At 70.0% G+C, this 56,609-nt stretch carries 52 protein-coding genes, 1 tRNA gene and 2 pseudogenes; 35 read left to right on the top strand and 20 right to left on the bottom strand.

Features of this window, described 5'->3' with window-relative positions; genetic code table 11:
• The first annotated feature begins 8 nt into the window (after positions 1-8).
• Positions 9-1,418, top strand: a complete 1,410-nt coding sequence (locus tag FVO59_RS00830) for an amino acid permease (RefSeq protein ID WP_220465687.1) — start codon at positions 9-11, stop codon at positions 1,416-1,418.
• Positions 1,419-1,467: 49 nt separating this feature from the next.
• Positions 1,468-2,394 (top strand): DUF808 family protein, encoded by a 927-nt coding sequence (locus FVO59_RS00825; RefSeq protein ID WP_182253713.1) that lies wholly within the window; start codon positions 1,468-1,470, stop codon positions 2,392-2,394.
• A 1-nt stretch (position 2,395) separates the two neighbouring features.
• Here FVO59_RS00825 and FVO59_RS00820 read toward each other — a convergent pair whose 3' ends face one another.
• Together FVO59_RS00820 and FVO59_RS00815 are read right to left on the bottom strand one after the other, a co-directional pair.
• The gene (locus FVO59_RS00820; RefSeq protein ID WP_182253711.1) at positions 2,396-2,614 is read right to left on the bottom strand and encodes a hypothetical protein; all 219 of its coding nucleotides are present in this window, start codon (positions 2,612-2,614) and stop codon (positions 2,396-2,398) included.
• Between the two features lie 2 nt (positions 2,615-2,616).
• Positions 2,617-4,188: a dolichyl-phosphate-mannose--protein mannosyltransferase gene (locus tag FVO59_RS00815; protein WP_259363342.1), complete on the bottom strand. Its 1,572-nt coding sequence runs from the start codon at positions 4,186-4,188 to the stop codon at positions 2,617-2,619.
• A 60-nt stretch (positions 4,189-4,248) separates the two neighbouring features.
• Here FVO59_RS00815 and rsmI point away from each other — a divergent pair, with 60 nt between their 5' ends.
• The 5 genes from rsmI to FVO59_RS00790 all read left to right on the top strand — a co-directional run bounded on the left by rsmI (position 4,249) and on the right by FVO59_RS00790 (position 9,680).
• Entirely contained in the window at positions 4,249-5,070 is an 822-nt protein-coding gene (gene rsmI / locus FVO59_RS00810) for a 16S rRNA (cytidine(1402)-2'-O)-methyltransferase (protein ID WP_182253709.1), read from the top strand.
• Positions 5,067-6,392 (top strand): methyltransferase domain-containing protein, encoded by a 1,326-nt coding sequence (locus tag FVO59_RS16325; protein WP_259363341.1) that lies wholly within the window; start codon positions 5,067-5,069, stop codon positions 6,390-6,392. Before rsmI ends, FVO59_RS16325 begins: the two co-directional genes overlap by 4 nt.
• Before the next feature lie 104 nt (positions 6,393-6,496).
• Entirely contained in the window at positions 6,497-8,074 is a 1,578-nt protein-coding gene (metG, locus tag FVO59_RS00800) for a methionine--tRNA ligase (RefSeq protein WP_182253707.1), read from the top strand.
• An 8-nt stretch (positions 8,075-8,082) separates the two neighbouring features.
• Complete coding sequence (locus tag FVO59_RS00795; protein WP_182253705.1) at positions 8,083-8,958, top strand: TatD family hydrolase; 876 nt, start codon at positions 8,083-8,085, stop codon at positions 8,956-8,958.
• Positions 8,959-9,095: 137 nt separating this feature from the next.
• Positions 9,096-9,680, top strand: coding sequence for a GNAT family N-acetyltransferase (locus FVO59_RS00790; RefSeq protein ID WP_182253703.1), 585 nt, complete (start codon positions 9,096-9,098; stop codon positions 9,678-9,680).
• 5 nt (positions 9,681-9,685) lie between these two features.
• Here the strand turns inward: FVO59_RS00790 and FVO59_RS00785 are convergent, their stop codons facing one another.
• On the bottom strand, positions 9,686-10,957 hold the full coding sequence (locus tag FVO59_RS00785; protein ID WP_259363340.1) for an MFS transporter: 1,272 nt from the start codon (positions 10,955-10,957) through the stop codon (positions 9,686-9,688).
• Positions 10,958-11,001: 44 nt separating this feature from the next.
• Here FVO59_RS00785 and rsmA point away from each other — a divergent pair, with 44 nt between their 5' ends.
• The 9 genes from rsmA to FVO59_RS00740 all read left to right on the top strand — a co-directional run bounded on the left by rsmA (position 11,002) and on the right by FVO59_RS00740 (position 21,614).
• Positions 11,002-11,868: a 16S rRNA (adenine(1518)-N(6)/adenine(1519)-N(6))-dimethyltransferase RsmA gene (gene rsmA, locus FVO59_RS00780; RefSeq protein ID WP_182253701.1), complete on the top strand. Its 867-nt coding sequence runs from the start codon at positions 11,002-11,004 to the stop codon at positions 11,866-11,868.
• A 4-nt stretch (positions 11,869-11,872) separates the two neighbouring features.
• Positions 11,873-12,937 (top strand): L-glyceraldehyde 3-phosphate reductase, encoded by a 1,065-nt coding sequence (gene mgrA, locus FVO59_RS00775; protein WP_182253699.1) that lies wholly within the window; start codon positions 11,873-11,875, stop codon positions 12,935-12,937.
• Entirely contained in the window at positions 12,937-13,857 is a 921-nt protein-coding gene (locus tag FVO59_RS00770; RefSeq protein ID WP_182253697.1) for a 4-(cytidine 5'-diphospho)-2-C-methyl-D-erythritol kinase, read from the top strand. Before mgrA ends, FVO59_RS00770 begins: the two co-directional genes overlap by 1 nt.
• Before the next feature lie 69 nt (positions 13,858-13,926).
• A complete protein-coding gene (locus FVO59_RS00765; RefSeq protein WP_182253695.1) occupies positions 13,927-14,940 on the top strand; it encodes a LacI family DNA-binding transcriptional regulator in 1,014 nt (337 codons plus the stop codon).
• Positions 14,941-15,098: 158 nt separating this feature from the next.
• Positions 15,099-16,619: a multiple monosaccharide ABC transporter ATP-binding protein gene (gene mmsA / locus FVO59_RS00760; RefSeq protein ID WP_182256396.1), complete on the top strand. Its 1,521-nt coding sequence runs from the start codon at positions 15,099-15,101 to the stop codon at positions 16,617-16,619.
• The gene (gene mmsB, locus FVO59_RS00755; RefSeq protein ID WP_182253693.1) at positions 16,616-17,941 is read left to right on the top strand and encodes a multiple monosaccharide ABC transporter permease; all 1,326 of its coding nucleotides are present in this window, start codon (positions 16,616-16,618) and stop codon (positions 17,939-17,941) included. The genes mmsA and mmsB overlap by 4 nt, the downstream gene beginning before the upstream one ends.
• A 39-nt stretch (positions 17,942-17,980) precedes the next feature.
• Positions 17,981-19,099, top strand: coding sequence for a substrate-binding domain-containing protein (locus tag FVO59_RS00750; protein ID WP_182253691.1), 1,119 nt, complete (start codon positions 17,981-17,983; stop codon positions 19,097-19,099).
• Between the two features lie 87 nt (positions 19,100-19,186).
• The gene (locus FVO59_RS00745) at positions 19,187-20,578 is read left to right on the top strand and encodes a threonine/serine exporter family protein (protein ID WP_182253689.1); all 1,392 of its coding nucleotides are present in this window, start codon (positions 19,187-19,189) and stop codon (positions 20,576-20,578) included.
• Between the two features lie 46 nt (positions 20,579-20,624).
• Positions 20,625-21,614 (top strand): sucrase ferredoxin, encoded by a 990-nt coding sequence (locus FVO59_RS00740; RefSeq protein ID WP_182253687.1) that lies wholly within the window; start codon positions 20,625-20,627, stop codon positions 21,612-21,614.
• On the opposite strand, the gene FVO59_RS00735 is transcribed toward FVO59_RS00740, so the two are convergent.
• The 3 genes from FVO59_RS00735 to FVO59_RS00725 are packed head-to-tail and all read right to left on the bottom strand — an operon-like array spanning position 21,611 to position 24,566.
• The gene (locus tag FVO59_RS00735; RefSeq protein WP_182253685.1) at positions 21,611-22,399 is read right to left on the bottom strand and encodes an ABC transporter ATP-binding protein; all 789 of its coding nucleotides are present in this window, start codon (positions 22,397-22,399) and stop codon (positions 21,611-21,613) included. The two genes, FVO59_RS00740 and FVO59_RS00735, sit on opposite strands and share 4 nt — an antisense overlap.
• On the bottom strand, positions 22,396-23,574 hold the full coding sequence (locus FVO59_RS00730; RefSeq protein WP_259363339.1) for a FecCD family ABC transporter permease: 1,179 nt from the start codon (positions 23,572-23,574) through the stop codon (positions 22,396-22,398). The genes FVO59_RS00735 and FVO59_RS00730 overlap by 4 nt, the downstream gene beginning before the upstream one ends.
• A complete protein-coding gene (locus FVO59_RS00725; protein WP_259363338.1) occupies positions 23,571-24,566 on the bottom strand; it encodes a FecCD family ABC transporter permease in 996 nt (331 codons plus the stop codon). The genes FVO59_RS00730 and FVO59_RS00725 overlap by 4 nt, the downstream gene beginning before the upstream one ends.
• A gap of 78 nt (positions 24,567-24,644) precedes the next feature.
• Between FVO59_RS00725 and FVO59_RS00720 the strand changes: the two genes are divergently transcribed.
• Both FVO59_RS00720 and FVO59_RS16615 read left to right on the top strand, forming a co-directional pair.
• Positions 24,645-25,661 (top strand): ABC transporter substrate-binding protein, encoded by a 1,017-nt coding sequence (locus FVO59_RS00720; RefSeq protein WP_182253683.1) that lies wholly within the window; start codon positions 24,645-24,647, stop codon positions 25,659-25,661.
• A 62-nt stretch (positions 25,662-25,723) separates the two neighbouring features.
• A pseudogene (locus FVO59_RS16615) lies at positions 25,724-27,524 on the top strand (ABC-F family ATP-binding cassette domain-containing protein).
• Positions 27,525-27,543: 19 nt separating this feature from the next.
• Here FVO59_RS16615 and FVO59_RS00710 read toward each other — a convergent pair.
• The 7 genes from FVO59_RS00710 to idi are packed head-to-tail and all read right to left on the bottom strand — an operon-like array spanning position 27,544 to position 33,062.
• Positions 27,544-28,398, bottom strand: a complete 855-nt coding sequence (locus FVO59_RS00710; RefSeq protein WP_182256390.1) for a prenyltransferase — start codon at positions 28,396-28,398, stop codon at positions 27,544-27,546.
• A complete protein-coding gene (locus FVO59_RS00705; protein ID WP_182253681.1) occupies positions 28,388-28,699 on the bottom strand; it encodes a lycopene cyclase domain-containing protein in 312 nt (103 codons plus the stop codon). Before FVO59_RS00705 ends, FVO59_RS00710 begins: the two co-directional genes overlap by 11 nt.
• Entirely contained in the window at positions 28,696-29,028 is a 333-nt protein-coding gene (locus FVO59_RS00700) for a lycopene cyclase domain-containing protein (RefSeq protein WP_182253679.1), read from the bottom strand. Before FVO59_RS00700 ends, FVO59_RS00705 begins: the two co-directional genes overlap by 4 nt.
• Positions 29,025-30,590 (bottom strand): phytoene desaturase family protein, encoded by a 1,566-nt coding sequence (gene crtI, locus FVO59_RS00695; protein WP_182253677.1) that lies wholly within the window; start codon positions 30,588-30,590, stop codon positions 29,025-29,027. Before crtI ends, FVO59_RS00700 begins: the two co-directional genes overlap by 4 nt.
• Positions 30,587-31,459, bottom strand: coding sequence for a phytoene/squalene synthase family protein (locus FVO59_RS00690; RefSeq protein ID WP_259363336.1), 873 nt, complete (start codon positions 31,457-31,459; stop codon positions 30,587-30,589). The genes crtI and FVO59_RS00690 overlap by 4 nt, the downstream gene beginning before the upstream one ends.
• On the bottom strand, positions 31,456-32,502 hold the full coding sequence (locus FVO59_RS00685) for a polyprenyl synthetase family protein (protein ID WP_182253674.1): 1,047 nt from the start codon (positions 32,500-32,502) through the stop codon (positions 31,456-31,458). The genes FVO59_RS00690 and FVO59_RS00685 overlap by 4 nt, the downstream gene beginning before the upstream one ends.
• A complete protein-coding gene (idi, locus tag FVO59_RS00680; RefSeq protein ID WP_182253673.1) occupies positions 32,499-33,062 on the bottom strand; it encodes an isopentenyl-diphosphate Delta-isomerase in 564 nt (187 codons plus the stop codon). The genes FVO59_RS00685 and idi overlap by 4 nt, the downstream gene beginning before the upstream one ends.
• A 78-nt stretch (positions 33,063-33,140) precedes the next feature.
• Here idi and FVO59_RS00675 point away from each other — a divergent pair, with 78 nt between their 5' ends.
• The 4 genes from FVO59_RS00675 to FVO59_RS00660 all read left to right on the top strand — a co-directional run bounded on the left by FVO59_RS00675 (position 33,141) and on the right by FVO59_RS00660 (position 36,481).
• Complete coding sequence (locus FVO59_RS00675) at positions 33,141-33,692, top strand: MarR family winged helix-turn-helix transcriptional regulator (RefSeq protein ID WP_259363335.1); 552 nt, start codon at positions 33,141-33,143, stop codon at positions 33,690-33,692.
• A 72-nt stretch (positions 33,693-33,764) separates the two neighbouring features.
• Positions 33,765-34,664: a MetQ/NlpA family ABC transporter substrate-binding protein gene (locus FVO59_RS00670; protein ID WP_182253672.1), complete on the top strand. Its 900-nt coding sequence runs from the start codon at positions 33,765-33,767 to the stop codon at positions 34,662-34,664.
• Between the two features lie 111 nt (positions 34,665-34,775).
• Positions 34,776-35,819, top strand: a complete 1,044-nt coding sequence (locus FVO59_RS00665; RefSeq protein WP_182253671.1) for a methionine ABC transporter ATP-binding protein — start codon at positions 34,776-34,778, stop codon at positions 35,817-35,819.
• Complete coding sequence (locus tag FVO59_RS00660) at positions 35,819-36,481, top strand: methionine ABC transporter permease (protein ID WP_182253670.1); 663 nt, start codon at positions 35,819-35,821, stop codon at positions 36,479-36,481. The genes FVO59_RS00665 and FVO59_RS00660 overlap by 1 nt, the downstream gene beginning before the upstream one ends.
• A 35-nt stretch (positions 36,482-36,516) precedes the next feature.
• Here the strand turns inward: FVO59_RS00660 and FVO59_RS00655 are convergent, their stop codons facing one another.
• The 3 genes from FVO59_RS00655 to FVO59_RS00645 are packed head-to-tail and all read right to left on the bottom strand — an operon-like array spanning position 36,517 to position 38,492.
• Entirely contained in the window at positions 36,517-37,455 is a 939-nt protein-coding gene (locus FVO59_RS00655) for a pseudouridine synthase (protein WP_220465714.1), read from the bottom strand.
• Between the two features lie 34 nt (positions 37,456-37,489).
• Complete coding sequence (locus FVO59_RS00650) at positions 37,490-37,984, bottom strand: MarR family winged helix-turn-helix transcriptional regulator (protein ID WP_182253668.1); 495 nt, start codon at positions 37,982-37,984, stop codon at positions 37,490-37,492.
• 7 nt (positions 37,985-37,991) lie between these two features.
• Positions 37,992-38,492, bottom strand: coding sequence for a GNAT family N-acetyltransferase (locus FVO59_RS00645; protein WP_182253667.1), 501 nt, complete (start codon positions 38,490-38,492; stop codon positions 37,992-37,994).
• Positions 38,493-38,614: 122 nt separating this feature from the next.
• Between FVO59_RS00645 and FVO59_RS00640 the strand changes: the two genes are divergently transcribed.
• The 6 genes and pseudogenes from FVO59_RS00640 (at position 38,615) to FVO59_RS00615 (ending at position 44,183) form a co-directional block, all read left to right on the top strand.
• Positions 38,615-38,686: transfer RNA gene (locus FVO59_RS00640), tRNA-Gln, on the top strand.
• A 1-nt stretch (position 38,687) separates the two neighbouring features.
• Positions 38,688-40,117, top strand: a pseudogene (gene glmU, locus FVO59_RS00635) (bifunctional UDP-N-acetylglucosamine diphosphorylase/glucosamine-1-phosphate N-acetyltransferase GlmU).
• A gap of 9 nt (positions 40,118-40,126) precedes the next feature.
• Positions 40,127-41,161: a ribose-phosphate diphosphokinase gene (locus FVO59_RS00630; RefSeq protein WP_182253666.1), complete on the top strand. Its 1,035-nt coding sequence runs from the start codon at positions 40,127-40,129 to the stop codon at positions 41,159-41,161.
• A 63-nt stretch (positions 41,162-41,224) separates the two neighbouring features.
• Complete coding sequence (locus FVO59_RS00625; RefSeq protein WP_182253665.1) at positions 41,225-41,668, top strand: FMN-binding protein; 444 nt, start codon at positions 41,225-41,227, stop codon at positions 41,666-41,668.
• A gap of 6 nt (positions 41,669-41,674) precedes the next feature.
• Positions 41,675-42,628 carry an FAD:protein FMN transferase gene (locus FVO59_RS00620; RefSeq protein ID WP_182253664.1) on the top strand — a complete coding sequence of 318 codons (954 nt, stop codon included), beginning with the start codon at positions 41,675-41,677 and terminating at the stop codon, positions 42,626-42,628.
• A gap of 4 nt (positions 42,629-42,632) precedes the next feature.
• Positions 42,633-44,183: an FAD-dependent oxidoreductase gene (locus FVO59_RS00615; protein ID WP_430736318.1), complete on the top strand. Its 1,551-nt coding sequence runs from the start codon at positions 42,633-42,635 to the stop codon at positions 44,181-44,183.
• On the opposite strand, the gene FVO59_RS00610 is transcribed toward FVO59_RS00615, so the two are convergent.
• The 4 genes from FVO59_RS00610 to FVO59_RS00595 all read right to left on the bottom strand — a co-directional run bounded on the left by FVO59_RS00610 (position 44,177) and on the right by FVO59_RS00595 (position 48,958).
• Entirely contained in the window at positions 44,177-45,685 is a 1,509-nt protein-coding gene (locus tag FVO59_RS00610; protein ID WP_182253663.1) for a sensor histidine kinase, read from the bottom strand. The genes FVO59_RS00615 and FVO59_RS00610 overlap by 7 nt on opposite strands.
• 2 nt (positions 45,686-45,687) lie before the next feature.
• Positions 45,688-46,416, bottom strand: coding sequence for a response regulator transcription factor (locus FVO59_RS00605; RefSeq protein ID WP_182253662.1), 729 nt, complete (start codon positions 46,414-46,416; stop codon positions 45,688-45,690).
• A 128-nt stretch (positions 46,417-46,544) separates the two neighbouring features.
• Positions 46,545-47,993, bottom strand: a complete 1,449-nt coding sequence (gnd, locus tag FVO59_RS00600; protein ID WP_182253661.1) for an NADP-dependent phosphogluconate dehydrogenase — start codon at positions 47,991-47,993, stop codon at positions 46,545-46,547.
• A gap of 53 nt (positions 47,994-48,046) precedes the next feature.
• Positions 48,047-48,958, bottom strand: coding sequence for an NAD(P)-dependent oxidoreductase (locus FVO59_RS00595; RefSeq protein ID WP_182253660.1), 912 nt, complete (start codon positions 48,956-48,958; stop codon positions 48,047-48,049).
• A 93-nt stretch (positions 48,959-49,051) separates the two neighbouring features.
• Here FVO59_RS00595 and FVO59_RS00590 point away from each other — a divergent pair, with 93 nt between their 5' ends.
• The 7 genes from FVO59_RS00590 to FVO59_RS00560 all read left to right on the top strand — a co-directional run bounded on the left by FVO59_RS00590 (position 49,052) and on the right by FVO59_RS00560 (position 56,547).
• Positions 49,052-50,110, top strand: a complete 1,059-nt coding sequence (locus tag FVO59_RS00590) for a D-2-hydroxyacid dehydrogenase (protein WP_182253659.1) — start codon at positions 49,052-49,054, stop codon at positions 50,108-50,110.
• A 37-nt stretch (positions 50,111-50,147) separates the two neighbouring features.
• Positions 50,148-50,939, top strand: a complete 792-nt coding sequence (locus FVO59_RS00585; protein WP_259363334.1) for an IclR family transcriptional regulator — start codon at positions 50,148-50,150, stop codon at positions 50,937-50,939.
• 139 nt (positions 50,940-51,078) lie between these two features.
• Positions 51,079-52,497: an MFS transporter gene (locus FVO59_RS00580; RefSeq protein ID WP_182253657.1), complete on the top strand. Its 1,419-nt coding sequence runs from the start codon at positions 51,079-51,081 to the stop codon at positions 52,495-52,497.
• Complete coding sequence (locus tag FVO59_RS00575) at positions 52,494-53,273, top strand: SDR family oxidoreductase (RefSeq protein WP_182253656.1); 780 nt, start codon at positions 52,494-52,496, stop codon at positions 53,271-53,273. The genes FVO59_RS00580 and FVO59_RS00575 overlap by 4 nt, the downstream gene beginning before the upstream one ends.
• Positions 53,273-54,004, top strand: a complete 732-nt coding sequence (locus tag FVO59_RS00570) for a fumarylacetoacetate hydrolase family protein (protein WP_182253655.1) — start codon at positions 53,273-53,275, stop codon at positions 54,002-54,004. The genes FVO59_RS00575 and FVO59_RS00570 overlap by 1 nt, the downstream gene beginning before the upstream one ends.
• 42 nt (positions 54,005-54,046) lie before the next feature.
• Positions 54,047-55,093, top strand: coding sequence for a zinc-binding dehydrogenase (locus FVO59_RS00565; protein ID WP_182253654.1), 1,047 nt, complete (start codon positions 54,047-54,049; stop codon positions 55,091-55,093).
• A complete protein-coding gene (locus tag FVO59_RS00560) occupies positions 55,093-56,547 on the top strand; it encodes a gluconokinase (RefSeq protein WP_182253653.1) in 1,455 nt (484 codons plus the stop codon). Before FVO59_RS00565 ends, FVO59_RS00560 begins: the two co-directional genes overlap by 1 nt.
• Positions 56,548-56,609 lie beyond the last annotated feature (62 nt).

Below are 56,609 nucleotides of genomic sequence, written 5' to 3'. Positions count from 1 at the left end.
GGTCCGCCATGGCTGAGGTGCCACTGACGACGACGACCACGAAGGGTCTGCACCCGGGGCTCACCCGTCGGCAGATCTCGATGATGGGTCTCGGCGGCGCGATCGGCGCGGGTCTGTTCGTCGGCTCCGGCCAGGCCATCGGCATCGCCGGACCCGCCGTGCTGATCTCGTACCTCATCGCAGGCACCGTGGTCATCCTCGTGATGGCGATGCTCGCCGAGATGGTCGCCGCCCGACCCAGTTCCGGCGCGTTCAGCTCGTTCGCGCAGCGCGCGATGGGTCGCAGCGCCGGCAGCGCGGTCGGATGGCTGTACTGGATCCAGCTCGTCGTCGTGATCGCCGCCGAGGCCACCGGAGCCGCGGGGATCATCGAGGGGTGGGTGCCAGGCATCCCGGCATGGCTGTGGGTGCTGATCTTCGTCGCCGCGCTGACCGCGGTGAACCTGTTCGGCGTGCGCAACTATGGACGCTTCGAGTTCTGGTTCGCCGCCATCAAGGTGTTCGCGATCATCGCGTTCCTGGTCGTCGGCGCCTGCGCGATCCTCGGCGTCATCCCGGGTGTTCCCGCGACCGGCATCGGCAACCTCGTCGCGCACGACGGGTTCGCCCCGCACGGCATCGCCGGCGTCGCCGCGGCCCTGCTCGTCGTCGTCTTCGCGTTCGGCGGCACCGAGGTCGTCGCGATCGCCGCCGCCGAGTCCGACGACCCGGCACACAACATCAAGCGCATCGTGCGCGAGGTCATGGTCCGCATCCTCGTCTTCTACCTGGGGTCGATCTTCGTGATCGTGACGGTGCTGCCGTGGAACTCGCCCGCGGTGCTCGAGGGGCCGTTCTCTGCTGTGCTCGCCACCCTCCGCATCCCTGGCGTCGATCTCGTCATGTCGCTGATCGTCATCATCGCCCTGCTGTCGGCCATGAACGCGAACATCTACGGCGCATCGCGCATGGCATACTCGCTCGGCGAGCGGGGGCTCGCACCCCAGGCGGCCGCGCGCACCAGCGACAAGGGCGTGCCCTACGTCGCCGTCCTGGCATCGGTCGCCTTCGGCTTCGTCACGGTCGCGCTGAACTGGGCGTTCCCCGAGACGGTGCTCGGACTGCTGCTGAACATCGTCGGATCGACCGTGCTCGTCATCTGGACCGCGACGGTGATCTCGCAGATCATCCTGCGCCGTCGTGCCGATCGCGAAGGGGACGCGCTTCCGATGCGCATGTGGGGCTTCCCCTGGCTGTCGTGGGCGGCCCTCGTGCTGCTCGGCGTGATCGTCGCCCTTGCGATGACCGACCCGGCGGCGCGCACCCAGCTGCTGCTGACGCTGGCGCTCACGGCCGCGCTGCTGGGACTCGCCCGTCTCACCAGGGCGCGTTCGCGCCACGGCGTGATCAAGCACCTCGACGACTCGTCGGCCCAGTAGTCTTGCAGGCCTGAGCGCGCACACCGGGCGCGCCGGGGAGGGAATACGCATGTCGGTTGGTCTGCTGGCGGTCGTCGATGACATCCTGAGCGCCGCCATGAAGGCGTCGGCCAAGGCGGCCGGTGTCGTCATCGACGATGCGGCCGTCACCCCGCAGTACGTGCAGGGGCTCACGCCCGCGCGCGAACTGCCGGTGGTGGGCAAGATCGCGCTCGGATCGATCGCGAACAAGTTCCTCATCATCATCCCCATCGCGCTGCTGCTGACCGCGTTCGCGCCGTGGGTGCTGCCCTACCTGCTGATCATCGGCGGGACGTATCTCTGCTTCGAGGGCGCCGAGAAGGTGCTGGAGTGGTTCGGGTTCGGCCACGGGCATGCCGACGAAGGCGCGCGGGACGAGAAGCGCCTGATCTGGGGCGCGATCCGCACCGACCTGATCCTGTCCACCGAGATCATGCTGATCTCGCTCGCGAGCCTCGACCCGGACCTGGGCATCTGGGAGACGCTCGGCGTGCTCGCGGTCATCGCGCTGCTCATGACGGGAGTCGTGTACGGGGCGGTGGCTCTGCTCGTCAAGCTCGATGACATCGGGCTGCGGATGGCCAAGAACCCGGTGCGCAACGTGCGGCACACGGGCACCAGGATCGTGCGGTCGATGCCAGCCGTGTTCCGTGTCATCAGCGTCGTCGGCACGGTCGCGATGCTGTGGGTCGGCGGCCATCTCGTCGTGGTGAACCTCGGCGAGGTCGGCTGGCATGCGCCGGCCGACCTCCTGCATGGAGTGGACGAGCTGCTCGCCTCTCTCGGCGGCTTCGTCGTGTGGCTCGGGAACACGGCCGTGTCGGCCGTCGCGGGCATGCTCATCGGCCTCATCGTCGTGGGCGTCGTGCTGCTCATCGGCAAGCTGATGGGCAAGCGCCCGACCTTCGACGAGGCCCATCGAGCAGATCACCCGGCGCCGGAGTCGGTGGCCTGAGTCAGCCCGCGTTGCGCGGATGCCGGCGTGCGGCGCGCTCGTTGCCGCGGCGGTAGTCTCCGGTGAGGCGCGCCATCAGCAGCTGCGGATCCTGGGTCTCGACGCGAGACAGGAATTCCGCCGCCTTCGCTCCGCGGAGGGTCGCCGCGCGGACTCCGTGATGCATGATCACGACGTCGTCGCCTCGGACGTCGTATTCGAACCCGTGCGGTGAGGGCATGCTCAGATCCAGCCAGGCAGCCAGTTGTGGATGAGCCAGAACGGGTACGGCACGCTCATGCCCGTCCACACCGGGTAGAAGAACGCCGAGACCAGCACGACGACGACGAGGTACACCGCGACCGTGCGCTGCCCGGCCGTGCGGCGGTGCAGCGGATCGCTGCGGCGGCCCGCGAGTTCTCTCAGCGCCACCGCCAGGGCGAGGATGAGGAACGGCACCATGACCACCGTGTAGAACTGGAAGATCGTGCGATTCGGAACGAGCAGCCAGGGAACATAGGTCGCGATGAGACCCACGAGCGCGACCGTGTAGGTCGGACCGAGCGGACGGCGCTCGATGAGCCCCCGCACGAACCGGTACAGAAGATAGACCGCAGCGGCCACTCCGCCGTACCAGATCAGCGGGTTCGGAACAGACGAGATCACCGCGATGCAGTGATCGATGCCGCAGCCCGTCGGATCGGAGCCGACCCACATCGCCGTCGGCCGCAGCAGCAGCGGCCACTGCCAGGCAGGGCTCGCGTACGCGTGGGCGCTGGACAGACCGATGTGGAATCCGTACATCGACTCGTGGTACTTCCACAGCGCCACCAGCGGATGGGCATCGACTCCGCGACCGTATCCACCGGCCGTGATCAGCCAGCCCGTCCACGACAGGAGGTACGCGAGCATGGCCGGACCCACCATCAGGACGAATGACACCGGCCCCTGTCGCAGCACTGCATCCGTCGGCCAGAGCGGGACGCCCGCACGGCGCCGCGCCAGGGCGTCCGTGACCACGGCGTACAGTCCGAACACCGCGAGCGCGTACAGTCCAGACCACTTCACCGCCGATGCGGCTCCGAGCGCCGCTCCGGCTGCGACGAGCCAGGGCCGCGACCACAGCACCGGGCCGATCAGCTGAACGGGCGCGTCGTCGGCATCCGATCGACGCAGAGCGGTGATCCGCTCGTCGAGCAGCGGCAGCGAGCGATCGCGATCGAGCAGCACGAACAGGAAGCCGAGCAGGACGAAGAAGGTGAGCACGCCGTCGAGCAGGGCGATGCGGCTCATCACGATGCCCAGCCCGTCGATCGCGAGCAGGCCGCCCGCGATCGTCGCGAACACCCGTGAGCGGGTCAGGTGCAGGGCGACGAGATAGAGCACGAGCACGCTCAGCGACCCGAGGATCGCGGTGGTCAGTCGCCAGCCCGCGCTGGAGCCGGGACCCATGAGCGCCATGCCGATGCCGATGATCCACTTCCCGAGCGGCGGGTGCACCACGTACGATCCGGCCGTCTGCATGGCCGAGTCGTCGCCCCGCGGAAGCTCGGCATCGGCGCCCTCGCCCCACTTCCCCTCGTAGCCGAGGTTCCACAGCGACCATGCGTCCTTGACGTAGTAGGTCTCGTCGAACATGATCTCGTGCGGATGCGCGAGGTTCGTGAGCCGCAGCGCGGCCGCCAGCATCGTGACGAACAGCGGTGCCAGCCACGCCAGAACACGTGAGCGGGCGGCGTCTGCGACGCCCCATGCGGCCAGCCTCTCCCATCGCGTCGTGGCGCGCGGCGGCATCGGGGGCGCGGGCAGGGTCACCAGATCAGCCTAGGCAATCCGCTTCGGATCGGGGTGACGGTGCCCGCATAAGCTGGTCGGATGATCATCCTCGCGGCGACTCCGATCGGCAACCTGGCTGACGCGTCGCGGAGACTCGTCGAGGTGCTCGAGAACGCCGAGCTCGTCGCCGCAGAGGACACCCGCACCACCCAGCGACTGCTGCAGGCGCTGAAGATCGAGAATCGTCCGCGCCTGATCGCGCTGCACGACCACAACGAGAAGCACAGGGCAGCCGAGCTCGCCGAGCTCGCCGAGCAGCATGACGTCGTGCTCGTGAGCGACGCCGGGATGCCTGCGGTGAGCGACCCCGGGTACGGCGTCGTCGCCGCGGCGGTCGAGCGCGGCGTGACCGTCACCGCGATCCCCGGGCCGAGTGCGGTGCTCATGGCGCTCGCGATCTCAGGGCTCCCCACCGACCGGTTCGCATTCGAGGGCTTCCTGCCGCGCAAGCCGGGGGAGCGCAGGTCGGTGCTGTCCGCGCTCGCATCGGAGCCGCGCACGATGGTGTTCTTCGAGTCGCCGTCGAGACTCGCATCCTCCCTCGCCGACATGGGCGCCGTGTTCGGCGCGGACCGCCGGATCGCCGTGTGCCGCGAGCTGACCAAGCTGTACGAGGAGGTGCGCCGCGGCACGGCATCCGAGCTCGTCGCATGGGCCGAGAACGGCGTGAAGGGTGAGATCGTCGTCGTCGTCGAGGGCGCCGCCCCTGCCTCCGTCTCCGCTGACGACGCGCTCGCCCAGGTGCAGGCCCTCGTGGCATCCGGAACCCGACTCAAGGACGCGTGCGCCGAGGTCGCTGCGGCGACCGGTCTGCGCTCCCGGGATCTGTACCAGGCCGCGCTCGCGGCGAGGACCGCGTGACGTTCTGGCCCGACCTCGCGACAGCGGTGACCGAGGCCGCAGCGACGGGCCGGCTCGTCGCGATCGACGGTGTCGACGGCAGCGGCAAGACGCGCTTCGCGGCGAACCTCGCTGCGCACATCGTCGATCGGCCCGTGATCATCATCCACGCCGACGACTTCCTCAACCCCTCGCGGATCCGTCACGCCCGCGGTCGGCACTCCGAGCTCGGCTTCTGGGAAGACACCTACGACTACCCGGCGCTCCGGCGAGATGTGCTGGAGCCGCTCCAGCGCGGCGGTGACGGCCATTACCGGCCGGTCGCGTACGACGCCCGCGCGGATGAGCCGATCGTCGGCGACACGCTGCACGCCGATCCGGCCGCACTGGTCCTGGTGGAGGGCATGTTCCTGCTTCGCGATGAGCTCGCTTCCCACTGGGACGCCTCGATCCACCTGCACGTGCCCTTCGCGGTCACCGCGTCGCGGATGGCGATCCGCGACGGCAGTCATCCCGATCCCGAGCATCCGTCGATGCGACGGTACGTCGGCGGCCAACGGCTCTACTTCGCTGCCGCGAGACCCTGGGAACGGGCCGACTTCGTCGTGGACAACTCCGACTTCGATCATCCGCAGCTGATCGACGCGTCCCCCGCCGATCGCACCACACCGCGACGGCACCACGTCGCCGCGTCGTCACCTGATGTCCTCGCCGGCAGCCGGCGCAGCCGGCGCGTGACCGAGGCGATCGGCGCCGCGTACGACGCGCGGGCCGCAGAGTACGTCGCGCTGCTCGGCGACATCGCCCAGACGGATGCCCGTGATCGTGCGCTCATCGCGGCCTGGCGCGATGCGACACCGGGACGACTGCTGGATGCCGGATGCGGGCCCGGTCTGTGGACGCGGTTCCTGCATGACGGCGGTCGCGACGTGCTGGGCGTCGACCTCTCGGAGCAGTTCATCGGGCACGCCCGCGAGAAGCATCCGGATCTCGAGTTCCACCACGGCTCGTTCGCCGCGCTCCCGCTGGCGGACGCGTCGCTCGGCGGGATCCTGGCCTGGTACTCGCTGATCCACACGCCGCCGGAGCAGCTCCCCGGGATCCTCGCGGAGTTCGCCCGCGTGGTCGCTCCCGGTGGCAGCATCCTGATCGGCTTCTTCGACGGCACCCCTGGCGAGCCGTTCGACCACGCCGTCACGACCGCCTACTTCTGGACTCCGGATGCCCTGGCACCCCTCCTCGTGGACGCGGGCCTCACCCTCACCGCCGTCGAGCGTCGCGGTCGCACTCCCGACGAGCCCAGCACCCGTCCGCATGCCTCTCTGACCGCCGTCCGTACCTGACTCGCACACTCACTCCGCACCATCATCCCGTCCGGTCCGCAACGAGGGCCGCAAGCCAGGTCACGAATCGGAACGCCCCGCCGTTCCCGCCTAGAATCGATCCCATGCCCGCAGGCGAGTCCTTCTACATCACCACGCCCATCTACTACCCGTCCGACGTGCCGCACATCGGTCACGGGTACACGACGGTGGCCGTCGACACCCTGTCGCGCTGGCACCGCCAGGCAGGTGACGACACCTGGATGCTCACCGGAACCGACGAGCACGGCCAGAAGATGCTGCGCGCCGCCGCGGCGAACAACGTCACCCCGCAGGAGTGGGTCGACAAGCTGGTGGGCGAGAGCTGGTTCCCGCTGCTGAAGACGCTCGACGTCGCCAACGACGACTTCATCCGCACCACGCAGGAGCGGCACGAGAAGAACGTTCAGGTGTTCTTCCAGAAGCTGTACGACGCCGGCTACATCTACGCGGGCGAGTACGAGGCGCTGTACTGCGTGGGCTGCGAGGAGTTCAAGCCCGAATCCGAGATCGTCGACGGCACCGGGCCCTTCGAAGGGCTGAAGGTCTGTGCGATCCACTCGAAGCCGCTCGAGCTGCTGCAGGAGAAGAACTACTTCTTCAAGCTGAGCGAGTTCCAGGACCGCCTGCTCGAGCTGTACAGGACCGAGCCCGACTTCGTGCGCCCTGATTCGGCGCGCAACGAGGTCGTCTCCTTCGTCAGCCAGGGTCTGAAGGACCTGTCGATCTCACGGTCGACGTTCGACTGGGGCATCCCGCTGCCGTGGGACGAGTCGCACGTCATCTACGTGTGGGTGGACGCGCTGCTCAACTACGCCACCGCCGTCGGCTACGGCGAGGACGACGCGACCTTCGACCGACGCTGGCCGGCGTACCACGTGGTCGGCAAGGACATCCTGCGCTTCCACGCCGTGATCTGGCCGGCGCTGCTGATGGCCGCAGGCCTCGACGTGCCCAAGGGCGTCTTCGCGCACGGCTGGCTGCTGGTCGGCGGCGAGAAGATGTCGAAGTCGAAGCTCACCGGCATCGCGCCGACCGAGATCACCGACGTCTTCGGCTCGGACGCCTACCGCTTCTACTTCCTCTCCGCGATCGCGTTCGGCCAGGACGGCTCGTTCTCGTGGGAGGACCTCTCGGCCCGGTACCAGGCCGAGCTCGCGAACGGCTTCGGTAACCTGGCCTCGCGCACGATCGCGATGATCCAGAAGTACTTCGACGGAGTCGTGCCCGCGCCGGCCGAGTACACCGAACGCGATCTCGTGGTGCAGAAGAAGGTGGCGGATGCCACCGCCGCAGCCGACGCGGCCATCGAGCACTTCCGCATCGACGAGGCGATCGACGCGATCTGGACGATCGTCGACGACCTCAATCTCTACATCACCGAGAACGAGCCGTGGGCTCTGGCTCGCGACGAGGAGCAGCGTGAGCGCCTCGGCACCGTGCTGTACACCTGCGCTGAGGGCTTGCGCGCCCTGGCCGTGCTGCTCTCGCCGGTCATGCCGCAGTCGACCGCGAAGCTGTGGGACGCCCTGGGCGTCGAGGCCTCGCTCGGCGAGCTCACTGCGCAGCCGATCCGCGACGCCGGCACCTGGGGTGCGCTGAAGCCCGGCACGACTGTCTCGACCCTCGCTCCGCTGTTCCCGCGCGTGGAGCAGACGGCGTAACACGACATATGGCAGACACCTACGTGCAGCGCCGAGACGCGAAGGGACGCAAGGACCTGCGTTACCCGGCGGCTCCCGAGCCGCTGAGCGTCGCGGTCTACGACAACCACGCGCACCTGGAGATCACCGACGGTGTGGAGCCCCTGTCGCTGAAGGAGCAGCTCGACCGCGCGGCGGAGGTCGGCATCGCCGGAGTGGTGCAGGCGTCGGGTGACATCGAGTCGTCCCGCTGGGCGGTCGAGGCCGCGGCATCCGACCCTCGGGTGCTCGCCGCCGTCGCGATCCACCCCAACGACGCGCCCACGTATGCCGCCCAAGGGCGCCTCGGCGAGGCGATCACGGTGATCGACGAGCTGGCGGCGCATCCGCGCACCCGCGCGATAGGCGAGACCGGCCTCGACTACTTCCGCACCGACGAGACGGGACGGCCTGCGCAGCACGAGTCGTTCGAGGCGCACATCGCGCTGGCGAAGAAGCACGGCATCGCCATGCAGATCCACGACCGCGACGCCCACGACGACGTGCTCGAGACGCTCCGGCGCGTCGGCGCCCCCGAGAAGACCGTGTTCCACTGCTTCTCGGGCGACGATCAGATGGCTCGGATCGCGGCGGATGCCGGATACTGGCTCTCGTTCGCAGGCAACGTCACCTTCAAGAACGCGCAGAACCTGCGCGATGCGCTCGCCGTCACGCCGCTCGATCGCATCCTGGTCGAGACCGACGCCCCCTTCCTCACGCCCGTGCCCCTGCGCGGTCGCCCGAACGCCCCCTACCTCGTGCCGATCACGGTGCGCTTCATGGCCGCCGAGCTCGACGTCGACGTCGACGAGCTGTGCGCCCGGCTCGCAGCCAACACGCTCGCGGTGTACGGCTCGTTCGCCTGACCCCGTGTGCGGTCGCGCGATCTGTGCGTTCCCGCCCCTGTCCGGCTACCGCGCCCCTGCTCAGTTACGCAAATGAGCAGGGGCGTCGTAGCTCATCGGGGGCGGGGCGTGCGGCCCGCGTCCCGTAGCCTGAACAGGTGCGCTTCCTCGACGAGATCACCCTGGCAGACGAGTTCGTGCGGCTTGAGCCGCTCGGCCACGAGCACGCGGACGACCTGAGCCGCGCTGCGAGGACGCTCGACTACGCCTGGTACACGTCGGTTCCGGATGCAGACGCGGTGCCCGCCGAGATCGACCGGCGTCTCGCGTTGCGCGATGCCGGTGTCATGAACCCCTTCGCCGTGCGCCGGCTGCAGAGCGGAGAGGTCGTGGGCATGACGACGTTCTGCAGCATCGATCAGCCGAACCGCCGCGTCGAGATCGGCTACACCTGGATCGGCACGACCGCGCAGCGCAGCGAGGTGAACCCCGCCATGAAGCGACTGATGCTGGCGCACGCCTTCGACGCCTGCGATGCGATCGCCGTGTCGCTCATGACCCACTTCCACAACAGGCAGTCCCGCGCCGCGATCGAGCGGCTCGGGGCCAAGCTCGACGGCATCCTGCGCAATCACCGCTTCATGCCCGACGGGTCGCTGCGCGACACCGCTGTGTACTCGATCCTTCCTCACGAGTGGCCGGCGGTGCGGAGCGGGCTGGATGCCCGTCTCGCGCGTCGGTGACGGGCCTACTCAGCCTGCTCGGCGCCCTCGTCGAGGGCCGGCTTCGCAGCGGCGATGTGCGAGATCTGCCGCCACATCAGCAGCAGGGTGAGCGCGGATCCGGCGAACGCGAACCACCACGGCGCCGTCAGCCCCCATGCCTGCGCGATGAGCCCGCCGAGCGCCTGGCCGAGCACCATGCCGCCGAACACGCCGACCATGTTCACCGAGCCCACCCGGCCCTGCAGGTCGTGGGGCACGAGACGCTGACGCACGGTGGTCGAGATGGTGCCCCACACGAACGCGTACGCCCCGAAGCCGAACATGATCACCAGCGCCACGACACCGTCGGTGGTGAGTGCGAACGCGAGGTGCATGAGCACCTCCAGCGTGAGGCACACCTTCATGATGGTCGCGAACGACACATGCCGTTCGAGCCACCCGAAGCTCATGGTGCCGGCGAGGCCCCCGATCGCCGATGCCGTGGTCAGGGCTCCGAACCCCACCGGTCCCATCCCGAGGTGCTCCGTCGCGTAGAGCACCAGGATCCCCCACGGTGCGGCCCAGGTGACGTTGAACGCGAGGATGATCACGATCAGGGTGCGCACCGGCTTGTTGTGCCACGCCCAGCGAAGGCCCTCGCCGATCTCGGTGTGCACGGGACGCTTCTCGGCGGCCTCTGACGCGCCCGACCTCGGCGGCACCGGCTGCCTGGCGATCCGCGACACGAGGATGAGTCCCAGAGTCACCGCGAGCACCTGCGCGAGGAAAGGCCAGAACGACCCGAGCGCGAACAGGAAGGCACCCAGCGGCGGACCCGCCAGCTGATTGGCGACGAGGAACCCGGCCTGCAGGCGGGCGTTGCCGACGCCGAGATCGGCGGGCTTCACCATCATCGGCAGCAGCGTGCTCGTGCTCGTGTCGGCGAACACCTCGGCCGTTCCGTAGAGGAACGACACGATGAGCACGATCGCGATGTTCGCCATGCCCGTCACGAGGAAGACGACGAGCGCGGCGACGACGAGGGCCCGGATGCCGTGGGCGAGCATCACGAGCATCCTCCTCTCCACGCGGTCAGCGATCGCCCCCGCGTGCAGACCGAACAGCAGCCACGGCAGGAACTGCAGCATCGCGCCAGAGGCGACGAGCACGGGAGACGACGTCATCGAGGCGATCAGCAGAGGCGAGGCGGCGAGAGCGATGCCGTCGCCGATGTTGCTCGTCCACGCGGCCGACATCAGCCAGCGGAAATCGCGGCCGAGGCGGCGCGGTGCGATGAGCTCTCCGAGTGCGGTCACCCGCTCGATCTTAGGGGCGCGGCGGGATGCGCGAGAATGGGGGCATGACCGTCTCCCTGCTCGGCGCCACCGAGATCCGCCGTCTTGCCGCCGAGCTCGACGTCACACCCACGAAGAAGCTGGGCCAGAACTTCGTCGTCGACGCGAACACGGTGCGCAAGATCGTGCACGCGGCGGCCGTGCAGCCGGGGGAGCGGGTCGTCGAGATCGGACCTGGCCTCGGTTCGCTGACCCTCGCGATCCTCGAGGCCGGAGCGTCGGTCACCGCGGTCGAGATCGACCATCGCCTCGCCGAGCGGCTGCCGCAGACGGCGCGGGAGCGCGGCGTGGCCGACGGCATGCTGACGGTGGTGGATGCCGATGCCATGCGCGTCACCGAGCTGCCTGGCCGGCCCACGGTGCTCGTCGCCAATCTGCCGTACAACGTCTCGGTGCCGGTGCTGCTGCATTTCCTCGAGACGTTCGCACATCTGCAGCGCGGCGTGGTGATGGTGCAGGCAGAGGTCGCCGAGCGCCTCGCCGCGAAGCCGGGCTCGAAGATCTACGGCGCCCCCAGTGTGAAGGCGGCCTGGTACGGACCGTGGCGTCTGTGCGGCACCGTGTCGCGTCAGGTGTTCTGGCCCGTGCCGAACGTCGACAGTCTGCTGGTCGGCTTCGAGCGCGACGAGACGCCTCGCGGCGACGACGACGAGCGTCGGCGCACCTTCGAGATCGTGGACGCCGCATTCAATCAGCGCCGCAAGATGCTCCGTCAGGCGCTCTCCGGACTGTACGGAGGGTCGGCAGCGGCATCCGAGGTGCTCGAGGCCGCCGGTGTCGCCCCCACGGCGCGCGGCGAGGATCTCACGGTCGACGACTACCACCGCATCGCGCTCGTCCAGCACGATCCGGCGCCGGGGCCGATAGCCTGACAGCGTGACCGAACCGCGCTTCCGCCCCGATGTCCCCGAGATCCACCGGCCGTATGTCGCGGCACCGGATCGCTACCAGCGCTTCCCGTACCGTCAGGTCGGCACGAGCGGGCTCTATCTTCCGCCGATCTCGCTCGGTCTGTGGTGGAACTTCGGCGACAACATCCCGCTCGACTCGCAGCGCGCCCTGCTGTGGCATGCCTTCGACAGCGGAATCACGCACTTCGACCTCGCGAACAACTACGGTCCGCCCTACGGCTCAGCCGAGAAGAACTTCGGCCGCATCCTGTCAGAGGACCTCGCACCGTACCGCGACGAGCTGGTCATCTCGTCGAAGGCCGGCTGGGACATGTGGCCGGGCCCATACGGCGACCTGGGCAGCCGCAAGTACATCCTCGCCAGCGCCGAGCAGTCACTCACCCGGATGGGCCTCGACTACGTCGACATCTTCTACTCGCACCGGGTCGATCCCGTGACGCCGGTGGAGGAGACGGTCGGCGCGCTCGACACGCTCGTGCGGCAGGGCAAGGCACTCTACGTCGGCATCTCGTCATACAGCGCTGAGCGCACCGAGGCCGCGCTCGCGGTGGCACGCGACCTCGGCACGCCTCTGGTGATCCACCAGCCCTCGTACTCCGTCCTCAACCGCTGGATCGAGGACGGCCTGACCGACACCCTCCGATCGGCCGGTATGGGCGCTATCGCCTTCACGCCGCTCGCGCAGGGGCTGCTGACGGGCAAGTATCTCGGCGACGGCACCGCGCAGCGCGCGCAGAAGCGCGGGTCGCTGCCCGATCGGCCGCTCTCCGAGGAGGGCCTCGCGGTGCTGCGCGGCCTCAACGACATCGCGGCCGACCGCGGCCAGACGCTTGCGCAGATGGCGCTGCAGTGGACCCTGCGCGACCCGGTCGTCGTATCGGCGCTCATCGGCGCCTCGCGCCCCGAGCAGATCGACGAGAACATCGCCGCGGTGGATGGGCCGGAATTCGACGATGACGAGCTCACGGCCATCGACGCACTCGCGCACGGCATCGACGTCAATCTCTGGTCCGTCTCGTCGGAGCTGTGATGACGCCGCGCTCCGTGCACGTGCGGGCCCCGGGCAAGATCAACGTCTATCTGGGGGTCGGACCAAGGCACGATGACGGCTATCACTCGCTCGCCACGGTCTTCCAGGCGGTGTCGCTGTACGAGGACGTCTACGCGACCCTCGCCGACGGGTTCAGCCTCGAGGTCGAGGGGGACGTCGACGTCACAGGCGTGCCTCTCGACGATCGCAATCTGGCGATGCGGGCGGCCAAGCTGCTCGCACAGGCGGCGGGGGTGGATGCGGGGGTGCACCTGCGCATCCGCAAGGGCGTGCCGGTGGCCGGCGGCATGGGCGGAGGCTCGGCAGACGCCGCCGCAGCGCTGGTCGCCTGCGATGCGCTGTGGGGGACCGAGCTCGGGCAGCATCGACTGCACGAGCTCGCCGCGCGACTCGGTGCCGATGTGCCCTTCGCGCTGCACGGCGGCACCGCGGTCGGCGCGGGGCGCGGCGACGAGCTCACGCCCGCTCTCGCTCGTGGACGATTCGACTGGGTGCTCGTCCTCAGCGAGCAGGGACTCTCGACGCCCGAGGTGTACGGGCAGCTCGATCTGCTGCGCGCGCAGGAGGGCGCCGTCGCCGACGATCCGCCGATGTCGCTCGACGTGCCGCTGCCCGTGCTGCAGGCGCTGCGGGCCGGTGAGGCACGGGATCTCGCGCCTGCACTGCTGAACGATCTCGAGGCGGCCGCGGTCGTCGACCGCCCCGATCTCGCCGCCACCCTCGTGGACGGCATCCGTTTCGGAGCCCTGGGCGGTCTCGTCTCGGGATCGGGCCCGACCATCGCTCTGCTCTGCGACGGGCCCGAGCAAGCCCGCTCGGTGCAGGATCAGCTCCGCGACACCGGGCGCCACGCGCTGCACGTGCATGGCCCCGTGCCGGGCGCTCGCGTCATCTTCTGATGCGCCGCAGGACCCTGCATGTCATGATGGGGCAGACGATGTGACCGTACACATGCGAGGAGGCATGCCATGAACGCTGCCTCCGAGCGTGCCAGGACACCGAGCATCCGCGACGTCGCGCGGCTCGCCGGGGTGTCGCATCAGACCGTGTCGCGCGTGCTGAACGACCATCCGAGCATCAGGCCCGAGACGAAGGCGAAGGTGCTCGATGCCATATCCGTGCTCGACTACCGGCCGAATCTCGCGGCGAGGGCGCTCGTCACCAGCAGGTCGAACACCCTCGGCATCCTGTCGGCGACGGTCGGCGAGTTCGGACCGACCTCGGCGATCGCCGCCATCGAGGAGGCGGCGCGGGCCGAGGGGTACTCGGTCTCGACCCTGAACCTCACCGACACGACTCCCGAGGCGATCGGGACCGCCGTGCGTCAGCTCGGCCGCGAGCACGTCGACGGAATCGTCGTGCTGGCGCCGCAGGTCAGGGTGTTCAACGTGCTTCGGGGCATGGCGGCGTCCGTGCCGTTCGTCAGCCTGCAGACCGCCTCGGGTTCGGATGGCGTGACGCTCGCGGCCGACCAGGTGCACGGGGCGCGGATGGTCACCGAGCACATGATCTCGCTGGGGCATTCCGAGATCCTGCATCTCGCCGGCCCTCAGGACTGGATCGAGGCGGAGTCACGGATGCGCGGCTATCTGGAGGCGCTGAGGGATGCCGATCTCCCGACCTTCCCGCCGATACGGGGGGACTGGACGGCGGACTTCGGCTACTTCGCCGGTCGCGAGCTGTCGCGACGGGTGGACTTCACGGCCGTGTTCGCGGCGAACGACCTCATGGCGATCGGGCTCATGCACGGCTTCAGGGACTCAGGGGTGCGGGTGCCGGAGGACGTCAGCGTCGCCGGCTTCGACGACGTGCCCGTCGCGGCGCATGTCTGGCCCACGCTGACGACCGTGCACCAGGACTTCCACGAGGTGGGGCGTCGCGCGGTGGCGATGCTGCTCGCCGAGATCCGCGGTGAGACGCTGCCGGTCTTCGGTGCGCTCGAGCCCGAGCTGCGGGTGCGCGAGTCCGCTTCATCACGCTGAGATCGCGAATCACCGAAGGGCACTTGACAGCCCGTCGATCGCGGCGCATCATGAGTTAGCCAATGTGAACGGTCACATTGTGTCACCGCCACTCGTGTCGAGGAAGATCCGTGAGCATAACGACAACGCTGCCGAGCGTCGCAGGCCCGATCCTTGAGATGCGGCGCATCACGAAGGAGTTCCCTGGCGTCAAAGCGCTCTCCGACGTCTCGATCACCGTGCGCACCGCCGAGGTGCACGCCATCTGCGGCGAGAACGGCGCGGGCAAGTCCACGCTGATGAAGGTCCTCTCCGGGGTGTACCCGTTCGGCACCTACGACGGCGACATCGTGCTGTACGGCGAAGAGCAGCGCTTCAAGGACATCGCGGCCAGCGAGAGCGCCGGCATCGTGATCATCCACCAGGAGCTCGCGCTCATCCCCGAGCTGTCCATCACCGAGAACATCTTCCTCGGCAACGAGATCCGCCGGTTCGGTGCGATCGACTGGCAGGCGCAGAAGCAGCGCGCAGTCGAGCTGCTCGCGCGGGTCGGCCTGAACGAGGACCCGGACGTGGCGATCAAGCACCTCGGCGTCGGAAAGCAGCAGCTCATCGAGATCGCCAAGGCGCTCAACAAGGACGTCAAGCTGCTGATCCTCGACGAGCCGACGGCTGCGCTCAACGAGAACGACTCGCAGCACCTGCTCGACCTGATCCTCGGCCTCAAGGCCAAGGGCATCACGTCGATCATCATCAGTCACAAGCTCAACGAGATCGAGCAGATCGCCGACGAGATCACGATCATCCGCGACGGCCGCACCATCGAGACGCTCGACGTCTCGCGCGGTGAGATCAATGAGGACCGCATCATCCAGGGCATGGTCGGCCGCTCGCTCGAGAGCCGCTACCCCGACCGCACACCCGAGATCGGGGAGGTGTTCTTCGAGGTCAGGGACTGGTGGGTGCAGCACCCCACCGTCTCCGAGCGCATGGTCGTGAAGGGGTCCAGCATCGAGGTGCGCCGTGGTGAGGTGGTGGGCATCGCCGGCCTCATGGGCGCAGGTCGCACCGAATTCGCGATGAGCATCTTCGGCCGCTCATACGGGCTCTTCCAGTCGGGAACGCTCATCAAGGACGGTCGTGAGGTCGCACTCCCCGATGTGGCATCGGCGATCAAGCACGGGCTCGCCTACGTCAGCGAGGACCGCAAAGTTCTCGGCCTCAACCTGCTCGACACCATCAAGCGCTCGATCGTGGCGGCGAAGCTGTCGAAGATCGCGACTCGCGGCGTCGTCGACGAGCGCCAGGAGTTCGCCACCGCCGAGCGGTACCGCAAGGCGCTGCGCATCAAGACGCCCTCGGTCGAGGAGGGGGTCGGCAAGCTGTCGGGCGGCAACCAGCAGAAGGTCGTCCTCGCCAAGTGGATGTTCACCGACCCCGACCTGCTGATCCTCGACGAGCCCACCAGAGGCATCGATGTCGGGGCGAAGTACGAGATCTACTCGATCATCAACGAGCTCGCGGCGCAGGGGAAGGGAGTCATCGTCATCTCCAGCGAGCTCCCCGAGCTGCTCGGCATCTCCGACCGCATCTACACCGTCTTCGAGGGACGCGTCACCGACTGCATCCCCTCCGACCAGGCCACCCCGGAGGCGCTCATGCGAAGCATGACCTCCGCTACCCAGAGAGCACAGGCATGAGCGAAACGACCACTGAGCGACGCGGCTTCCACCTCGGCGACATCAGGAAGATGTTCGGCGGCGGCGGCCGCTCGGCGCTGCGGCAGTTCGGCATCCTCGGCAGCCTCATCGTCATCCTGATCTTCTTCCAGATCTGGACCTTCATCGCCAAGGGCCAGGGCCTCACCCTCTCGCCGGGCAACCTGATCAACGTCGTCAACCAGTACTCGTACATCCTGATCCTGGCGATCGGCATGGTGATGGTAATCATCATGGGCCACATCGACCTGTCGGTCGGCTCGGTCGCCGCGTTCACCGGCATCATCGTCGCCAAGGCGATGGCGGAGTGGAACGTGCCGTGGTGGGGCGGGATCCTGCTCGGCCTCGGGGTCGGGGTGCTCGTGGGCGCCTGGCACGGCGTGTGGGTCGCCTACGTCGGCGTGCCAGCGTTCATCGTGACTCTCGCCGGCATGCTCTTCTTCCGCGGCGCGAACCAGTGGATCGGCCAGTCGACGACGGTGCCGGTGCCGAAGGAGTTCACCTACATCGGCGCCGGATACCTGCCCGAGGTCGCGGTGCCGCTGCCGTTCAACGTGCCGACCATGATCCTGGCCGTCATCGGCGTCGCATGGATCGTCTTCCACGAGATCTGGACCCGCCGGGCCCAGCAGCGGATGGGCTCGGAGATGGCGCCCGGCTGGGTCAGCGCGACAAAGGTCGCCCTGCTCTCGGTGATCATCCTGCTGGCCGGATGGCAGTTCGCCACGGGGCGCGAGGGCACCAGCTTCCCTGTGTCGGGGGTCATCCTCCTCGTCCTCGTGATCGTGTACAGCTTCATCACGAACAACACGGTGTTCGGCCGGCACATCTACGCGGTCGGCGGCAACCGTCAGGCCGCACGCCTCTCGGGCGTCAAGGACCGCTGGGTCGACTTCTTCGTGATCATGAACATGTCGGTGCTCGCCTCGCTCGCCGGAATGCTCTATGTGGCACGCGCCACGGCATCCGGTCCGCAGGACGGCAACGGCTGGGAGCTCGACGCCATCGCCTCGGTCTTCATCGGCGGCGCGGCGGTGTCTGGCGGCATCGGAACCGTCATCGGCTCGATCATCGGCGGATTCGTGATGGCGTTCCTCAACAACGGGCTCGCGCTGCTCGGCTTCGGAGCCGACGTGGTCGCCATGATCAAGGGCCTCGTGCTGCTCGTCGCGGTCGGCATCGACGTGTGGAACAAGCAGCAGGGCCGCCCGTCGGTCATCGGCTTCCTCACCCGTCGGTTCGCGCGCCGCGAACCGGAGCCGTTCCCCGCGCTCGCCACGACACCCGACTCCGGCAAGAAGTAACTCACACCCTCACCGCAGAACACCAGAGAAAGAGATCACATGAAGAAGATCATCCTGACGGCGACAGCGATCGTCGCCGCCGGCGCATTCATGCTCACCGGCTGCTCGTCCGAGCGCGGCGGCACCCCCGCCGACGGCGGCGACTCCGCCGAGGCCGCCGGCTTCCCGGCAGACGCCACGATCGGCGTCGCCCTGCCCGACAAGACCAGCGAGAACTGGGTGCTGGCGGGCAAGCTGTTCACCGACGGCCTCGAGAAGGCCGGATTCAAGGCCGATGTGCAGTACGCACCCGCGTCGAACACGGTCGCCGAGCAGCAGAACCAGATCCAGGCGATGGTCACCGGCGGCGCGAAGGTCATCATCATCGGTGCGAAGGACGGCAAGCAGCTCACCACGCAGGTGCAGGCCGCCAAGGACGCCGGCGCCTACGTGATCGCCTACGACCGCCTGATCGAGAACACCGAGGCGGTCGACTACTACGTCGCCTTCGACAACTTCAAGGTCGGCCAGCTGCAGGGCCAGGCCCTGCTCGACGGCCTGGCGGCGAACGCGGGTCACGAGGCGCCGTACAACATCGAGCTCTTCTCGGGCTCGCCGGACGACGCGAACTCCGCCGTCTTCTTCAACGGCGCGATGGATGTGCTGCAGCCGAAGATCGACGACGGCACGCTGAAGGTGCTCTCGGGCCAGACCGAGATCGCACAGACGGCGACCGACGGGTGGAAGGCCGAGAACGCACAGCGTCGGATGGACTCCATCCTCACCTCGACCTACAGCTCGGCGGCGCTCGACGGCGTGCTCTCGCCCAACGACACCCTGGCCCGTGCGGTCATCACGTCGGTGCAGCAGGCGGGCAAGCCCGTGCCGGTCGTGACCGGGCAGGACTCCGAGGTCGAGTCGGTCAAGTCGATCATGGACGGCGTGCAGTACTCCACGATCAACAAGGACACCACTCTGCTCGTGGAGCAGGCCATCAAGATGGTCGGCCAGCTGCAGAAGGGCGATGACGCCGAGGTCAACGACACCGAGCAGTACGACAACGGCGTGAAGGTCGTCCCCGCGTATCTGCTCGACCCGGTGATCGTCACCAAGGAGAACGCCGAGGAGGCGTACGCCAACGTCCCGAGCCTGCTCGAGATCGTCAAGTCGTACCAGTAATCGCGCTCTGCGCCGCGGCGGGCCGTACGGGATGATCCCGTGCGGCCCGTTCGCGCGCGGCGGCCATGTCTCTGTGAGGATGGAGTGATGGCTGCGCAGAAGAACTGGCGGATGCGGCTGGTCGAGGCGATCCGCGTCGACGCCGCGTCGAGGCCGGAGACCCAGGCGATCCTGTCTGTCGACGAGCTGTACGCCCGTCGCGTGATCGAGCTCGCGATGCGCATCGCCGAGGCGCTCATCGCAGTCGGCGCGGCGGCGAACGAGGTGGTGCTCTCCGCCACCCGCGTGGCCGCGGCGCTCGGCATCCGTCCGGTGCACGTCGACATCACCTTCAACTCCATCGCGGTCTCGTACCAGGGCGGCGAATCCGACCCGCCGTTCACGGCGATCCGGGTGGTGCGGGCTCCCGTGCCCGACCACGCGAAGCTGCAGCGGCTGCAGGCGCTCGTGGTCGACATCGAGGCAGGCCTCCCGCTGCCGGAGGCTCGCGTGCGCTTCCATGCCATCAGGCGCATGCCCTTCCGGTACCGGCCGACGGTCATCGTGCTCGCGCAGGGGCTGCTCGCCGTCGGGGTGTGCCTGCTGTACGGCGCCTCGTGGGTGACCGCGCTGATCGCCTTCCTCGCCGCGTGCGGTGCCGCGCTCACGCAGCGATGGATGGCCAGGATGCATGTGCCCTTCTTCTTCTCGCAGGCGGCAGGCGCCCTCGTCGTCACGGCGTTCGCCGCCGCGACCAACGCACTGCGCACCCAGGGGGTGCCGCTGTTCGAAGAGGCGAGCATCCCGGTGATCGTCGCGGCGGGGATCGTGCTCATGCTCGCCGGGATGTCGGTGGTGGGAGCCGCGCAGGACGCGATCGACGGCTTTGCGCTCACGGCAGGCGGGCGCATCCTCGACCTGGCGCTGCTCACGCTCGGCGTCGTCATCGGCATCGTCGGCGGGGTGGCGCTCGCGCAGCGCATGGGCGTCGGGTTCTCGCTGTCCACCGAACCTCCGGCGCTCGGGCCCGGGGCGATGCAGGTGGCGGGCGTCGTGCTGATCGCGGTCACCGTCGCGGTGTGGAACGGTGCGACCTCGCGCACCATACTCGTCTCGGCCGTGCTCGGCGCGATCGCCTGGGGCGGGTTCAGCGCTGCGGCGGCCGGCGGGTTCGGCGTGCCGATCGCCAGTGCCGCCGGCGCCCTGATCGCGAGCTTCGTCGGCACCCTCGTCGCGCATCGTCTGCACGTGCCATCGATCGCGGTCACCACTGCCGCGATCGTCCCGATGGTGCCGGGGTCCGTCGTCTACCGCGGTCTGCTGGGGATCGTCGAGGCGGAGGACGACCCGATCGGCCTCATCCTGGGCTTCGCCGATCTGCTGCAGGCGGGCGCGGTCGGTCTCGCCCTGGCATCCGGGGCATCCCTCGGCCTCGTGCTCGGCGCCCCGGTGCGCGACACCCTGCAGAGCGTCGTGCGCCGCCGCGGCCGCATCCGCTGAGCACCGCAGGTCATCCTGCCCGGCACGGCTGCCATAGGCTGATCTGATGCGGAGTCCGGCCGACGAGCGTGCACAATGGTGCGCCTCGATCCGCTCGGCGATGAACGAAGCGGTCCAGGCCACTGCGCCGGTGACGATCTCGACGTGGATGCTGCTCGAGCATGCGGGCCCGTGGCCGGTGCGCGGATTTCCGGACGACCTCGATGAGGCGACGCGGCGCGTGCTGGAATCGGCCGAGGCACGCGGAGTGCGCGTGCAGCTCATCCGTCGCGTGCGCGAGCGCCGACGCACCCTTCGCACGGTCGTCGTGGCCGGCCGCGGCGGCGAGCGCGGGTGGGCGGAGCGGCGCGAGATGGCCGACCTCGCCGAGCTGGCGGCGCTCGACCTCGATGCGCTCGCCGCGGGGACCCCTCCGGGATTCGGCGAGGCCGTGGCCGCGGCCGAGCCCGTCGTGCTGGTGTGCACGCACGGCCGCCGCGACGTGTGCTGCGCGCGTCTCGGGCGTCCGGTCGCGGTGAGGCTGGATGCGGCGCTGCCTGGACAGGTGTGGGAGACCACGCACATCGGCGGCGACCGCTTCGCCGCGAACGTCGTCACTCTGCCTGGCGGGAACTACCACGGTGGGCTCACGTCCGATGACGCGCCGCGCATGGCTGCCGCTGTGCGGGCCGGGGAGCTGGTGCTGGATCGCTGGCGCGGCGAGTGCGGGATGCCCGCGGAAGAGCAGGCGGCCGCGTACTTCGTGCGGGCGGAGCTGGACGAGCCGCGGGTCGGCGCGGTGCGGGCCGTTCCGCTCACGACCGACGCGCTGACCTCGCCGGCTCGGCCGGAGGCCGATGTCCGCGTCGTGGCGGGCGGTCCTGGGGAGTCGGTCGTGCGGGTGCGGCGCGTCGCGCTCGATCCCCGCAGGACGTCGTGCGCCGAGGGCGGCACCATCGGCGCGCCGGCGGCATACGAGCTGGTGTCGCTGCGACGGACACCGGGATCGACCGCGGCGCCGGCGGCGCCGGCGGCGCAGGGGAGCGAGAGCGGCTAGGGCAGTCCGAGCGGAAGGACGTGAGCAGTGCCTCCGTCGGGGTCGTCGACCAGTGCCGCGCGGATGCCGAACACCTCGCGCAGGACGTCAGGGGTGATCACATCGGCCGGGGCGCCGGCGTGCACGACCCGGCCGTCCCGCATCGCGACGACGCGGTCCGAGTAGCGCGCGGCGAGGGAGATGTCGTGCAGCACCATCACCACGGTGTTGCCGTGCTCGACGTTCAGCGCGCGCACGAGCTCCAGGACCTCGAGCTGGTGCGCCACGTCGAGGTAGGTGGTCGGCTCGTCCAGCAGCATCGTGCCTGTCTGCTGGGCGAGGGTCATCGAGATCCATGCCCGCTGGCGCTGGCCGCCCGACAGCTCGTCCACCAGCCTGTCCTCCGAGCCCGCCAGGCCCGTCGCGGCGATCGCCGCACGGACGATGCGCTCGTCCTCGGGCGAGAACCGGTCGTACCAGCGCTGGTGCGGATGCCGGCCGCGGGCCACCAGCTCGAGCACGGTCAGTCCGCCCGGCGCGACCGGAGCCTGCGGCAGCATCGACACCCGGCGGGCGATGTCGCGCCGGCCCAGCTCGTGCAGCGGGATGCCGTCGAGCAGCACCTGTCCCGACCGTGCGGGGAGCAGGCGGGCGAGCCCGCGCAGCAGAGTGGACTTCCCGCAGCCGTTCGGGCCGATCACGGCCGTGATGCCGCCGGCGGGGATCTGCAGATCGAGGCTGTCGACGACGGTGCGGCCGTCGTATGCGAGGGTGAGGCCGACGGCCTCGAGCCGGATGCCGGTCATGCCGCGGTCCTCCGTCGGGTGCTGATGATGAGCCAGATCAGGTAGGGGACGCCGACCAGTGCGGTGCCGACCCCCGCCGGCAGGGGGATCGGGAAGAGCCGCGAGGTGATGATGTCGGCGACGATCAGCAGCAGGGCTCCGACGCATGCGCTCGTCCAGGGCGAGGGCGTCGGGGTGCGCGCGGCGAGGCGGGCGATCTGCGGGGCGGCGAGCGCAATGAACGACAGCGGACCCGCGACGAGCGCGGCGAGCGAGGCGAGCAGCACGGCGACGGCGAGCGCGATGAGTCGCACGGCGCCGAGCCGCACACCCAGTCCGGTCGCGGTGAGCTCGTCCATCGCGGCCAGGCGCAGTCCCTGCGAGAGCAGCGCACCGCACACAAGCAGCACGACGATGCCGGTCACGCTCGGCGCGATCGCGCTCCACTCCCGACCGTTCAGCGAGCCGCTCATCCAGGTGGTCGCGATGGCTGCGTTGGTCACGTCGCCCAGGGTGAGCAGCCAGGTGGTCAGGCTCGTCGCGAGCCAGGACACGCCGATGCCGGCGAGAACCGTGCGCTGCACGTCGATGCCGCCGCGCCAGCCGAGCGCGCACGTGATCGTCGCCGCCACCAGGCCGCAGCCGAGCGCCGCGAGCGGCATCGCGACCGTGGCGGCCATGCCGGCCGCGCCGCCAGAGACACCGCCGGAGAGCACGAGCACAGCGACCGCGCCGAGCGCGGCGCCGGAGGTCACGCCGAGCACGTCCGGGCTGGCCAGCGGGTTGCGGGCGATGGTCTGGGTGATGGCACCCGACATGCCGAGGGCGAGCCCCGCAGCCAGGGCGGCCGCGACCCGTGGCAGGCGGATGCCCTGGACGATCAGCACCGTTCCGCCGTCGCCGGCGCCGAACACTGCGGCGAGGACGTCGCCCAGCGGGATGAGAGTGCTTCCCAGGGCGAGGTGCACGGCGGCGGCCAGCAGGACGAGCAGGGTCAGCCCGCCTGCCACGGCGATCGCGCGGGGTCGGACCAGGGCAGAGAACACGCCGGCGCGCAGCACCGTGAGCGCCCGCGAGCGGGGGGCCCGCTCCATGGTGCCCGCAGCTCCGATGCCGTCGGTCCCCGCGGCGGCATCGGAGGATCCGGTGGTCGCGCTGCCCGTCGTGGCGCGGATCGTCGTGGCGTCCCTGCTCACAGCGTCGCCGTCCGTCGGGAGCGCGCGATCGCCACGAACAGCGGCGCGCCGACCACGGCGAGGACGACCGTGACCGACAGCTCTCCCGGCCGCGCGACGACGCGTCCGATGACGTCGGCGACGAGCAGCACCGAGCCGCCGAGCAGGGCGCCGGCGGCGATCTGCCAGCGGTAGTCGGGCCCGACCAGCATCCGAGCCAGGTGCGGCACCACGAGACCGGCGAAGGCGATCGGGCCCGCGAGCACGACGGCGGCTCCGGCGAGCAGCGCGATGGCGGCGATGCCCACGGTCCTCGCCTTCCACGGCGCCTGGCCGAGGGCGGCTGCGGTGTCGTCGCCCAGGGCGAGGGCGTTGAGCGAGCGGGCGTTGAGCACGGCCAGCAGGAGGCCGATGGCGATGAACGGCCACACGACGCCGAGCGCGCCCGTGCGCATCGAGAGCGATCCGACCTGCCAGAAGCGCAGGTCGTCCAGCGATCGCAGGTCCAGCAGCGAGATGGCGGTGACGAGCGCGGACGCCAGGGCGGAGATCGCGACGCCGGAGAGCACGAACGCCATGGTGCCGGAGCGTCCGCCGGCGGTGCGCGCGAGCGCGAACACCAGGACGGTGGCGGCGAGCGCGCCGGCGAACGCGAACAGCGCCTCGGCGAGGCCGGACGGGTTCAGGCCGAGCGCGGTGGTGAGGACGATCGCAAGCGCCGCGCCCTGGTAGACGCCGAGCAGCCCCGGGTCCGCGACCGGATTGCGGGTGTGGCCCTGGGCGAGCGTGCCTGCGACGCCGAGGCAGGCGCCCACCACGACGCCGAGGATGGTGCGGGGCAGCCGCAGGCCGAGGATCGTCACGTCGGCGTCGCTGCCGGTCGGCGCGAACAGGGCGCCGAACAGTTCGGAGGGGGAGGTGACCCGGCTGCCGACGGCGAGGCTGAGCAGCATCGCGGCGACGAGGGCCGCAGCGCCGAGCAGCATCACGCGCCACGGTGTCCGTGTTGTCACGAAGGTAAGCCTAACCTATAAACTGATCGCGCTCGTCCCGTCGAGCGTCTCCCTTCATCCCCTCAGAGGAGTCCTTTCATGACCCCGTCCGCCTCCGCACGCCTGCGGCGCGCATCCGCCGTCGCCGGCGCTCTCGCCCTCGCCGCCTCGCTCAGCGCCTGCGCGGCATCCGCCGAACCTGCGCAGTCGCCCGAGACCTCCGCCCAGAGCGCCGACTTCCCCGTCACGATCACCCACGCCATGGGGGAGACGGTGATCCCCGAGCAGCCGAAGCGCGTGGTCGCGCTCGACCCGAGCTACTCCGATGCGGCTCTGCTGCTCGACGCGGAGCTCGTCGGCTACGTCGACTACAGGCAGGACGCGGAGCAGCCGTTCGCCGACTACCTCGGCGACGTCACCGAGGCCACTGCGGACTCGGTCAGCGTCGGCAGCATCGCCGAGCCCGACCTCGAGGCGATCGCCGCGCTCAAGCCCGACCTGATCATCTCGGCCAAGGTGCGCCAGGAGGCGCTCTATCCGCAGCTGTCGCAGATCGCGCCCACCGTGTTCAGTGAGAGCACCGGCCCGACCTGGAAGGAGAACGTCGTGCTGCTCGGCGAGGCGCTGGGCAAGAAGGAGAAGGCCGAGAAGGCCGTCGCCGCCTACGAGGAGCGCGCCGCCGCTGTGGGCGAGGCGATCCTCGCCGAGAACCCCGACCTGTCGGTCACCCTGATCCGCTTCAGCGGCGGCGACACCGCGCGGCTGTACTCGAGCGACTCGTTCATCGGCGAGATCCTCACCGACATGGGCCTGCCCCGACCGGAGTCCGCTCCCGACACCACCGAGTCGATCTTCGTCGACATCTCGCCCGAGAACATCCTCGACGTCGACTCGGGCCTGATCCTCGTCAGCACGTGGGCGCCGGAGGGCGCCGAAGGAGATGCGTCCCGCGCGCAGCGCGAGCAGTTCCAGTCGAACCCGCTGTGGGACCGCCTCGCCGGCGAGAAGCTCGAGGTCGACGACGCGACGTTCCTCGCGTCGGTGTCCATCCAGGGCGCCGACGAGGTGATCACGACGCTCGCCGAGCACTTCGGCGTCGACCCGCAGGAGGACTGAGACCCTCCCGCGGAGACCGGCCTGCGCGCAGGCCGGTCTCCGCGGTCTAGCCTTGATACGACATGGCACATCTTCTCGGGCCGAAGGGCTCCACCTCGAGTTCCCCACCCGCGTCGTCTTCGACTCCGTCACCCTCGGCATCGAGGAGGGCGACCGCATCGGCATCGTCGGACGCAACGGCGACGGCAAGTCGAGCCTGCTCGGCATGCTGGCTGGCCGGCGGGAGCCGGACGCGGGGCGCGTGACCGTCCGCGGGGGCACGACGATCGGCGTGCTCGATCAGGCGGACACGCTCGACGACGGCCTCACCGTGGGCAGTGCCGTGGTGGGTGACACCCCGAGCACGAGTGGGCGGGAGACGCGAAGGTCCGCGATGTCATCGCCGGCCTCGTCTCCGATCTCGACTGGGATGCCTCGGTGGCGTCCCTCAGCGGCGGGCAGCGCCGCCGTGTCTCGCTGGCAAGGCTCCTCGTCGGCGACTGGGACATCATCGCGCTGGACGAACCCACCAACCACCTCGACGTCGAGGCGATCACGTGGCTCGCCGCGCACCTCAAGGGGCGCTGGGCGAAGACCGCCGGCGCGCTGCTCGTCGTCACGCACGACCGCTGGTTCCTCGACGAGATCTGCACTGCCACGTGGGAGGTGCACGACCGCATCGTCGAGCCCTTCGAGGGCGGCTACGCGGCGTACATCCTGCAGCGCGTCGAGCGCGACCGGATGGCCGCGGCATCCGAGGCGAAGAGGCAGAACCTCGCCCGCAAGGAGCTCGCCTGGCTGCGTCGCGGAGCACCCGCGCGCACGAGCAAGCCGAAGTTCCGCATCGACGCGGCGAATGCGCTCATCGCCGATGTTCCCCCGATCCGCGATTCGGTCTCGCTGCAGTCGCTCGCCGTGTCGCGCCTGGGGAAAGACGTCGTCGATCTGCTGGATGCCGGCGTGACATACGGCGAGAAGACCGTTCTGAAGGATGTCGAGTGGCGCATCGCGCCGGGAGAGCGCACCGGGATCCTCGGCGTGAACGGAGCAGGCAAGTCCACCCTCCTGGGCCTGGTCGCCGGCAGCGTCGAGCCGACCAGCGGACGCGTCAAGCGCGGCAAGACCGTGCAGGTGCGAACCCTCACTCAGCGGATCGACGAGCTCGAGCAGCACTGGAACGATCCGGTTCGCACCGTGATCAGCGGTCTGCGCACCTCATACACCTTCGGCTCCGGCTCGAAGGCGGCGGAGCTCACGCCCGGCCAGCTGCTCGAGCGCCTCGGCTTCACCTCGGCGCAGCTCTCGACGCCGGTCAAGGACCTCTCGGGAGGGCAGCAGCGCCGGCTGCAGCTGCTGCTCGTGCTGCTCGACCAGCCGAACGTCCTGATCCTCGATGAGCCCACCAACGACATGGACACCGACATGCTCGCGGCGATCGAGGATCTCCTCGACTCGTGGCCGGGCACACTGCTCGTCGTCAGCCACGATCGGTACTTCCTCGAGCGGGTGACCGACCAGCAGTACGCCGTGCTGCGCGGGCACCTGCGGCACCTCCCGGGCGGCATCGACGAGTATCTGCGGCTGCGCGACCTCGAGAAGCGGGACCAGGATGAACCGCAGTCGTCGTCGGCCGCGGCGACGCCCGCGAGGGCATCCGGCCTGGAAGGCGCGGCGCGGCGCGCGGCCGAGAAGGAGCTCGCCGCGCTCGAGCGGCGGATGCAGAAGCTGAACGACCAGATCGACCGGGCACGGCACGCGCTCGCCGACCACGACCAATCCGACTACACCGGCCTCGGCGAGCGGATGCAGCAGATCCAGGCTCAGCAGGACGAGGTCGACGAGCTCGAGCTGCGCTGGTTCGAGCTGACAGAACAGCTCGACTGACGATCCGCATCGTGCGCGCTCAGCCGAGCGCGTACACGATCAGCAGCATCGTGACGACGAAGCCGCACGCGTAGTTGATCCAGAGGAAGTGCCGCCAGCCGCGATTGGCCGTGCCCGAGTCGGCGTCCGGCACCGAGCGGTACGGTGCCGCCGCCCACAGGTAGGGCAGTGCGAGCAGGGCGCCGAGCGCCCCCGGCCAGCCGGTGAGCAGCATCAGCACGCCGGCCGCAGCCCAGCACGCCAGAGCGACTCTCACGGTGCGCGCGGCCCCCAGCGCCGTCGCGATCGACGAGATGCCGCCCTCACGGTCGGGCACCACGTCCTGAACGGCGCCGAACGCGTGACTGGCGATGCCCCACAGGAAGAACGCGCTCAGCAGTGCGACGAGGCCGGGCGTGACGGCTCCACCGGCGAGTGCGAAGCCGAACACGGCGGGGCTGACGAAGTGGATGCTCGAGGTGACCGAGTCGAGCACGGGGATCTCCTTGAACCGGAACGGCGGCGCCGAATAGGCGATCACGGCGAACAGGCTGATCGCGAGCACGAGCCATGACAGGGGTGAGCCGAGCACGACGAGCACGATCACGAACGGCGCGCAGCTCAGCACGGCGGCCAGGAGCACCGTCCTGTGCCGGCGTGGGTCGAGCAGCGCCCCCTCGACGCCGCCCTTGCGGGGGTTCGCGAGATCCGACGCATAGTCGAACACGTCGTTGATCCCGTACATGGCGAGGTTGTACGGCACGAGGAAGAACAGCGTGCCGATCACCCAGCGCGCATCGATGCCGCCCGCGACGAGCAGATAGGCGGCGGCGAAGGGGTAGGCGGTGTTGATCCAGCTCAGCGGGCGGGAGGCAGCGAGGAGGTCACCGATCATCATCCGCTCCCTTCCTCCGCAGTCGCGACCAGAGCGCGGGAAGCAGGATCACCGCGGCGAGCGGGTACGCGAAGTCCTCGATCGGAGCCGCGCCGATCCGGATGCCCGATATGTGCGCACTCGAGTAGTCGAACAGTCCTACGGCGATCATCACATTGTCGAACACCGCGGTGAGCAGCACGAGCACGCCGGCAGCCACCGCGAGCGCAGTGGTCGATGGCATCCGGTCGCGTCGCCGGACGACCAGCGCGAGCACGAGCGCGGCGGCGAGGAACGCCGCGCACAGCAGCACGTAGCTCATGCGTCGCCCTTCCGGCTCCGCGCGGCGAGGGCCCTCTCGGCGCCGCACACGAGCACCATCGTAAGCTCGCACAGGAACAGCAGGAAGATCGGCTCCTCGAGCGGCAGCTCGGGGGCGAGCAGGATGCCGGTGGCGAACTCCCCGTCGTCGCGGAAGAAGATCCCGAGTCCGATGCCGGCGAGATCCCAGAGCAGGAAGAACGCCGTGCCGATGATCAGCACGACGCCCGCTGATCGAGGGTCGCGGCCGATGAACAGCCGATGACGCACGTCGAGCAGCACGACGCCGGCGAGCGACACGAGCAGGGCGATCAGGTATGCCGCGCTCACAGCGGCTCCGCCAGCGGCTCCGCCAGCGGACCTGCCGAGACGTCGCCGCGCAGTCTCTTGACGACGAGCTCGGCGCTGATCAGGCACATCGGCAGACCGATCCCCGGGATCGTGGTCGCGCCGGCGTAGAGCAGGCCGTCGACCTTCGACGACACATTCGCGCCGCGCAGGAGCGCACTCTGCCGCAGCGTGTGGGCGGGTCCCAGCGCCCCGCCGCGCCACGCGCCGAACTCGCGCTCGAAGTCGGCCGGGCCGATCGTGCGGCGCACGACGATCCGCTCGCGGAGGTCCGGGATGCCGCACCAGCCGGCGATCTGGTCGATCGCGGCGTCCGCCGCGCGCTCGACCCGATCATCTCCCGTGCCGTCGACTCCGCCCGCCCCGATGGACGTGTCGGCGGGCACCGGGATGAGCACGAACAGGTTCTCGTGCCCCTCGGGCGCCACGTCGTCGGTCGCGCTCGGGCGGCACACGTACAGCGATGCGGGGTCGGGGATGCGCGTGCCGTCCCCGCCTCGACCTCTGCCGTAGATCGCGTCGAAGCCCTCCTCCCACGCCTTCGTGAACAGCAGCGTGTGGTGGGCGAGCTCGGGCAGCTCGCCGCGCACCCCGAGCAGCGCGAGCACGGCGCCAGGACCGGGGTCGCGCCCCTGCCACCAGCGATCGGACCTGGTGCGATGCTCGGGTTCGAGCAGCTGCTGCTCGGTGACGTGCAGATCGGCGCTCGAGACCACGACGTCGGCAGGCAGGTGCTCACGTGTGCCGTCGGCGAGCTCGACCTCCACGCCCGTGGCGGCGCCGCCGTCGACGGTGATGCGGCGGGCAGGGCATCCGGTGCGGATCTCGACGCCCTCTGCAGCCGCCAGCCCGGCGATCGCGGCGATCACGGCGGCGAAGCCGCCGCGGGGATACAGCACGCCCTGTCCGACATCGAGATGGCTCATCAGGTGGTACATGCCCGGGGCGTTGGCGGGCGAGGTTCCCAGGAACACCGCCGGATAGCCGAGAACCTGCTGCACCCGCAGGTCCTGACTGTGCCGCCGGATGCGACGGTCGAGCGGCTCGGCGAGCAGCCGGGCCAGCGTCGGGAGCCCCCGCAGGGTGCGCGCGGTGAGCAGCGGCCGCAGCGACTCGTAGGTGCTGTACAGGAACGTCGAGGTGGCGAGATCGTACGTGTCGGCCGCCGACTCGAGGTACCGGTCCAGGTGCTGGGAGGCGTCGGGGTCGAGTGCGACCAGGGCATCCCGCGCCCCCTCGGCCGGCAGATCGAAGGGATGCTCGTCGCCCTCGAAGTACACCCGGTACGCCGGGTCGAGACGAACGAGGTCGAGCTGCTCGGCAGACGACGTGCCCAGCAGCCGGAAGAAGTGATCGAACACCTCTGGCATCAGGTACCACGACGGGCCGGTGTCGAAGCGGAAGCCCTCGGCCTCCCAGCTGCCGGCACGGCCGCCGAGCTCGCTCCGCGCCTCGACGAGCGTCACCTGCGCGCCCTCGCGGGCGAGCAGGGCGGCGGTCGCGAGACCCGAGATGCCTCCGCCGATGACGACGGCGCGCGTCATGCGGCCGTCCTTCCGGTCGCGACCCCGAGCAGGATGCCGAGTTTGCGTCCCAGCGGCACCGACACGCGCGTCGTGCGCAGGCGTGAGGCCGGCGTCTCGCGCAGCTGCTCGTTCAGCCGGCCGAAGAGCGCCGCCGCCGCCGTCGTCGCCCGGCGAGAGCCGCGGGGCAGCCGTTCGATGGCCGCGCGCGCGACGGCGAGGTCCCCGGCGATCTCGTCGACGACGGCCTGCTTCTCGCGATCGGTGAACGTGCGCGGGTCGAGCCCAGGGATGTACGAGCGGCCGAGGCGCCCGGAGTCATCGGCGAGATCGCGCAGGAAGTTGACCTTCTGGAAAGCGGCGCCCAGGCGGCGGGCGCCCTCTTCGAGCTCGTCGTCGATCACCATCCCCGGATGCTCGAGGGCGAACACACGCAGGCACATCGACCCGACCACCTCCGCCGAGCCGTGGATGTAGAGGTGGTACTGCTCTCTGTCGAAGCGGGGGTGAGGGGTGGCATCCATCCGCATCGACTCGAAGAACGGCCGCACGAGCTCGTCGCCGATGCCCGTGCGTCGTGCGGTGGCCGCGAAGGCGTGCACGACGAGGTTCGCGCTGAATCCGCTTCGGAGCGCCGTCAGGGTGTCGCTCTCGAGATCGTCGAGGATCCCGACCACCTGACTCCGGTCGAGACCGGCCTCGTCAGCCGGACCGTCGACGATCTCGTCGGCTACCCGCACGAGCGCGTACACATCGGCTATCCCGCCGCGGACCTCGCGGGGGAGGAGACGGCTCGCGTACCCGAACGAGGTCGAGTAGCGGCCGATGACATGTGCTGCGGCGGCGTGCGCCGTGCGCGTGTACAGGTCCAGGGCAGTGGGTGCCGTCATGACTGCCTCTCGGCGCATCTCTCGGCTATGTGCGCCAGCTCGGCGCGAAGCCCGGTGGGCAGCGGAGCGACGGCGATGGCGTGCAGCACATCGCGAAGCACCTCGTCGATGACCCGCTGCATCCGATCGACCGCGCCGCACGCCAGCAGCGCCGCGCGCAGCCTGTCGGCGTCGGCCGCATCGAGGGGCGCCTGGCCGAAGAGCGCACGGACGGCCTCCCATTCCGCGGTGCCCTCGGCGAAGGCGACGAGCATCGTTCGCTTGCCCTCGCGCAGATCGCCGATGACGCTCTTGCCCGTGCTGCTCTCGACGCCGAAGACGCCCAGCGCGTCGTCGCGCAGCTGGTACAGCAGCCCCAGGCGCGAGCCGATCCCGTCGAGCGCCTGCACGACCTGGTCGGTCGCTCCCGCCAGCAGGGCGCCGACCCGCAGGGGAGCCGCGAACGAGTACGCGGCCGTCTTCTGCTCGATCATCTGCAGGATGTCGTCGTGCGAGGCGTGCATGACACCCTTCGCGTAGCCGACGTCGGCGTGCTCGCCGGCGGCGGTCAGCATGAGGGCGTCGTCGATCGCCCGGTGCAGGGCGGCCGCAGCGGGATGCATGACGCGGGCGACGAGCACGTGCGCGCCGCTGATGAGCAGATCGCCGGCGAGCAGGGCCGAGGCCTCGCCCCACGCGGTGGCGGTGTGGGGGTCGAGCCCGTCGTCGAGGGCCGCTGCCGCGAAGCGGCCGGCGAGATTGGGCTGTCCCCTCCGCACGAGGTCGTGGTCGAGCACGTCGTCGTGCATGAGCAGAGCGGTGTGCAGCACCTCGAAGGCCGCGGCGGCGTGCAGCGCCGAGTCGTCCTCCACCCCGCCGAGCCGCTCGTGCGACAGGAGCAGCAGGCGCGGACGCAGGCGCTTGCCGCCCTGCGTGGCATCGGCCGCTCGGCGCCAGAGCTCGCCGTACCTGCCGCCCATGCGGTCGGCCCGTGCTATCCGGTCTGTGAAGAACCCGTCGATGATCTCGTCCAGCCGTGGATCGACGGCCGTCTCGAGTCTCATGCGACACTCCGCCAGGCGGTGGCGAGAATCGCCCCCGCTGTGGCCGACAGCTGCTGCGCCTGCAGCACGAGCCAGGGGCTGAACGCCCAGGGCGCGGCGGTCAGGGCCGCGGCGAGGTCGACGGGAGTCACCCAGCGCGCGTCCATCGCCTCGACGGGGTTCAGCACGGGCTCACCGACGGCGCGGGCGGTGTAGACGGGGCAGATCTCGTTCTCGACGACGCCGGAGGCGTCTGTCGCGCGGTAGCGGAAGTCTGCGAGTTCGAGCTGCAGGTCGGCGATCTCGAGTCCGAGCTCGTCGTGGGCGCGGCGATGCACGGCATCCGGTATCGCCTCGAACGGCCCGGGATGCCCGCAGAAGGCGTTGGTCCAGGTGCCGGGCCAGGCGCGCTTGCTCAGCGCCCTCCTGGTCAGCAGCAGCCGACCCTCGTCGTCGTGCACATGGCATGAGAAGGCGAGGTGCAGCGGGGTCGACTCGTGGTGCACGTCGTCCTTCCGTGCGACGCCGCAGGGGTTCCCGTCGTCGTCGAGAAGGATCACGCGCTCGGGGGAGTGGGTCACTTCGTCCTCCTGTGTGTTTCGCTAGACAGGCTAGCTTTCAACTGGGTAAATATCCAGAATGGTCGTAAAATCAACCGCATGGGGAAGGGAGATCCGGTGTCCTCGCCGCACGTGGTGATGCATGACCCGCGCCTGAACGACCCGGAGCAGCAGATCGTGCGCACCGCCGACCTCGCGCCCGGCGAGCTCGAGGGCGTGCTCGAGGTGCTCGACGCGATGCGGGCGTGGCGCGAGGCCGAGCGGCGCACCAGCGAGGCATCGCAGCGGTACATGAAGCTCGGCGCCACCGACATGAGGGCGCTGCGGATGCTGATCGCCGCGCAGCACCAGAGGTACGCCGTCACTCCGAGCGCCCTGGCCGGCCACCTCGGGATCTCCACAGCCTCCACGACCAAGATGCTCGATCGACTCGAGCGGGGCGGACACATCGTGCGGCGGCCTCACCCCGACGACCGCCGCAGCCTCGTGATCGAGGTGACCGAGGAGACCCGTGATGCCGCGCGCGCCACGGTCGGGCGCGAGCACGCGCGGCGCTTCGACGTGATCGCCGCCCTGAGCCCCGCGCACCGCCGCATCGTCGCCGACTTCTTCGACGCGATGACGGCCACCGCCCAGCGTGACGCTGTGTGACGAACCGATTCTGAGCGCACCCCAGGCGCCGCGTACGTTTTCGGAGTCCCCCACGAGAGGAAGAACCCGAAAATGTCCCGCCGCTTCACCACCCTCGCCGCCGCCGCAGCAGCGGTCGCACTCGTCACAGGCCTCGCCGGCTGCGCCTCCTCCGAGGCAGGCGCTCCCGGATCGGACGGTGCCGCCGACGACGTCGTCAAGATCGGCGTGGTCGGAAAGGGCGACCCGCAGTGGGCGGCGTTCGAGAAGGCCGCCGAAGCCGAGGGCATCGATGTCGAGATCATCGACTTCGGCTCGTACGAGCAGCCCAACCCCGCGCTCGCGGCGGGCGAGCTCGACCTCAACCAGTTCCAGCACATCGTGTACCTGGCGCAGTACAACGCCGCCAACGACGGCGACCTGCAGCCGATCGGCGCGACGGCGATCTACCCACTCGGTCTGTACTCCACGAAGCACGACGACGTGCAGGACATCCCGGAGGGCGGCACCGTCGTCGTACCGGACGACGCCTCGAACCAGGCCCGCGCCCTGCTCGTGCTGCAGTCGGCCGGCCTCATCGAGCTCAAGAGCGGCGGCACGATCGTCAGCGACATCGCCGACATCGACACCGAGAAGTCGAAGGTGAAGGTCACCGCTCTCGAGGCGGCGGTCATCCCGACCTCGCTGCCCGACGTCGACGCGGCCATCATCAACAACGACTTCGTGCAGGACGCCGGTCTCACCTTCGAGGACGCCATCGCCCAGGATGACCCGTCCGACCCGAACGCGCTGCCGTACGTCAACATCTTCGCCGCCCGTGCCGACGACGTCGAGAACGAGACGTACCAGAAGCTCGTCGAGATCTTCCAGACCGACGAGGACGTGCAGAAGGGCCTGCTCGAGGCATCCGGCGGCACCGGGGTGCCCCTGACCACCCCGGCGGCCGACCTGCAGGAGTCGCTGAAGAAGGTCCTCGAGGACACCGCCGGCTGATCAGGCTGAAAGGCGCTCAACGCGGAAGAATCGGGCGGCGCCGTCGTGCGCCGCCCGATTCCCGTGTCACAGGCGCCGGACGCATCCACCACCCCTATCCCGGAGCACACCATGGCCATCGTGAGCCTTCAGGGCGTCACCAAGACCTACCCCGGCCGCGGACGCGACAGCGCCGAGGTGACCGCGGTCGACGACGTCACCCTCGACATCGAGCAGGGTGACGTCTTCGGCATCATCGGCTACTCGGGCGCGGGCAAGTCGACGCTCGTGAGGCTGATCAACGCCCTCGAGCCGGCCACCGACGGCCGCATCGTCGTCGACGGCGTCGACATCACCACCCTTCGCGAACGCGAGCTGCGCGCCGTGCGCGGCGGGATCGGCATGATCTTCCAGCAGTTCAATCTCTTCTCGTCGAGAACGGTCAGGGCGAACGTCGCGTACCCCTTGAAGCTCGCCGGCTGGTCGAAGGCCGACATCGACGAGCGAGTGAGCGAGCTGCTGCGCTTCGTCGGTCTCTCCGACAAGGCGCGCGCCTATCCCGAGCAGCTCTCGGGCGGTCAGAAGCAGCGCGTCGGCATCGCGCGCGCCCTGGCCACGCGCCCGGCGATCCTGCTCGCAGACGAGGCGACCAGCGCGCTCGACCCGCAGACCACCCACGAGGTGCTCGAGCTGCTGGGCCGGGTCAACCGCGAGCAGGGCGTGACGATCGTCGTCATCACGCACGAGATGGACGTCATCCAGACCATCGCCACCAAGGTCGCCGTCATGGAGGGCGGCCGGGTGATCGAGCAGGGCGACGTGTTCGAGGTGTTCTCGCGCCCGCAGAACCCGGCGTCGCAGCGATTCGTCGGCACGGTGATCAAGGGCATCCCGTCTCCTGCCGAGCGCGCCGTGCTGCGCGAGCGGCACGATGGCCGATTGGTGACCTTCTCGTTCCGCGACGGCGACTCATCACAGGCGCAGGTCTTCCTCGACCTCGCCAGGGCCGGGCTCGACTTCGAGCTCGTGTACGGCGGCATCAACGACATCCGCGGCCGGGCGTTCGGGCACCTCACCCTGGCGATCAGGGGAGCGGAGGCCGATCTCGACGCCGCCCTTCAGACCATCCGTCGGCACGCCGACGTGACCGAGCTCGAGAACGAGGAGGTGCGCTGATGGATCGTCTCATCGAACTGGCGCCCGAGTTCTGGAAGGCAGCGGTCGAGACGCTGTACATGACGGCGTTCGCGCTGATCATGGCAGGCATCCTCGGCACGCTCATCGGCGTCGGTCTGTACACCACACGGCGCGGCGGACTGCTGCAGAACCGCGCCGTGAACGGCGTGCTCGAGCTGATGGTCAACTTCTTCAGGCCCATCCCCTTCGTCATCTTCATCGCCGCGATCTCGCAGCCGCTGTCGCGCTCGATCCTCGGGATCGGCATCGGGATCAACGCAGGGGCCTTCGGTATCGGCCTGGCGGCATCCTTCGCGATCGCCCGCATCGTCGAGCAGCACCTCGTCTCGGTGCCGCCGGGCATCATCGAGGCCGCGCGTGCGATGGGCGCGGGACCCTGGCGGATCCTGTTCACCGTGGTCATCCCCGAGTCCCTCGGCCCGCTGATCCTCGGCTACACGTTCGTGGTGGTGGCTCTCATCGACATGACGGCGATGGCCGGACTGATCGGCGGCGGCGGTCTCGGGGCGTTCGCCCAGATCTACGGCTTCCGGCAGTTCTCGCCGGTGGTCATGTGGGCCGCGATCATCCTGATCGTGCTGTTCGTGCACCTGGTGCAGCTGCTCGGCACCAAGCTGGCGCGCGTCGTCATGCGGCGCTGAGCCCAGCCGGGCGGCTCGAGTGCAGCAGGGCGGGCTCAGCCGCGCGGGGCCTCCTGCAGAGTCCGTCGGGTGACGAACTCGCGGGGCTCCCCGCTCAGCGGATCGGCGAAGCGCAGCTCGCGGGCGAGCAGCTGCAGCGGCTTGGTGAAGTCGTCCGGCGCCTCGGGCAGCAGGTCGGGGTAGAAGCCGTCGTTCAGGATGCCCGCGCCGAGCGAGGCCAGATGCACGCGCAGCTGGTGCATGCGGCCGGAGTGCGGGCGCAGCAGCGTGTGCACGACCCGGTCGTCTGAGCCGAGCAGCTCGATGAGCGTCTCGGAGTTCGGCTCACGGGTGTCGTCGACCTTCACGCATACGTGCGCGCGCAGCTTCTCGATGTGGTTGCGGTGGACGATCGGGAACGGGACGCCTGCGAGGGCGGGCGATGCGGGATCCCAGCCGTCGGGCAGCGCGGAGACCGCCTCATAGACCTTCTCGACCTGCCGGCGCTCGAACAGCAGCTGATACGCCCCGCGCGTCTGGGGCCGGGTCGAGAACATCAACAGCCCTGCGGTCGCCCTGTCGAGGCGGTGGATCGGGGTGAGCTCGGGGATGCCGAGCAGGTTGCGCAGTCGCACCAGCGAGGAGTTCTGCAGGTACTTCCCGCCCGGTGTGGTCGGCAGGAAGTGAGGCTTGTCCACCACGACGAGGTCGCGGTCCTGATGCAGCACCTCGATCTCGAACGGGATCCCCCGCTCCACCGGCGGCTCGCGGTAGTACCAGACGAACTCGTGGGCACCCAGCGGCGTCGAGCGCGTGAGCAGAGTGCCGTCGCGAGCGACGATCTCGCCGCGATCGAAGCGCGACAGCAGCCTCTCGGGCTCGAGGTGGAAGAAGCGCTCCGCCATGTACGCGCCGATCGTCGGCCAGGGGCCGGTCATCGGCAGGTGCAGCCGCGTGGCGCCGACGCCGTCTCGCACCGGCAGCGGGGAGGCCATCGCCATCAGCGACCGCGTCCCATGGTCAGGCCCGTCACGAGTCGAAGCTCAGGCTCAGTTTGCGCAGCAGCCCTGCGAGCCGCTCCCGGTCGGCGCGGGGGAGGGCCTGAAGCAGCACGGCCTCGGCATCGACGAGACGGGTGATGGCGGCATCCACCCGCACCCGCCCGTCGTCGGTGAGGGTGACCAGCACGCTGCGCCCGTCGAGCGGGTCGGCCTCGCGTCGGACGAAGCGCCGGCCGACGAGCCGGTCGATGCGGTTCGTCATGGTTCCGCTCGAGACCAGCGTCTGCTGCAGAAGCTGCTTGGGGGAGAGCTGGAACGGCGCCCCCGCGCGGCGCAGAGCCGAGAGCACGTCCCACTCCCACGGCTCGATGTCGCTGCGGCGGAACACGTCTCGTCGCGCTCGGTCGAGGTGACGGGAGAGGCGGTCCATGCGCGAGAGCACCTCGAGCGGCGAGAAGTCCAGATCGGGGCGCTGGGTGTTCCAGGCGCCGACGATCCGGTCGACCTCATCCGCCTCGCTCATCCCTCCATTATCGTGCCTGCGGGTCGCGGCCGATCGCCGCCGCCGTCACAGGGGCGAGGGTCAGGAACGCGCTGTGCGGGTCGGGCCGATAGCCGCCGAAGGCGTCGCACTCCACGAACCCGGCGCTCGCGTACAGGGCGCGTGCGGCGTCGAAGAACGCGTCGCTCCCCGTCTCGAGCGAGAGCCGCTCGATGCCGCGGCCGGCGGCGTCGTCGATGAGGAACGCGAGCATGGCGCGGCCGACGCCTCGCCCGCGGGAGGTAGGAGCCGTGCGCATCGACTTGAGCTCCTCGTGCCCTTCGTCCACCGCGGCCAGAGCGCCGGTGGCGACCGGTCGCCCGTCGTCGTAGCCGGCGAACAGCCGGATGCCAGGCATGAGCAGCCGGTCGAACGACAGCGCGTGCCGGCTCTCCGGCGGGGCGGTGCCCTCCATCTCGGCGTGGTGCGCGGCGACGAACGCCGCCAGGGCGGGGGTCGCGGATTCGACGCGTTCGATGACGATGCTCATGCGGTCATGATCGCAGGGGCGTGTTTCCGGCAGGTGACGAACAGGGTACAGGCGGGCGCACGCTCAGAGCGCACGGGTGAACGTGGCAGACTTGACGGGCGGTGCCCAGACGGGCGGCGCGGTCCGCCGTGGTGTAACGGCAGCACGACAGCCTTTGGAGCTGTGAGGTTCAGGTTCGAATCCTGGCGGCGGAGCATGACGCAGAACACTCTCGCCATCATCGTGCTCGCCGCAGGTCAGGGCACGCGCATGAAGTCCAGGCGGCCCAAGGTGCTCCACGAGATCGCAGGGCGGCCGCTGGTCGGCCATGTGCTCTCCACCGCGCGCTCGCTCGGCGCAGCGCACATCGAGGTCGTCGTGCGGCATGAGCGCGACCAGGTCGTCTCAGCGCTCGCCGCCGACTACCCCGACGCCGTCTTCGTCGACCAGGATGACGTGCCCGGCACCGGCCGCGCGGTCCAGGTCGCGATCGACGCCCTGCCCGCCGACTTCGACGGCGACGTGCTGGTGCTCTCGGGCGACTGCCCGCTCGCCGACGCCGCGACCTTGTCGTCGTTCCTCGACGAGCACCGCGCGTCCGGCGCGCCCGCGACGCTCATGACGGCGGTCGTCGACGACCCCGCCGGATACGGCCGCGTGATCCGCGATGCAGACGGCGGCGTCGACCGCATCGTCGAGCAGAAGGACGCCACCGACGACGAGGCCGCGGTCAGCGAGATCAATGCGGGCATGTACGTGTTCCGCGCCGAGACGCTGCGCCGCTATCTGCCCGAGATCGGCGTCGACAACGCCCAGGGCGAGATGTACCTCACCGATGTGCCCGGGCTGCTTCGTCGCGACGGAGACCGCGTCGCCGCATCCGTCGTCTCCGACGTCACGGTCACCTACGGCGTCAACGACCGTGCGCAGCTCGCGCTCGTCGGCCGCCTGCTCAACCAGCGCATCGTGCGGCACTGGCAGCGTGAGGGGGTCACGATCGTCGACCCCGAGACGACATGGATCGACGACGATGCGACGCTCGCCTCCGACGTGACGATCCTGCCGAACACCCAGATCCTGCGTGCCACGACCATCGCGGCCGGCGCGACCGTCGGCCCCGACACCACGCTGGTCGACTGCGAGGTCGGCGAGGACGCGGTGGTCAGGCGCACCGACGCCAACCTCGCGGTGATCGGCGCGAACGCCACCGTCGGCCCGTTCTCGTTCCTGCGCCCTGGCACGGTGCTCGGCGCGGGCGGCAAGATCGGCGCGTACGTCGAGACCAAGAACGCCGAGATCGGCGAAGGCAGCAAGGTGCCGCACCTCTCGTATGTGGGCGACGCCACGATCGGTCGCGGCGTGAACCTCGGTGCGAGCACGATCACGGCGAACTACGACGATGTGAACAAGCACCGCACGGTGGTCGGCGACGAGGTGCACACCGGCTCGCACACGGTGCTGGTCGCGCCCGTTAGGCTGGGAGCCGGTGCGAAGACCGGTGCCGGCGCCGTCGTCCGCAAGGACGTTCCCGCGGGCGCCCTGGCCATGAGCGTCGCCCCCAGAGGAACATCGACGGGTGGGTCGAGAAGAACCGAGCAGGCACGGGGGCAGCGGATGCTGCCGCCCGGGAACGATCAGCAGAATAGGCGGCTGGCATGGGGCGCAAGAAGAAGACGGCTGCACTCGACCGTGAGAACGGCGTCGCACCCGGACTGATCGCGAAGACGAAGAAGCGGCTGGTCGTCGCGGGCGGACGCTCGCATCCCGAGCTCACTGCAGCCGTCGCCGCGGCGCTGGGGCAGGAGGTCGCTCCGGTCGAGCACCGCACCTTCGCCTCCGGCGAGATCTACGCCCGTTTCGAGGTGTCGATCCGCGGCTGCGATCTGTTCATCGTGCAGTCGTTCGGCGAGCCGGTGAACGAGTGGCTCATGGAGACGCTCATCATGCTCGACGCCGCCAAGCGCGCATCGGCCAAGCGGATCACCGTCGTCGCGCCGTACTATCCCTATTCCCGACAGGACAAGAAGGGCCGCGGCCGTGAGCCGATCTCGGCCCGTCTGGTCGCGGACATGCTCAAGGTCGCCGGAGCGGATCGCGTCATGAGCGTCGACCTGCACGCCGCGCAGATCCAGGGCTTCTTCGACGGCCCGGTCGACCACCTGTTCGCCAAGCCGGTGCTGCTCGAGCACTTCGAGGGCACCCTCACGCCGGACGACCGCGAGACCCTCACCATCGTCTCGCCCGACATGGGCCGGGTGCGTGTCGCCGACACGTGGTCCGACAGCCTCGGCGCGCCTCTCGCCATCATCCACAAGCGCCGCGACCCGAAGGTCGCCAACCAGGTCTCGGTGCACGAGATCGTCGGAACCGTCGATGGACGCACCTGCCTGCTCGTCGACGACATGATCGACACCGGCGGAACCATCGTCAAGGCCGCCCAGGCGCTCAAGGCGAACGGAGCCCGCAAGGTGATCGTCGCGGCGACGCACGCGGTCTTCAGCGACCCGGCATCCGACCGCCTGCAGGACTCCTCGATCGACCAGGTCGTCATCACGGACACGATCCCGCTGACCGAGTCGCGCCGCTGGGAGGGGCTCACCATCCTCCCGATCGCACCGCTGCTCGCCACCGCGATCAGGCAGGTCTTCGAGGACGGCTCGGTCACGAGCATGTTCGGCGGGGACGCCTGAGCTCACCCCGGAGGCATAGCGGGCATCCGGATTCCTCATAGCCGGATGCCCGAAGCTGGACGCATGAACGCGCATCCCGCAGTCCGCACCGGAACCGCCCTGCTCGGCATCGCCGGCGCCCTCGTGCTCGCCGGATGCTCCGGCGCGGCCGACGCCGAGACCGGCGAGACGTCGAACGGCTCGTCGAGCGGTGCCACCGCTCCGTACGCCGACGGCACCTACACCGCCGAGGGCTCGTATCAGACCCCTGAGACGGTCGAGACGATCGAGGTCACCCTCACGGTCGCCGACGACGCGGTCACCGATGTCGAGGTGGTCGGCGATCCGATCGCCCCCGAGTCGAAGAACTACCAGGGGCAGTTCATCGCGGGCATCGCGGACGAGGTCGTCGGCAGGAAGCTCGACGATCTCGACGTCGACCGCGTCGCAGGGTCGTCGCTCACCAGCGGCGGCTTCGACCAGGCGCTCGCCGAGATCAAGGAGCAGGCCGCCGCCGCGGCCGAGTGAGAAGGCATGCACGCGTGGCGGTTCGACGCCATCGGCACGCGCTGGGAGGTCGAGACCTCCGCACCGCTCGGTGAGGGCGATCGCACGCGGATCTCGAGCATCGTCGCCGCGTTCGATGAGACCTGGTCCCGCTTCAGAGACGACTCGATCGTCTCGTCGCTGCGCTCCGGCGGCGAGACGGCGACGCTGGATCGGGATGCCGCGGCCGACGCCCATGCGATGCTCGGCGCGTACCGCGAGCTGGCCGACGCGACCGACGGCGCGGTGAACCCGCTGATCGGCACGGGGCTCGAGTCGCTCGGATACGACGCGTCGCTGACGCTGCAGCCCGGCTCGCCACGTCCCGCTCCTGGCGACTGGCAGCGCCTGCTGAGCCTGGACGCCGATGCGATCGGGCTCAGCGCCCCCGCGGTCATCGACGTGGGCGCGGTCGGCAAGGGCCGGCTGGTCGATCTCATCTGCGACGCCCTCGCCCACCTTCCCGGGCGGGTGACCGTCGACGGCAGCGGCGACCTGCGGGTGCGGGGCGGTGCGGCTCGGGTCGCGCTCGAGCATCCGTACGATCCGACCTCGGCGATCGGTGTGGTGGAGGTCGCGGATGCGGCACTCTGCGCCTCGGGGATCACGCGTCGATCCTGGGGCGACGGGCTGCATCATGTGCTCGACGGTCGCACCGGCCTGCCCGTGCGCACCTGGGCGGCCACATGGGCGCTCGCGGATGACGCCATGCACGCAGACGCAGCCGCCACGGGGCTGTTCTTCGACGGCGGTGCCGCACTGGCCGACCGGTGGGGCGTGGAATGGGTGCGGATGTCGACCGACGGGCGCGTCGAGCGCTCTGAGGGCTTCCCCGGTGAGCTGTTCACCGTGTCCGCCTCGTCGAGCTCCGCAGTCGGGATCGGGAAAGAGGCGCCGCAGAGTCGCCTGCGGCGCCAGGCCGCTGAGAATACGGAAGAGTAGAACAGTGATCACTGCGTTCCTGGCGATGCGGCAGCGTGTGCTCGCCGTGCTCGGCGCCATCTCGATGTACCGGCTCGCGCTGTTCGCCCTCGCGGCGCTGGCGGTGATAGCCCTCGGACTCTCGCTCGCAGGGCTCGTGGGGCCCTCGGCCGGTGAGATCCTGGCATCTTTCGCGGTGCTGGCTGTCGCCATCTCCGCTGTCGACGCTGTGGCGCAGCGTGCCCTGCACCTGCCGTGGCGCATCGAGTCGTCGCTGGTCACCGCACTCATCCTGCTCTTCGTGCTGCAGCCCGCGCTCACCCCTGCAGGGCTGGGCGGCGCGGCGCTCGCCGGTGTGCTTGCCAGCCTGTCGAAGTACCTCATCGCGTGGCGCGGGCGTCACATCCTCAACCCCGCCGCCTTCGGTGCTGCCGTCGTGACCGTCCTCGGGCTCGGCACGTTCTCGGCCTGGTGGGTCGGCACCCCGTGGCTGTCGCTGTTCGTCGCGCTGTTCGGGCTGCTCGTGCTGTGGCGCACCGAGAAGGTGCGGCTGGTGCTCGTGTTCCTGATCGTCGTCGTCACGGTGTCGGTGGTGCGCCAGGCCGTTCAGGCGCAGTCCTTCGGCATCCCGTTCAGCGCCGGTGATGCGCTGGTGGCGGCGGTCGCGCAGAGCCCGTATCTCTTCCTGGGCGCTTTCATGCTCTCCGAGCCCCTCACGCTGCCGCCCCGGCGCTGGCAGCAGTTCAGCGTGGCGGCCCTCGTCGGGGTGCTCGCGGGCTGGCCGATCGCGATCGGCTCGCTGTTCACGCTCGGTCAGGAGCGTGCCCTGCTGATCGGAAACCTGCTCGCCTTCGCCTTCGCGCTGCGGGGATCGGTGCGGCTGGTGCTCACGAAGCGGGAATTCATCACGCCCACTGCGCAGGAGCTCACCTTCCGGGCGAAGGGGCGGGTGCGATTCATCGCCGGGCAGTACGTCGAGCTGGAGGTACCGCACCGCAATCCGGATGCCCGCGGCACGCGGCGCGAGTTCAGCATCGTCTCCGCGCCCGCCGATCTGCCCACTCTGCGCATCGCCTACAAGGACGGCGATCAGAAGCATCCGTCCAGCTACAAGCGTGCGCTGAAGGCGGCCGAGCCCGGCGCCGTGCTCGCCGTCACCGGCACCTGGGGCGACTTCGTGCTGCCGCGCGGCCAGGCGCCCGTGCTGATGGTCGCGGCCGGGATCGGGGTGACGCCGTTCGTGTCGCAGCTGCGTCAGCTGCAGGCCACCGGCGCCGAGCGCGATGTCGTGCTCGTCTACGTCGCATCGGAGGCGGCCGAGCTGGCGTTCCGCGACGAGCTCGCGGCGACGGGCGCGCGCACGATCGTGTTCACCCGTGACGAGCCGGCCGACCTGCCTGCGCACTGGACGTGGGCGGAGGGGATCCGCCTCGACGCCGAGGGCCTGCAGCAGGCGGTGCCCGACCTCGCGACCCGCCATGCGTACATCTCGGGCCCGCCGCGGCTCATCGCCGACCTGGCCCCTGCTCTGCAGAAGGCGCGAGGCGTCACCACCGACGCGTTCGCAGGCTACTGAACCGGCGGCTCCGGCCGCGGAGATGGCGACGAGCGCAGGCCGGAGGGCAGGCGCACGGTGAACGTCGTGTCTCCGGGCGCGCTCTCGACGGCGATGGTGCCGCCGTGACCCTCGACGATCGCCTTCGCTATCGCGAGGCCGAGCCCGGTGCCGCCCGTCTGCCGCGCGCGCGACACATCGCCGCGGGCGAAGCGGGCGAACAGCTCCTCGCGCACCGCGGGGTCGATGCCGGGGCCGTCGTCGTGCACGCGCAGCTCGGCCCCGGAAGGCGTGGCGGCCAGGGCCAGGGTGATGGTCGTCCCCTCCGGGGTATGGGTGCGGGCGTTGGCGAGAAGGTTGCCCACCACCTGGTGCAGACGCCCCATGTCTCCGACGACCGTGACAGGTTCGCCGGGAGTCTCCAGCTTCCAGTGATGGCCCGGCGCCGTCGGCTGCGCGTCGGCGAGGGCCTCGACAGCCAGCTGCGACAGGTCGACCTCGCCATGAACCAGCTCCGCCCCCTCATCGAGCCGCGCGAGCAGCAGCAGGTCCTCGACGAGCCGCGTCATCCGCAGCGACTGCGCCTGGATGCGCTCCAGCGCCGACGTGGTGTTCTCGACGGTCGGGGCGTCCTGCGACTGCTTCAGGGCACGCAGCGACAGCTCGGAGTATCCGCGGATGGACGCGAGCGGTGTGCGCAGCTCATGACTGGCATCCGCCACGAAACGCCGCATGCGCTCCTCGTTGCGCTGCCGGGCGGCGAGCGAGGAGTCGACGTGGTCGAGCAGGGTGTTCAGCGCCACGCCCACACGGCCGACCTCGGTGCGCGGATCGGCCTCGTAATCCGGCACGCGCTCGGTGATGCTCACCTCGCCGCGGTCGAGGGGCTGCCCGGCGACGCGTGATGCGGTCGCCGCGACAGCGCGCAGCGGACGCAGGCCCATGCTGATCGTCAGCGCCGTGGTGAGCGCGAGAAGGATCAGCCCGCCGAGAGTCGCGAGCGCGATCACGGTGAACAGCGAGGTCATGGTTCGCTGCACCTCGGCGCGAGGAAGGCCGGTGATCACGACCACGTCGTTCTCGGTGCGGTCGGCAGTCACCCGGTACGAGCCGAAATCGGAGAGGCTGACCGTCGCCGATCTGGAGCCCTGCAGGCCCGAGGTGAGCTCGAGCAGATCCGCCGCGGAGAGGCCTCGTCTCGAGTTCTGCGTCGCGACGACCCCTGAGGCGGGGGAGTCGGGCGGAAGGACGGCCATCAGCAGGCTGCCGTCTGAGACGATGCCGCCCTGGATCGCCATCTCGGCGGTGAGCGCTTCGCCGCGCAGCGCAGCCACCCGGGCGCGGTCGGTGACCAGAGCCGTCGTGACCTTCGAGGTGGCGTCGAGCTGCTCCTGCAGGCGATCCTCGAGCGTCTTGCCGAGGGTCGCGCTGGTGATGATCGCGACGATCACCAGGATGAGGGAGACGAACCCGATCACCGCGGCCATCAGCCGCGCCTGAAGGCTCAGCGGGTGGGGGAGCATGTCTACTGCGGCGACTTGATCATGTAGCCAACACCTCGCACGGTGTGCAGCAGGGGAGTGCGGCCCGCGTCGATCTTCTTGCGCAGGTACGAGATGTACAGCTCGACCACCGACGACTTGCCGCCGAAGTCATAGCTCCACACCCGGTCGAGGATCTGTGCCTTCGACAGCACCCGGCGCTCATTGCGCATCAGGAAGCGCAGCAGCTCGAACTCGGTCGCGGTGAGCTCGATCTCGTCGTCTCCGCGCACCACCTCATGGCTGTCCTCGTTGAGCGAGAGGTCGGCGACGCGCAGGATCGACTGCTCATCGTCCGCCTGGCCCTGCCCGGAGCGGCGGATCACCGCCCGAAGCCGCGCGATGACCTCTTCGAGGCTGAAGGGCTTCGTCACGTAGTCGTCGCCGCCGGCTGTGAGCCCGGCGATGCGGTCGGCCACGGCGTCCTTCGCGGTGAGGAACACGACGGGAACGAGGTTTCCCGACTCGCGCAGGCGGCGCAGCACGCTCATGCCGTCGAGGTCGGGCATCATCACGTCGAGGACGAGCGCGTCGGGTTCGAAGTCGCGCGCGACCTGCAGGGCCTCCAGCCCCGATGCGGCCGTGCGCACCTCCCAGCCCTCCATGCGCAGCGCCATGGCGAGCAGGTCGGTGAGCATGGGCTCGTCGTCGACCGCGAGGATGCGCAGGGGTGTTCCGTCAGGGCGGCGGAGGTCTGGGTGCTCGGTGCTCATGGGTCCCATTGTGCTCCTCGTCTCATCGAGAACTCATAGGAGATCCTATGGAGTCACTGTGGATGCCCCTGGGCATGCAGCGAGGCTCGGGGCGGCGCGTGCGCGCCGACCCGAGCCTCGCCCTGGTTTCAGTGGGTGTCGACTGCGGGGATCTCGGTGCGGTCGCCGGACCAGAGGGTGTGGAAGGTGCCGTCCTTGTCGATGCGGCGGTAGGTGTGCGCGCCGAAGAAGTCGCGCTGGCCCTGCACGAGGGCGGCGGGGAGGCGCTCGGCGCGGATGCCGTCGTAGTACGACAGTGACGATGAGAACGCCGGGGCGGGGATGCCTGCCTGCGCTGCGGCGACGACGACGCGTCGCCATGCTGCCTGCCCGCGTGCGAGCGCCTCGGCGAAGTAGGGGGCGGTGAGGAGTGCGGGCAGGTCGGGCTCACCGGCGTATGCCTCGGCGATGCGGTTGAGGAACTGGGCACGGATGATGCATCCGGCTCGCCAGATCTTCGACACGGCGCCGAGGTCGATCGTCCAGCCGTACTCGACGGCGCCGGCGCGGATCTCGTCGAAGCCCTGCGAGTACGCGACGATCTTCGACGCGTACAGTGCGAGCCGCACGTCCTCGATGAAGGCGTCGGCGTCGTCGACGGCGAACTCGCCCTCCGGGCCGGGCAGGTGGGCGGCGACGGCGCGCTGCTCGGGATGCGAGGACAGCGAGCGGGCGAAGGTCGCCTCGGCGATGCCCGAGACCGGCACGCCCAGGGCGAGCGCGGTCTGCACGGTCCACGCGCCGGTGCCCTTGGCTCCTGCCTGGTCGACGATCACGTCGACGAGCGGCTTGCCCGTCTCGGCGTCGATCTGGCGCAGCACCTCGGCGGTGATCTCGATGAGGTACGACTCGAGCTCGCCGGTGTTCCACTCGGCGAAGACCTCGGCGATCTCGGCGGGGGTCTTGCCCGTGCCGCGGCGGATGAGGTCGTAGGCCTCGGCGATGAGCTGCATGTCGGCGTACTCGATGCCGTTGTGCACCATCTTCACGAAGTGACCCGCGCCGCCGTGGCCCACATGCGTGACGCAGGGCTCGCCCTCGGCGACCGCGGCGATCGACGTGAGGATGGGACCGAGCGTGACCCAGGACTCGTCGGAGCCGCCGGGCATGATGCTCGGTCCGAGCAGCGCGCCCTCCTCTCCGCCCGAGATCCCGGCGCCGACGAAGTTGATGCCCGTCTCGCGCACGGCCTGCTCACGGCGGATCGTGTCGGGGAAGTAGGCGTTGCCGCCGTCGACGATGATGTCGCCCGGCTCGAACACGCGCACGAGCTCGTCGATCACCGCATCGGTGCCGAGCCCGGCCTTCACCATGATGATCGCGGTGCGCGGCTTCTGCAGGGACGCCGCGAACTCCTCGTACGAGAAGGTCGGCACGAAGCCCGCCTCGGGGTGCAGGGCGACAAGCTCATCGGTCTTCGCCCGCGAGCGGTTCAGCACCGCCACCGTGTTGCCTTCGCGGCTGGCGAGGTTACGGGCCAGGTTCGAACCCATGACGGCGAGTCCGACGACTCCGATGTTGGCTGAGGCTGTGGGCACGGGGATCTCCTCGATGGTGAAGGGCGTGATCTCAGGGTATCGGTGCGAGAGGGTCAGGATTCGTTCGTGTCGTCCGCAGCGGGTGCGCGGCCCCGCTCGGCGACGAGCCGCCGGGTGACCGAGATGTCGCGGTCACCGAGACCCCGTTCGACGATCTCGTCGAACGCGGCGCTCAGGGCCGGCAGCAGAGTCGTCTCGGTACCGGTCGCGGCCGCGATGTCGGCGGCGAAGCGCAGGTCCTTGACCATGTACTTCGCCATGCCGCTGGGGGAGTCGTCGCCGGTGATCAGCTTGTCCCGGCGGGTGTCGAGCAGCCGGGAGCCGGCGTAACCGCCCGCGAGCAGCGACCACATCCTGTCGAGATCGATCCCGGAGCGATCGGCGAGCACGGTCGCCTCGCCCAGTGCGAGGATCGTCGCCGACACCACGAGCTGATTGCAGGCTTTCGCGACCTCGCCGGCGCCGAGGGGGCCGAGGTGCACGGGATTGCCGCACGGTGCGAGCACTTCTGCGGCCAGGGCTGCGTCAGCGTCCGTCCCGCCGAGCATGATCGACAGGGTGCCGGCGCGAGCGCCGTCCTCCCCGCCGGAGACGGGACAGTCGAGCATCCGCACCCGCCCCGCGGTCCTCTCGCGCAGCCGGTCCGCGAGCGCCCGCACGGCCGGCGCAGACGACGTCGATGCGACCATGATGAGCAGCTCCCCGTCGTCGGCGAGAAGCCCGTCCGGCCCTTCGAGCAGCTGCTCGAGCTCGGGCAGATCCGGCAGCACGCTGAGCAGCACGTCCGATCGAGCAGCGAGGTCCTTCGGCGTCGCGCACCAGGTGGCACCTGCCGCCACGAGCTCTGGCTGGGGGCGGCGCGCGTGGATGATGAGCTCGCCACGCGCGGCGAGCAGTCTCTCTGCCATCGGGCGTCCCATCGAGCCCAGGCCGATCACGCCGACGGTGGCGGAGGATGCTGTCATGGGCCCAGGGTACCAAAGTCCAACAGAATGGACACTGTTCATTTGAATGGATTGAAGATAGGGTGGTGTCGGCGTTCCGTCCGAGGAGGAGACATGACCGAGACCCAGACCCGGCTGCGTGCGGTGGCCGCCGTGCCGCTCAGCGAATCGCTGTGCCGCCTCATCGAGCAGCTCGAGCCGCGGGTCGAGATGGTCCGCGATCACGCCCTGACCCGTCCGATGCGCGGGCCGGCCGACTGGTCCGGCGACCCCGACCACGCGCGAACGCCGGAGCAGCAGGCGGCCTTCGACGCGATGGTCGACTCGGCGGACGTGCTGTTCGGCATCCCCGACGTCGACCCGGCCGCCCTCGCGCGCACCGTCGCGTCGAATCCACGGCTGCGCTGGGTCATGACGACCGCCGCCGGGGGCGGAAGCCAGATCAAGGCGGCGGGACTCGACCGGGCCGCGCTCGACCGGATCGCATTCACCACGAGCGCGGGCGTGCACGCGGGAACCCTCGCCGAGTTCGCCGTGTTCGGAGTCCTCGCCGGCGCGAAGGACCTGCCCCGGCTCCGCGCGGATCAGTCCGGTCGGAGCTGGCCCGACCGCTGGGAGATGAGACAGGTCGACGAGATGACCGTGCTGGTCGTGGGGCTCGGCGGCATCGGAGCCGAGTGCGCGAGGCGCTTCCAGGCGCTCGGCGCGACCGTGTGGGGAACGACGCGAAGCGGGATGCCCGTCGACGGCGTCGATCGGCTGATCCCACTGGAGCAGCTCGCCGAGGCCGCCTCCCAGGCGGATGCCGTGGTCGTGGCGCTTCCCGGCACGGCACAGACCCACCACCTCGTCGGCGCCGAGGTCCTCGCCGCTCTGCGCCCCGGCACCATCATCGCGAGCGTCGGCCGCGGCACCGCCGTCGACGAGTCCGCACTGCTCGAGGCGCTCGACGACGGCCGGGTCTCCTTCGCGGCCATGGACGTCTTCGAAGTCGAGCCGCTGCCGCATGAGTCGCCGCTGTGGGATCACCCGCGTGTCCTCGTCAGTCCGCACACGGCGGCTCTGAGCTCGAAGGAGGAGGAGCGAATCGCCCGGCGATTCGCAGAGAACGCGGCACGCCTGCTGGATGGTCGACCGCTGCGAGCCACGGTCGATACTGTCGAGTTCTACTGACATCCGGCGCGAGGCCGGCATCACCGGGAGGCGAAGCGTGGCACGAGAAGACGATGCCAGAGAGGGCAGGGATCCGGCACCGGCGGTGACGAGGAGCATCAGGCTGCTCGGGCTGCTCGCCAAGGCCGAGCCGCGCACCCTCACCGAGCTCGCCGGCGAGCTGGGGCTGGCCAAGTCGTCGACGGCGAACCTGTGCCTCGCTCTGGAGGCCGGAGGGATGATCCAGCGCACGTCTGCGGGCTATCGGCTGGGGCTGCGCACCGCCGAGCTGGGCGGAGCGTTCGCCGCGCAGTTCAATCAGGTGCGCGAGTTCTACAGCGTCTGCGAGGCGTCGGAGGTGCTGTCGGGCGAGCTGGTGCAGGTGGCGCTGCTCGACGGAGCGGAGTCGCTCTACCTGGCCAGGCACGAGGGCTCGCGCTCGCTCCGGCTGGGCACGCCGCTGGGCTCGCGGCTGCCGGCGGCGCTCTCCGCGACGGGACGCGCCCTGCTCATGTCGATGTCTGATGACGAGGTGGTGGCCCTGCTCGGCGCCGACACCGTGTTCCCGCGGCTGACCGAACGCAGCGCGACGAGTATGGCCGATCTGCTGGATGCCCTTGCTGCGGCACGCCGTCGGGGCTGGGCGCTCGACGCCGAGGAGTCCTTCCGGGGGATCGTCGGCGTGGCCGTGCCTCTCGAGCCGTGGGCTCCCTCCGACCCGGCGCTCGCGCTCGGTGTGGCGATCCGCGCGCCCGAGGCCGACTTCGAGCGCATCGAGCGCGTCGGCGAGGCGCTGCGCGTCGCGGCGCGTGAGCTGACCAATCCGTTCAGTGCCGCTGCGCGCCGCTGACGGGACATTCGCGACCGACGCTTCGCGACCGGAACCACCGGTTCGCGGCTGAGTGCGCATCAATCGGGTCCAAAGGGTTGAACAAGGTTCACTGGGCTGGTATCGTCTCCATGACGTTGAAGCGAGCCGATCGAAGGAGATGGCCATGACCGACCCCCGCACGACCCGACCTGCGGCGACTGAGGACCCGGAGTACGCCGCGAACCTGCGCCGCGCGACGCTCGCCTCGAGCATCGGCAGCGCCCTCGAGTACTTCGACTTCGCGCTCTACGGGCTTTCCACCGCCCTCATCTTCAACGTGCTGTTCTTCCCGCAGGACGATCCCGCGATGGCCACCGTCGCCGCATTCGCGACGTTCGGCGTCGGCTTCCTCGCCCGCCCGTTCGGCGGTCTCTTCTTCGGGGTGCTCGGCGACAGACTCGGGCGCAAATGGGTGCTCGTCGCCACCATCCTGCTCATGGGCGGCGCCTCCACGGCGATCGGCCTGCTTCCGACCTACGAGGCGATCGGGCTGTGGGCGCCGATCCTGCTCGTGCTCATGCGCCTGCTGCAGGGCTTCGGCGCCGGTGCAGAGCAGGCGGGGGCGACCGTGCTGATGGCAGAGTACGCTCCCGTGCGCCGTCGCGGATTCTTCGCCGCCCTGCCCTTCATCGGCATCCAGGCCGGCACGCTGCTCGCCGCCCTCGTCTTCAGCTTCATCAGCCTTCTGCCCACCGACGCGCTGATGAGCTGGGGCTGGCGCGTGCCCTTCCTGGCATCCTTCGCGCTCATCCTGCTCGCACTGTTCATCCGGATGCGACTGCGCGAGACGCCGACCTTCATCGAACTCGAGAAGCACGAGCAGATCGCCGAGCGGCCCGTCCGCGACATCTTCACGCACGGTCTGCCCGGCGTCATCGTGGGCATCGGCCTGCGCATGGCCGAGAACGGCGGCTCCTACATGTTCCAGACGCTCGGCCTCGCGTTCTTCGTGGCGATCCTCGACGGTGCAGCCGACAAGAGCCTGCTCACCTGGGGAGTCACCATCGGCTCGCTCATCGGCGTCTTCTCGGTGCCTCTCGCCGGCCACCTGTCCGATCGTCTCGGGCGCCGCACCGTGTACCGATTCGGCGCGGTGTTCATGCTGATCTACACCTTCCCGGCCTGGTGGATGCTCTCGCTCGGCAACCACGCGCTGGCCGTCGGCGTCATCGCGATCGGCATCGGCGTCGCCGTGTGCACCATGCTCGGCCCGCAGTGCGCGATGCTCCCGGAGCTGTTCGGCAACCGCCACCGCTACCTGGGCGTGGCGATGGCCCGTGAGATCTCGGCCGTGCTGGCCGGTGGCCTCGCCGGTGTGCTGGGGGCGTACCTCATCGCCGTGAGCGACGCGAACTGGATCCTGCTGGCCACCTACATGGCCGTGCTGGCACTGATCACCACCGCGTCGACGTTCCTCGCGCCCGAGACGCTGCGGCGCGACCTCACCCGCGTCGACGACGCGATCAAGGTGTCGCGGGCCGAAGCCGGCGATGACGTCTACGCCACCACGGTGTCGATCGCGGCGGTCGGACGATGACCGCCCGAGGCATCGCGGCCTTCGACCTCATCGGTCGCACGGCCCTCGTCAGCGGGTCTGGTCAGGGCATCGGGCGCGCGCTCGCCGAGGGATTGGCGGCAGCCGGCGCCCGGGTGGTCGTGCACGGCCGCGATGCGGCGAAGGCCGCCCACGCGGCGGAGGAGATCTCCGGCAGCACGGGAGCCGAGACCTGCAGCGTCGCCTTCGACCTCACTGACTCAGCAGCCGTCGACGCGGGCGTGGACGAGGTCGAGCGGCTGGTCGGCACGCCCGACATCCTGGTCAACAACGCCGGGGTGCAGCGGCGCGCGCCGATCGCCGATTTCTCGGACGAGGACTGGGATGCCCTCGTCGCCACGAACCTCTCCGGAGCCTTCCGGCTCTCGCGCCGAGTCGCACGCGGCATGATCGAGCGCGGGTCGGGGAAGATCATCTCGATCGGAAGCGTGCAGTCGCAGCTCGCCCGCCCGTCCATAGCGGCGTACTCGGCCACGAAGGGCGCCATCGTCATGCTCACCAAAGGGCTGTGCGCCGATCTCGCCCCTCACGGCATCCAGGCGAACGCGATCGCACCGGGCTACTTCGCCACCGCTCTCACGCGGCCGCTGGTCGAAGACGAGCAGTTCTCCGGCTGGGTGCGATCTCGCACACCGGCCGGTCGCTGGGGCGACGTGCAGGATCTCGTCGGCGCACTCGTCTTCCTCTCCGCTCCCGCGAGCGACTTCGTCAACGGACAGACCCTGTTCGTCGACGGCGGCATGACGGCGGTGGTCTGATGCTCGTCGGCCGAGCACAGACCGGTGACGCCGTGCGGTGGGTGTGCGCGCACGAGGACGGGATGCGCCCCATCGAGGACCCGTTCGCGGCCTTCGCCGAAGGGCGCGAGCCGGTGATCATCGACGAGCGCGTCGAGGGACGTCTTCTCGCACCCTGTGAGCCGGTCGTGCTCGTCGGCATCGCACAGAACGGACCCGCGCATCCGTCTCCGGTGCAGGCGTGGCTGAAGAGCCCGCGCACCGTGGTCGCCTCCGGCGAGACGGTGAGTCTGCGCAGTGATGCCGGTGCCGTCGTCGCCGAGGGAGAGATCGCGGTGGTGATCGGTCGGCCGACCGAAGGACTCACCGCCGCCAATGCACACGAGTACGTGCTGGGCGTCACGGCGGTGAACGACCTGTCGAGCCCGGAGCGGGTCGTGATGGACCCGCGCAACTTCGAGTCGAAGTCCGGGGCGGGGTATACGCCTCTCGGGCCGTGGATCGACACGGAGGCCGGACTCGATTCGATCCCGCTCGTCGTCGCGGTCGACGCAGAGACGGTCGCGACGACCGATGCACGCGAGCTGCCGGTCTCGATCCGCGACTGTCTCGCCTACGTCGCCGGCTGGACGCCGCTGGACGCCGGGGACGTCGTGATGACAGGCGCGCCGCATTCGCAGGCTCCTGTCGTTCCCGGCCGGACGGCGAGCGTCGCCGTCGGTCGAGTCGTCCTGACGACCCCCTTCATCTGAACAGGATCAGCGCCACGTGCGCGAGGCAGAGAGGAGCGCACCATGTCGAACCCGGGTGTGATCGCATACGCGGCAGGGGACCTGCGCGTCGAGGATCTCGGTGCACCCTCGCCGACCGCCGATCAGGCGATCGTCGACATCGCCTACGGCGGGGTGTGCGGTTCAGACCTGCACTACTGGAGACACGGCGCGGCCGGTGCGTCGGTGCTGCGTGAGCCGATGGTGCTCGGCCACGAGGTGTCCGGGATCGTCTCGGTCGTAGCGGCCGACGGCAGCGGGCCCGCAGCCGGGACCCCGGTCGCCGTGCATCCGCTCACCCCGCACGGCGACGGAAGGACGCCATGGCCGGCGGAGCGTCCCAACCTTGCTCCTGCATCCAGCTACCTCGGATCCGCCCTCCATCTGCCGCACACGCAGGGAGCGTTCGCGTCGAGGGTGGCGCTGCCCACGCGCATGCTGTTCGCCCTGCCGGAGACCCTCGACCTGCGCACAGCCGCGCTGGCGGAACCGGCCGCGGTCGCCTGGCACGCCGTCCACCGTGCCGGGCCGGTCGCCGGGCGCAGCATCGCTGTGATCGGCGCGGGCCCGATCGGCCAGCTCGCCGCCGCAGTGGCGCAGGGCCTCGGCGCCGAGCGGGTCACCGTCACCGATCTGCACGCGATGCCGCGAGAGATCGCCGCTGCTCGCGGCGCCCACGCCCTCGACGCACGGGACTCGGAGGCCATCGAGCAGCTGCACGCCGACATCGTCATCGAGTCCAGCGGCACGGTGCCGGGACTGGCGGCCGCGGTCGGGGCGGCCGTGCGCGGTGGCGACGTCGTGCTGCTGGGGCTGCAGGCTGCCGGTCAGGTGCCGGCTCCGATCGCGACGGCGATCACGCGGGAGCTCACCCTGCATGGTTCGTTCCGGTTCGGAGACGAGTTCGCCGAGGTCATCGACGCGCTGGCGTCCGGACTCATCGACGTGACCGGCGTGATCAGCCATGTGCTTCCCTCCCACCGCACCGAGCAGGCCGTCGACGCGTTCGAGACCGCAGCGGACGCCTCGCGCTCGTGCAAGGTGCTGCTCTCGTTCGGAACTGACGGCTGATGCCGGGCGCGGGGAACGTCGTCCTCGTCCTCGAGGCGAGCACGACCTCGGCGAAGTGCCTGATCCTCGACTCGGGCACCGGAGTCGTCGAGGTGCGCACCCGTCGCTTCAGTGACGAGAGCCCTGCGCGCGACGGTGACGTGATCACCGCCGAGCTGCTCGCGCTCGGACGCGAGACGGCCGCAGGTCGCCCGGTCGACGTCATCGCGCTGTCGAGCACGTGGCACGGCATGACGCTGCGCACGCCGGACCTGCACGCCGTGACGCCGGTGTACGAATGGCCGCACACCGGCGCGCACGAGGTGGCATCCCGCTGGCGATCGGATCCGGAGTTCGTCGAGTGGTTCCGGCGGCGCACCGGATGCCTGGTCAACGCCAGCTATCCCGCGTTCAAGCTCGCCCAGCTGGTGCGAGACGGCGTCGACCTCCGGGGGCTGCTCATGCTCGACCAGGGCGGACTCGTCTTCGCCCGTCTCACCGGGCGCACATGGACGAGCCTGTCGACGGCATCGGGCACCGGGCTGATCTCGGTCGAGACGGGGGAGTGGGATGCCGAGGTGCGACAGCGCCTCGGCATCGGCGCCGTCCTGCTTCCCGAGCTGAAGCCGAGCAGCGCCTGGGCGCCCCTGCAGCCCGAAGCGGCCGCCCTCCTCGGGCAGCGGGCAGGTACGCCCGTGCTCGTGCCCGGCCCCGACGGCGGGCTCAATCAGATCGGCGACCGGGCATCCGGCATCGGCGACATGACCTTCTCGATGGGCACGAGCGGGGCGCTGCGGATGACGGCGGCGCTGCCGTCCTTCGCCGCGGATACCGGCACGTGGACGTACCGCTCACCCGCCGGCTGGCTCAGCGGCGCGGCGACCAGCGGCTGCGGCAACTGCGTCGACTGGGCGAGGCGGCGACTCTTCCCCGACGTGGACTACGCCGCGCTCGAGGCCCTGCTCGACCCGGCCCGCTCCGACCTGCCGCTGTTCCTGCCGTTCCTGTTCGGCGAGCGCAGCCCCGGCTGGGACGACCGCCGTCGCGGCGGGTTCCTCGAGGTCGAGCCGCACCATTCCGCCATCGACCTGTACCAGGCGGTGCTGCACGGCATCGTGTACTCGCTGCATCACTGCTTCACCGAGCTCGTCTCCCTGAACGGGCAGCCGAAGCGGATCGTGATCTCGGGCGGGGTGCTCTCTTCCGGCTACTGGTCGCAGCTCGCCGCTGATGTGTTCGGCATGCCGCTGGAGGTGTCGGATCTGCAGCACACGAGCCTGGTCGGCGCGGCGCGACTGGCGCTGGAGCACGCCGGCGAGGACGCCGATCATCCCGCCCTGCGCGCGTCGGCGCCCAGGATGCTCGTTCCCGACCCGCAGCGCACGGCGATTCTCGACGTGCAGCGCGAACGCTACCTCGACGGCTACGCCCGGACGAGGCCCGCCGATCGACTCGCCGTTCCCACTCCGACCTGACCCCGTTCCCGACATCATCGGGTCCGCTGCGCAGACCTGACCGAATCGCGCCGACGAGGCGC

This window comes from Microbacterium esteraromaticum (assembly GCF_014084045.1).
Taxonomy (GTDB): domain Bacteria; phylum Actinomycetota; class Actinomycetes; order Actinomycetales; family Microbacteriaceae; genus Microbacterium; species Microbacterium esteraromaticum_D.
The sequence above is the reverse complement of the archived record's forward strand: the minus strand, read 5'-3'. Positions and strand labels throughout refer to the sequence as shown.

Bases quoted from the DNA above. Each gene is read 5' to 3' on its own strand.
- FVO59_RS00830 (WP_220465687.1), top strand. From the start codon at position 9: ATGGCTGAGGTGCCACTGACGACGACGACCACGAAGGGTCTGCACCCG.
- FVO59_RS00825 (WP_182253713.1), top strand. From the start codon at position 1,468: ATGTCGGTTGGTCTGCTGGCGGTCGTCGATGACATCCTGAGCGCCGCC.
- FVO59_RS00820 (WP_182253711.1), bottom strand. From the start codon at position 2,614: ATGCCCTCACCGCACGGGTTCGAATACGACGTCCGAGGCGACGACGTC.
- rsmI (WP_182253709.1), top strand. From the start codon at position 4,249: ATGATCATCCTCGCGGCGACTCCGATCGGCAACCTGGCTGACGCGTCG.
- metG (WP_182253707.1), top strand. From the start codon at position 6,497: ATGCCCGCAGGCGAGTCCTTCTACATCACCACGCCCATCTACTACCCG.
- FVO59_RS00795 (WP_182253705.1), top strand. From the start codon at position 8,083: ATGGCAGACACCTACGTGCAGCGCCGAGACGCGAAGGGACGCAAGGAC.
- rsmA (WP_182253701.1), top strand. From the start codon at position 11,002: ATGACCGTCTCCCTGCTCGGCGCCACCGAGATCCGCCGTCTTGCCGCC.
- FVO59_RS00770 (WP_182253697.1), top strand. From the start codon at position 12,937: ATGACGCCGCGCTCCGTGCACGTGCGGGCCCCGGGCAAGATCAACGTC.
- FVO59_RS00765 (WP_182253695.1), top strand. From the start codon at position 13,927: ATGAACGCTGCCTCCGAGCGTGCCAGGACACCGAGCATCCGCGACGTC.
- mmsA (WP_182256396.1), top strand. From the start codon at position 15,099: ATGCGGCGCATCACGAAGGAGTTCCCTGGCGTCAAAGCGCTCTCCGAC.
- mmsB (WP_182253693.1), top strand. From the start codon at position 16,616: ATGAGCGAAACGACCACTGAGCGACGCGGCTTCCACCTCGGCGACATC.
- FVO59_RS00750 (WP_182253691.1), top strand. From the start codon at position 17,981: ATGAAGAAGATCATCCTGACGGCGACAGCGATCGTCGCCGCCGGCGCA.
- FVO59_RS00745 (WP_182253689.1), top strand. From the start codon at position 19,187: ATGGCTGCGCAGAAGAACTGGCGGATGCGGCTGGTCGAGGCGATCCGC.
- FVO59_RS00740 (WP_182253687.1), top strand. From the start codon at position 20,625: ATGCGGAGTCCGGCCGACGAGCGTGCACAATGGTGCGCCTCGATCCGC.
- FVO59_RS00735 (WP_182253685.1), bottom strand. From the start codon at position 22,399: ATGACCGGCATCCGGCTCGAGGCCGTCGGCCTCACCCTCGCATACGAC.
- FVO59_RS00720 (WP_182253683.1), top strand. From the start codon at position 24,645: ATGACCCCGTCCGCCTCCGCACGCCTGCGGCGCGCATCCGCCGTCGCC.
- FVO59_RS00710 (WP_182256390.1), bottom strand. From the start codon at position 28,398: ATGATCGGTGACCTCCTCGCTGCCTCCCGCCCGCTGAGCTGGATCAAC.
- FVO59_RS00705 (WP_182253681.1), bottom strand. From the start codon at position 28,699: ATGAGCTACGTGCTGCTGTGCGCGGCGTTCCTCGCCGCCGCGCTCGTG.
- crtI (WP_182253677.1), bottom strand. From the start codon at position 30,590: ATGACGCGCGCCGTCGTCATCGGCGGAGGCATCTCGGGTCTCGCGACC.
- FVO59_RS00690 (WP_259363336.1), bottom strand. From the start codon at position 31,459: ATGACGGCACCCACTGCCCTGGACCTGTACACGCGCACGGCGCACGCC.
- FVO59_RS00685 (WP_182253674.1), bottom strand. From the start codon at position 32,502: ATGAGACTCGAGACGGCCGTCGATCCACGGCTGGACGAGATCATCGAC.
- FVO59_RS00675 (WP_259363335.1), top strand. From the start codon at position 33,141: ATGGGGAAGGGAGATCCGGTGTCCTCGCCGCACGTGGTGATGCATGAC.
- FVO59_RS00670 (WP_182253672.1), top strand. From the start codon at position 33,765: ATGTCCCGCCGCTTCACCACCCTCGCCGCCGCCGCAGCAGCGGTCGCA.
- FVO59_RS00665 (WP_182253671.1), top strand. From the start codon at position 34,776: ATGGCCATCGTGAGCCTTCAGGGCGTCACCAAGACCTACCCCGGCCGC.
- FVO59_RS00660 (WP_182253670.1), top strand. From the start codon at position 35,819: ATGGATCGTCTCATCGAACTGGCGCCCGAGTTCTGGAAGGCAGCGGTC.
- FVO59_RS00655 (WP_220465714.1), bottom strand. From the start codon at position 37,455: ATGGCCTCCCCGCTGCCGGTGCGAGACGGCGTCGGCGCCACGCGGCTG.
- FVO59_RS00650 (WP_182253668.1), bottom strand. From the start codon at position 37,984: ATGAGCGAGGCGGATGAGGTCGACCGGATCGTCGGCGCCTGGAACACC.
- FVO59_RS00645 (WP_182253667.1), bottom strand. From the start codon at position 38,492: ATGAGCATCGTCATCGAACGCGTCGAATCCGCGACCCCCGCCCTGGCG.
- FVO59_RS00630 (WP_182253666.1), top strand. From the start codon at position 40,127: ATGGGGCGCAAGAAGAAGACGGCTGCACTCGACCGTGAGAACGGCGTC.
- FVO59_RS00625 (WP_182253665.1), top strand. From the start codon at position 41,225: ATGAACGCGCATCCCGCAGTCCGCACCGGAACCGCCCTGCTCGGCATC.
- FVO59_RS00620 (WP_182253664.1), top strand. From the start codon at position 41,675: ATGCACGCGTGGCGGTTCGACGCCATCGGCACGCGCTGGGAGGTCGAG.
- FVO59_RS00610 (WP_182253663.1), bottom strand. From the start codon at position 45,685: ATGCTCCCCCACCCGCTGAGCCTTCAGGCGCGGCTGATGGCCGCGGTG.
- FVO59_RS00605 (WP_182253662.1), bottom strand. From the start codon at position 46,416: ATGAGCACCGAGCACCCAGACCTCCGCCGCCCTGACGGAACACCCCTG.
- FVO59_RS00595 (WP_182253660.1), bottom strand. From the start codon at position 48,958: ATGACAGCATCCTCCGCCACCGTCGGCGTGATCGGCCTGGGCTCGATG.
- FVO59_RS00590 (WP_182253659.1), top strand. From the start codon at position 49,052: ATGACCGAGACCCAGACCCGGCTGCGTGCGGTGGCCGCCGTGCCGCTC.
- FVO59_RS00580 (WP_182253657.1), top strand. From the start codon at position 51,079: ATGGCCATGACCGACCCCCGCACGACCCGACCTGCGGCGACTGAGGAC.
- FVO59_RS00575 (WP_182253656.1), top strand. From the start codon at position 52,494: ATGACCGCCCGAGGCATCGCGGCCTTCGACCTCATCGGTCGCACGGCC.
- FVO59_RS00570 (WP_182253655.1), top strand. From the start codon at position 53,273: ATGCTCGTCGGCCGAGCACAGACCGGTGACGCCGTGCGGTGGGTGTGC.
- FVO59_RS00565 (WP_182253654.1), top strand. From the start codon at position 54,047: ATGTCGAACCCGGGTGTGATCGCATACGCGGCAGGGGACCTGCGCGTC.
- FVO59_RS00560 (WP_182253653.1), top strand. From the start codon at position 55,093: ATGCCGGGCGCGGGGAACGTCGTCCTCGTCCTCGAGGCGAGCACGACC.